General features: G+C 74.2%; 51 protein-coding genes and 4 riboswitches (1 of these 55 only partly in view). Of the genes, 34 read left to right on the top strand and 17 right to left on the bottom strand.

Annotated elements, in window-relative coordinates; all coding sequences use genetic code 11:
- From murJ to ABZX40_RS31765, 5 genes are all read left to right on the top strand, one after another.
- A protein-coding gene (murJ, locus tag ABZX40_RS31785) for a murein biosynthesis integral membrane protein MurJ (protein WP_355733510.1) crosses the window boundary here: on the top strand, window positions 1–200 show its 3' portion. 1,738 nt of this gene lie to the left of the window's left edge; 200 of the gene's 1,938 nt are visible here — the last part of the coding sequence; its start codon lies beyond the left edge, outside the window; its stop codon occupies window positions 198–200.
- 59 nt (window positions 201–259) lie between these two features.
- On the top strand, window positions 260–943 hold the full coding sequence (locus ABZX40_RS31780) for a response regulator transcription factor (protein ID WP_355733513.1): 684 nt from the start codon (window positions 260–262) through the stop codon (window positions 941–943).
- Between the two features lie 83 nt (window positions 944–1,026).
- On the top strand, window positions 1,027–2,556 hold the full coding sequence (locus ABZX40_RS31775; protein WP_355733516.1) for a HAMP domain-containing sensor histidine kinase: 1,530 nt from the start codon (window positions 1,027–1,029) through the stop codon (window positions 2,554–2,556).
- A complete protein-coding gene (locus tag ABZX40_RS31770; protein WP_355733518.1) occupies window positions 2,553–3,179 on the top strand; it encodes a hypothetical protein in 627 nt (208 codons plus the stop codon). Before ABZX40_RS31775 ends, ABZX40_RS31770 begins: the two co-directional genes overlap by 4 nt.
- Window positions 3,180–3,335: 156 nt before the next feature.
- On the top strand, window positions 3,336–3,824 hold the full coding sequence (locus tag ABZX40_RS31765) for a carbonic anhydrase (protein WP_356008922.1): 489 nt from the start codon (window positions 3,336–3,338) through the stop codon (window positions 3,822–3,824).
- A gap of 48 nt (window positions 3,825–3,872) precedes the next feature.
- Here the strand turns inward: ABZX40_RS31765 and ABZX40_RS31760 are convergent, their stop codons facing one another.
- Window positions 3,873–6,863, bottom strand: coding sequence for a BTAD domain-containing putative transcriptional regulator (locus tag ABZX40_RS31760; RefSeq protein WP_355733524.1), 2,991 nt, complete (start codon window positions 6,861–6,863; stop codon window positions 3,873–3,875).
- A gap of 357 nt (window positions 6,864–7,220) precedes the next feature.
- Here ABZX40_RS31760 and ABZX40_RS31755 point away from each other — a divergent pair, with 357 nt between their 5' ends.
- The 4 genes from ABZX40_RS31755 (at window position 7,221) to ABZX40_RS31740 (ending at window position 10,963) form a co-directional block, all read left to right on the top strand.
- Window positions 7,221–7,679: a hypothetical protein gene (locus ABZX40_RS31755; RefSeq protein WP_355733527.1), complete on the top strand. Its 459-nt coding sequence runs from the start codon at window positions 7,221–7,223 to the stop codon at window positions 7,677–7,679.
- Window positions 7,680–7,719: 40 nt separating this feature from the next.
- Complete coding sequence (locus ABZX40_RS31750; protein ID WP_355733530.1) at window positions 7,720–8,076, top strand: hypothetical protein; 357 nt, start codon at window positions 7,720–7,722, stop codon at window positions 8,074–8,076.
- A 101-nt stretch (window positions 8,077–8,177) separates the two neighbouring features.
- Complete coding sequence (locus tag ABZX40_RS31745; protein WP_355733533.1) at window positions 8,178–8,609, top strand: DUF5958 family protein; 432 nt, start codon at window positions 8,178–8,180, stop codon at window positions 8,607–8,609.
- Between the two features lie 101 nt (window positions 8,610–8,710).
- Window positions 8,711–10,963: a hypothetical protein gene (locus ABZX40_RS31740; protein WP_355733536.1), complete on the top strand. Its 2,253-nt coding sequence runs from the start codon at window positions 8,711–8,713 to the stop codon at window positions 10,961–10,963.
- Between the two features lie 6 nt (window positions 10,964–10,969).
- Here the strand turns inward: ABZX40_RS31740 and ABZX40_RS31735 are convergent, their stop codons facing one another.
- From ABZX40_RS31735 to ABZX40_RS31715, 5 genes are all read right to left on the bottom strand, one after another.
- Entirely contained in the window at window positions 10,970–11,509 is a 540-nt protein-coding gene (locus tag ABZX40_RS31735; protein ID WP_355733538.1) for a nuclear transport factor 2 family protein, read from the bottom strand.
- Window positions 11,510–11,622: 113 nt separating this feature from the next.
- Window positions 11,623–13,614: a molecular chaperone HtpG gene (gene htpG, locus ABZX40_RS31730; RefSeq protein ID WP_355733541.1), complete on the bottom strand. Its 1,992-nt coding sequence runs from the start codon at window positions 13,612–13,614 to the stop codon at window positions 11,623–11,625.
- 276 nt (window positions 13,615–13,890) lie between these two features.
- Window positions 13,891–14,031 carry a hypothetical protein gene (locus tag ABZX40_RS31725; protein ID WP_355733544.1) on the bottom strand — a complete coding sequence of 47 codons (141 nt, stop codon included), beginning with the start codon at window positions 14,029–14,031 and terminating at the stop codon, window positions 13,891–13,893.
- A 364-nt stretch (window positions 14,032–14,395) separates the two neighbouring features.
- Window positions 14,396–14,926, bottom strand: coding sequence for a hypothetical protein (locus ABZX40_RS31720; RefSeq protein ID WP_355733917.1), 531 nt, complete (start codon window positions 14,924–14,926; stop codon window positions 14,396–14,398).
- A gap of 308 nt (window positions 14,927–15,234) precedes the next feature.
- A complete protein-coding gene (locus ABZX40_RS31715; RefSeq protein WP_355733546.1) occupies window positions 15,235–15,387 on the bottom strand; it encodes a hypothetical protein in 153 nt (50 codons plus the stop codon).
- A gap of 150 nt (window positions 15,388–15,537) precedes the next feature.
- Between ABZX40_RS31715 and ABZX40_RS31710 the strand changes: the two genes are divergently transcribed.
- The 5 genes from ABZX40_RS31710 (at window position 15,538) to ABZX40_RS31690 (ending at window position 19,067) form a co-directional block, all read left to right on the top strand.
- Window positions 15,538–16,065 carry a hypothetical protein gene (locus ABZX40_RS31710; RefSeq protein WP_355733549.1) on the top strand — a complete coding sequence of 176 codons (528 nt, stop codon included), beginning with the start codon at window positions 15,538–15,540 and terminating at the stop codon, window positions 16,063–16,065.
- A gap of 120 nt (window positions 16,066–16,185) precedes the next feature.
- Complete coding sequence (locus ABZX40_RS31705) at window positions 16,186–16,887, top strand: hypothetical protein (protein WP_355733552.1); 702 nt, start codon at window positions 16,186–16,188, stop codon at window positions 16,885–16,887.
- A complete protein-coding gene (locus ABZX40_RS31700; RefSeq protein ID WP_355733555.1) occupies window positions 16,887–17,534 on the top strand; it encodes a hypothetical protein in 648 nt (215 codons plus the stop codon). Before ABZX40_RS31705 ends, ABZX40_RS31700 begins: the two co-directional genes overlap by 1 nt.
- An 8-nt stretch (window positions 17,535–17,542) precedes the next feature.
- On the top strand, window positions 17,543–18,184 hold the full coding sequence (locus ABZX40_RS31695) for a hypothetical protein (RefSeq protein ID WP_355733558.1): 642 nt from the start codon (window positions 17,543–17,545) through the stop codon (window positions 18,182–18,184).
- Between the two features lie 286 nt (window positions 18,185–18,470).
- Entirely contained in the window at window positions 18,471–19,067 is a 597-nt protein-coding gene (locus ABZX40_RS31690; protein WP_355733561.1) for a DUF6506 family protein, read from the top strand.
- A gap of 153 nt (window positions 19,068–19,220) precedes the next feature.
- Here ABZX40_RS31690 and ABZX40_RS31685 read toward each other — a convergent pair whose 3' ends face one another.
- Window positions 19,221–20,435 carry a cytochrome P450 gene (locus ABZX40_RS31685; RefSeq protein WP_355733563.1) on the bottom strand — a complete coding sequence of 405 codons (1,215 nt, stop codon included), beginning with the start codon at window positions 20,433–20,435 and terminating at the stop codon, window positions 19,221–19,223.
- Between the two features lie 264 nt (window positions 20,436–20,699).
- Here ABZX40_RS31685 and ABZX40_RS31680 point away from each other — a divergent pair, with 264 nt between their 5' ends.
- From ABZX40_RS31680 to ABZX40_RS31645, 8 genes are all read left to right on the top strand, one after another.
- A complete protein-coding gene (locus ABZX40_RS31680; RefSeq protein WP_355733566.1) occupies window positions 20,700–21,599 on the top strand; it encodes an SDR family NAD(P)-dependent oxidoreductase in 900 nt (299 codons plus the stop codon).
- Window positions 21,600–21,648: 49 nt separating this feature from the next.
- Window positions 21,649–22,266, top strand: a complete 618-nt coding sequence (locus ABZX40_RS31675; RefSeq protein WP_355733569.1) for a TetR/AcrR family transcriptional regulator — start codon at window positions 21,649–21,651, stop codon at window positions 22,264–22,266.
- Window positions 22,263–23,120, top strand: coding sequence for a class I SAM-dependent methyltransferase (locus tag ABZX40_RS31670; RefSeq protein ID WP_355733572.1), 858 nt, complete (start codon window positions 22,263–22,265; stop codon window positions 23,118–23,120). Before ABZX40_RS31675 ends, ABZX40_RS31670 begins: the two co-directional genes overlap by 4 nt.
- A 70-nt stretch (window positions 23,121–23,190) precedes the next feature.
- Window positions 23,191–25,197: a hypothetical protein gene (locus tag ABZX40_RS31665; protein ID WP_355733574.1), complete on the top strand. Its 2,007-nt coding sequence runs from the start codon at window positions 23,191–23,193 to the stop codon at window positions 25,195–25,197.
- Between the two features lie 642 nt (window positions 25,198–25,839).
- Window positions 25,840–27,453 carry a hydantoinase/oxoprolinase family protein gene (locus ABZX40_RS31660; RefSeq protein WP_355733577.1) on the top strand — a complete coding sequence of 538 codons (1,614 nt, stop codon included), beginning with the start codon at window positions 25,840–25,842 and terminating at the stop codon, window positions 27,451–27,453.
- Window positions 27,446–28,510: a DUF917 domain-containing protein gene (locus tag ABZX40_RS31655; protein ID WP_355733580.1), complete on the top strand. Its 1,065-nt coding sequence runs from the start codon at window positions 27,446–27,448 to the stop codon at window positions 28,508–28,510. The genes ABZX40_RS31660 and ABZX40_RS31655 overlap by 8 nt, the downstream gene beginning before the upstream one ends.
- Window positions 28,511–28,607: 97 nt before the next feature.
- A complete protein-coding gene (locus ABZX40_RS31650; protein ID WP_355733584.1) occupies window positions 28,608–29,717 on the top strand; it encodes a DUF917 domain-containing protein in 1,110 nt (369 codons plus the stop codon).
- Window positions 29,714–31,240, top strand: coding sequence for a helix-turn-helix domain-containing protein (locus ABZX40_RS31645; protein ID WP_355733587.1), 1,527 nt, complete (start codon window positions 29,714–29,716; stop codon window positions 31,238–31,240). The genes ABZX40_RS31650 and ABZX40_RS31645 overlap by 4 nt, the downstream gene beginning before the upstream one ends.
- A gap of 27 nt (window positions 31,241–31,267) precedes the next feature.
- Here ABZX40_RS31645 and ABZX40_RS31640 read toward each other — a convergent pair whose 3' ends face one another.
- Together ABZX40_RS31640 and ABZX40_RS31635 are read right to left on the bottom strand one after the other, a co-directional pair.
- Entirely contained in the window at window positions 31,268–31,726 is a 459-nt protein-coding gene (locus ABZX40_RS31640) for a hypothetical protein (protein WP_355733590.1), read from the bottom strand.
- 57 nt (window positions 31,727–31,783) lie between these two features.
- Entirely contained in the window at window positions 31,784–35,059 is a 3,276-nt protein-coding gene (locus tag ABZX40_RS31635; RefSeq protein WP_355733593.1) for a BTAD domain-containing putative transcriptional regulator, read from the bottom strand.
- 352 nt (window positions 35,060–35,411) lie between these two features.
- On the opposite strand from ABZX40_RS31635, the gene ABZX40_RS31630 reads away from it, so the two are divergent.
- From ABZX40_RS31630 to ABZX40_RS31615, 4 genes are all read left to right on the top strand, one after another.
- Window positions 35,412–36,068: a M15 family metallopeptidase gene (locus ABZX40_RS31630; protein WP_355733596.1), complete on the top strand. Its 657-nt coding sequence runs from the start codon at window positions 35,412–35,414 to the stop codon at window positions 36,066–36,068.
- 47 nt (window positions 36,069–36,115) lie between these two features.
- Window positions 36,116–36,865 carry a sigma-70 family RNA polymerase sigma factor gene (locus ABZX40_RS31625; protein ID WP_355733599.1) on the top strand — a complete coding sequence of 250 codons (750 nt, stop codon included), beginning with the start codon at window positions 36,116–36,118 and terminating at the stop codon, window positions 36,863–36,865.
- Between the two features lie 76 nt (window positions 36,866–36,941).
- Window positions 36,942–37,838 (top strand): NlpC/P60 family protein, encoded by an 897-nt coding sequence (locus ABZX40_RS31620; RefSeq protein WP_355733601.1) that lies wholly within the window; start codon window positions 36,942–36,944, stop codon window positions 37,836–37,838.
- Window positions 37,839–37,868: 30 nt separating this feature from the next.
- A complete protein-coding gene (locus ABZX40_RS31615; protein WP_355733604.1) occupies window positions 37,869–38,639 on the top strand; it encodes a M23 family metallopeptidase in 771 nt (256 codons plus the stop codon).
- Between the two features lie 71 nt (window positions 38,640–38,710).
- On the opposite strand, the gene ABZX40_RS31610 is transcribed toward ABZX40_RS31615, so the two are convergent.
- Entirely contained in the window at window positions 38,711–39,112 is a 402-nt protein-coding gene (locus ABZX40_RS31610; RefSeq protein ID WP_355733607.1) for a hypothetical protein, read from the bottom strand.
- A 363-nt stretch (window positions 39,113–39,475) separates the two neighbouring features.
- On the opposite strand from ABZX40_RS31610, the gene ABZX40_RS31605 reads away from it, so the two are divergent.
- Entirely contained in the window at window positions 39,476–40,702 is a 1,227-nt protein-coding gene (locus ABZX40_RS31605; RefSeq protein ID WP_355733609.1) for a hypothetical protein, read from the top strand.
- A gap of 131 nt (window positions 40,703–40,833) precedes the next feature.
- A complete protein-coding gene (locus ABZX40_RS31600; protein ID WP_355733919.1) occupies window positions 40,834–42,075 on the top strand; it encodes a cytochrome P450 in 1,242 nt (413 codons plus the stop codon).
- Between the two features lie 6 nt (window positions 42,076–42,081).
- Here the strand turns inward: ABZX40_RS31600 and ABZX40_RS31595 are convergent, their stop codons facing one another.
- The 4 genes from ABZX40_RS31595 to ABZX40_RS31580 all read right to left on the bottom strand — a co-directional run bounded on the left by ABZX40_RS31595 (window position 42,082) and on the right by ABZX40_RS31580 (window position 45,604).
- Entirely contained in the window at window positions 42,082–42,690 is a 609-nt protein-coding gene (locus ABZX40_RS31595) for a hypothetical protein (protein ID WP_355733611.1), read from the bottom strand.
- Window positions 42,691–42,867: 177 nt separating this feature from the next.
- Window positions 42,868–43,410, bottom strand: a complete 543-nt coding sequence (locus ABZX40_RS31590) for a hypothetical protein (protein WP_355733614.1) — start codon at window positions 43,408–43,410, stop codon at window positions 42,868–42,870.
- On the bottom strand, window positions 43,407–44,852 hold the full coding sequence (locus tag ABZX40_RS31585; RefSeq protein ID WP_355733922.1) for a HAMP domain-containing sensor histidine kinase: 1,446 nt from the start codon (window positions 44,850–44,852) through the stop codon (window positions 43,407–43,409). The genes ABZX40_RS31590 and ABZX40_RS31585 overlap by 4 nt, the downstream gene beginning before the upstream one ends.
- 68 nt (window positions 44,853–44,920) lie before the next feature.
- Window positions 44,921–45,604, bottom strand: coding sequence for a response regulator transcription factor (locus ABZX40_RS31580; RefSeq protein WP_355733617.1), 684 nt, complete (start codon window positions 45,602–45,604; stop codon window positions 44,921–44,923).
- Window positions 45,605–45,738: 134 nt separating this feature from the next.
- Between ABZX40_RS31580 and ABZX40_RS31575 the strand changes: the two genes are divergently transcribed.
- The 4 genes from ABZX40_RS31575 to ABZX40_RS31560 are packed head-to-tail and all read left to right on the top strand — an operon-like array spanning window position 45,739 to window position 49,375.
- Window positions 45,739–46,380: a hypothetical protein gene (locus tag ABZX40_RS31575; protein ID WP_355733620.1), complete on the top strand. Its 642-nt coding sequence runs from the start codon at window positions 45,739–45,741 to the stop codon at window positions 46,378–46,380.
- Entirely contained in the window at window positions 46,381–47,439 is a 1,059-nt protein-coding gene (locus ABZX40_RS31570; RefSeq protein ID WP_355733623.1) for a peptidoglycan-binding domain-containing protein, read from the top strand.
- Window positions 47,436–48,161: an ABC transporter ATP-binding protein gene (locus ABZX40_RS31565; RefSeq protein WP_355733626.1), complete on the top strand. Its 726-nt coding sequence runs from the start codon at window positions 47,436–47,438 to the stop codon at window positions 48,159–48,161. Before ABZX40_RS31570 ends, ABZX40_RS31565 begins: the two co-directional genes overlap by 4 nt.
- The gene (locus tag ABZX40_RS31560) at window positions 48,158–49,375 is read left to right on the top strand and encodes an ABC transporter permease (RefSeq protein WP_355733628.1); all 1,218 of its coding nucleotides are present in this window, start codon (window positions 48,158–48,160) and stop codon (window positions 49,373–49,375) included. The genes ABZX40_RS31565 and ABZX40_RS31560 overlap by 4 nt, the downstream gene beginning before the upstream one ends.
- Window positions 49,376–49,470: 95 nt before the next feature.
- Here ABZX40_RS31560 and ABZX40_RS31555 read toward each other — a convergent pair whose 3' ends face one another.
- The gene (locus tag ABZX40_RS31555; protein ID WP_355733631.1) at window positions 49,471–50,178 is read right to left on the bottom strand and encodes a (2Fe-2S)-binding protein; all 708 of its coding nucleotides are present in this window, start codon (window positions 50,176–50,178) and stop codon (window positions 49,471–49,473) included.
- A 70-nt stretch (window positions 50,179–50,248) separates the two neighbouring features.
- Window positions 50,249–50,659, bottom strand: coding sequence for a (2Fe-2S) ferredoxin domain-containing protein (locus ABZX40_RS31550; protein ID WP_355733634.1), 411 nt, complete (start codon window positions 50,657–50,659; stop codon window positions 50,249–50,251).
- Window positions 50,660–50,722: 63 nt separating this feature from the next.
- Window positions 50,723–50,822: riboswitch (cobalamin riboswitch) on the bottom strand.
- A 154-nt stretch (window positions 50,823–50,976) separates the two neighbouring features.
- Window positions 50,977–51,096, top strand: a riboswitch (cobalamin riboswitch).
- A 101-nt stretch (window positions 51,097–51,197) separates the two neighbouring features.
- Here ABZX40_RS31550 and ABZX40_RS31545 point away from each other — a divergent pair.
- The gene (locus ABZX40_RS31545; RefSeq protein ID WP_355733636.1) at window positions 51,198–51,701 is read left to right on the top strand and encodes a DUF4430 domain-containing protein; all 504 of its coding nucleotides are present in this window, start codon (window positions 51,198–51,200) and stop codon (window positions 51,699–51,701) included.
- Window positions 51,702–51,759: 58 nt separating this feature from the next.
- Here ABZX40_RS31545 and ABZX40_RS31540 read toward each other — a convergent pair whose 3' ends face one another.
- Window positions 51,760–53,193, bottom strand: a complete 1,434-nt coding sequence (locus tag ABZX40_RS31540) for a prenyltransferase/squalene oxidase repeat-containing protein (RefSeq protein WP_355733639.1) — start codon at window positions 53,191–53,193, stop codon at window positions 51,760–51,762.
- Window positions 53,194–53,303: 110 nt separating this feature from the next.
- Window positions 53,304–53,379: riboswitch (cobalamin riboswitch) on the bottom strand.
- A gap of 93 nt (window positions 53,380–53,472) precedes the next feature.
- Window positions 53,473–53,609: riboswitch (cobalamin riboswitch) on the top strand.
- A gap of 118 nt (window positions 53,610–53,727) precedes the next feature.
- Here ABZX40_RS31540 and ABZX40_RS31535 point away from each other — a divergent pair.
- The gene (locus ABZX40_RS31535; protein ID WP_356162757.1) at window positions 53,728–56,463 is read left to right on the top strand and encodes a prenyltransferase/squalene oxidase repeat-containing protein; all 2,736 of its coding nucleotides are present in this window, start codon (window positions 53,728–53,730) and stop codon (window positions 56,461–56,463) included.
- Window positions 56,464–56,544 lie beyond the last annotated feature (81 nt).

The raw sequence follows: 56,544 nt of genomic DNA, 5'->3' as shown, positions 1-56,544 counted from the left end.
CGGCGGTACCGGCGGCGGGCCTGGGCCTGTGGGCCACCCGGGCGAGCGGTGCGGCGGGCGCCGTGGGGGCGGCGGGCGCGGGCGCCCTCGTGGTCGGCGCGGTCTTCGTGGCCCTGGCCCGGCCGCTGCGCCTGACCGAACTGGACGCCGCGGTCTCCGGCGCCGTACGCAGGATCAAGAGGCGGCCCGCGCCCGGCTGAACACGGCCGGAGGACGGACCCGCGCACGACATACCGATCAAGTGAAGGGGGAGGCCGCCGTGCCACGCGTACTGCTCATCGAGGACGATCCGTCCGTGCGCGAGGGGGTGGAGCTGGGGCTGCGCCGACGCGGTCATGAGGTGGCGGCCGTGGCGAGCGGTGAGGAGGGGCTCGCCGCGCTGCCGGAGTTCCGGCCCGATCTGGTGCTGCTGGACCTGATGCTGCCCGGGGTCAACGGGGTGGAGGTGTGCCGCCGGGTCCGGGAGGCCGGGCAGCTCCCGATCATCATGCTCACCGCGCGCGGCGACGACTTCGACGTGGTCATCGGTCTGGAGGCGGGCGCCGACGACTACATCGTCAAACCGGCCCGTACGGAGGTGATCGAGGCGCGGATCCGGGCGGTGCTGCGCCGGATGGACGCGCCGGGCGCCGAGCGGCCCGTGGTGGAGCGGCACGGCGAACTGGTCCTGGACCGCGGGGGCCTGACCGTCACCAAGGCGGGGCGGGTGCTGGCGCTGGCGCCGTCGGAGTTGAAGCTGCTGCTGCATCTGAGTGCGGCGCCGGAGCAGGTGTTCAGCCGTCAGCAGTTGCTGGAGCATGTGTGGGAGCACAGCTACCACGGGGACGCCCGGCTGGTGGACGCGTGTGTGCGGCGGCTGCGGAACAAGATCGAGGACCAGCCGGGCGTGCCGCGTTACATCCAGACGCTGCGCGGATTCGGTTACCGGTTCGGGCCGCTGTGACGCGGGTGGCCGTGGGGAGGTGGGGACCGGCGGGGCGGCGGGGCGCGGTGGAGCGGCGGGGACCGGCCGGGCGGCGGGGAGCGGTGGGCCGGCGGCGGGGGCGGGCCCGGCGGACCCGCATCGGGCTGCGGACCCGGCTGGTCTTCGCGTTCCTGCTGGTGGCGCTGGTCACCGCGGTGTCCACGGCCGCCCTCACCTACCGCGAGGCCCGCAACTCGGTGCTCCAGGCGACCCAGGACACGGCGGTGTCGTCGTTCCGCGACCAGATCCGCCAGTACACCGTGCAGGTGCCGATCGAACGGGCCGGACTCCAGAGCGCCGTCCGCTCCCTCGCCAAGCTGGGCAAGCCACGCACCCTTTATGTCTTCGCCGAGTACGGCACGAGCGTACGGGTCTCGTCGGGGACGAGTCCGGTGTCGACGGTCGTCACCGATGAGCTGCGGCGCCGGGCGGTGAGCCATCCGCACGGCAGCTTCCAGCGGGTCGTCAAGGACGGGCGGCCCTATCTGGTGGTCGGGATGCCCGTGGTGATCGGGCTGGTCGAGCACAGCGAGATCGACACCGGTCTGGTGATGTACGCCGTCCTGCCGCTGGACGAGGAGCAGATGCAGATCGACGCGCTGGTCACGGCCGCCCGCAACGGGGCGCTGCCGGGCCTGGCGATCGCGCTGGTACCGGCGCTGCTGGCGGCCCGCAGTGTGCTGCGCCCGGTGCGTGAGCTGCGCGGGGCGGCGCTCAGCATGGGCAGCGGGCGGCTGGACACCCGGATCCCGGTGAAGGGGCGGGACGAACTCGCCGATCTGGCGGGGACGTTCAATGAGTCGGCGGCGGCGCTGGAGCGGTCGGTGACGGAGTTGCGGGAGGCGGAGACCCGGGCCCGCCGGTTCGCCTCCGATGTCTCCCATGAGCTGCGCACCCCGCTGGCGGGCATGCTCGCGGTCACCGAGCTGCTGGACGAGGACGCGGCCGGGCTCGACCCGGACACCGCGCGGGCGGTCCGGCTGATCAGCACGGAGACGGGGCGGCTCGCGGTGCTGGTGGAGGATCTGATGGAGATCTCCCGGTTCGACGCGCGGGCCGCCGAGCTGAACACGGACGAGGTCGATGTCGCCGAGACCATCCGCCGGACGCTGGCCGGGCGGCACTGGAGCGACCGGGTCCGCACCGACCTCGCCGACGGCATCCGGGCCCGTCTGGACCCGCGCCGCTTCGATGTGGTGATCGCCAACCTGGTCGGCAACGCGCTGCGCCACGGCGCCGCCCCGGTGACGGTGCGGCTGCGCCGCGACCCGGCCGGGCGGGACGGTGCGGGACGGCTGTGCGCGGAGGTCATGGACAGCGGTCCGGGGATCCGCCCGGAGGTCCTGCCCTATGTCTTCGACCGCTTCTTCAAGGCGGACCCGGCCCGCACCCGCTCCGCGGGCAGCGGTCTGGGCCTGGCGATCACGGCGGAGAACGTACGGCTGCACGGCGGGACCATCGACGCCGCGAACCGCGGTGACGGACCGGGCGCGGTGTTCACGGTGACGCTGCCCCTGGCGGAATCCCAGGGCCCGGCGGACGAGGCGACGGGGGCTGCCGGGCGGAGACGGCGGAAGGAGCGGGGGGCGTGAGCGCGGACGCGCGCGGGCGGGTACCGCTGGCGGCGCGGCGGGCCGGAGCCGCGGTGGTGGCCGGGGCGCTGCTCACCGGGTGCGGGATCAGCGCGACCGACCCGGTGGAGGCGGGCGATCCGGCGGTGATCGGTCTGCCCCTCGCCCCCGAGAACTGGAGCATGGTGTTCCTCCGCTCCCCCAGTGGCCGGCTGGTCCCGGTGTTCCGGGCCCGGACCTGGGGCGAACTGCCGCCGAAGCCGCCGGTGCTGGTGGCGGAGGCCGTCGAGGCGCTGTTCGAGGGTCCGACCCCGGAGGAGCGCGCGACCGGCCTGACCAGCACGCCGCTGCGGCTCCCGCCCGATCGGCCGGTACGGGTGTCGGTGGACGGCGAGTTCGCGCTGACGGTCCGGCTGCCGCTCGCCCTCGACGCGCTCGACGGCACGGCCCTGCGGCAGGTGGTGTGCACGGCCGCCCTCGCCCATGAACGGCGCGGCTGGACGCAGATCACGCTGGCGGGCACCGACGGCACCATGGAGGCCACGCCCTGCGACGCGGCCATCGACATCGTCCCGTCGACGGTCCGGCCCTCGCTCGCACCGCCGCGTCCCGAGGAACTGACACCGAACGAGTGGACCTCGTGAGCCCGTTGGGCGGCGCGGGACCCACGGCCACGCAGGGGATTTCCCCCGTCGTCCGCGCCACGGCCCGCGTGTTCGCGATCACTCTCGGTAGCCGGTACCGATAGCTTCACCCCCGGACGGCGCAGGGTGCGCCGGTCCGGAACGGGAGGTCACACGATGTCGGTCGTGGACGAGTCACTGGTCAACAACACGGCGTACGCCGCCGATTTCGGCGGTGCCCTGGCACTGCCCCCGGCACGGAAGCTGGCGGTCGTCGCGTGCATGGACGCCCGGCTCGACATTTTCTCGATGCTGGGTCTGAGGGAGGGCGACGCCCATGTCATCCGCAACGCGGGCGGGGCGGTGACGGAGGACGCGCTGCGGTCCCTGGTGATCAGCCAGCGGCTGCTGGGCACCCGCCGGATCATGCTCATCCACCACACCGACTGCGGGATGCAGACCTTCCGGGACGACGATCTGAAGCGGGACATCGAGAAGGAGACGGGAATCCGCCCGCCGTGGTCCCCGGAAGCCTTCGCCGATCTGGAGGACGACGTCCGCCAGTCGATCCGCCGTATCGAGGCGGACCCGTTCGTCCCGCACAAGCAGTATGTGCGGGGGTTCGTCTTCGATGTGGAGACGGGGCTGCTGACCGAGGTGAAGTGAGCCGGGCGGCCCGCTGACCGGGGTGAGCTGCACCGGGCCCGGTGCAGCTCACCCCGACCGCAACCGCTCCGCCTCCGCGCGGGCGCGGTCCGCAGCCGGGTGGTCGCCCGCCAGGGCGTGGGCCCCGGCCAGGGTGTCGAGGCCCACGGCCAGCCAGGTGCTGGAGCCGATCTGCCGCCAGAGTAGTACGGCGGCCTCGGCGCGTCGGCGGGCGGGTCCCGGACGGCCCACCGCGAGGTGGGCCTCCGCGAGGGCGTACAGGGTCGCGGCCTCGCCCCAGAGGTTGCCGAACGCCCGGTAGGTCCACAGACTCCGGGCGAGCAGACGGCGTCCCTCCCGGTGTTCGCCCTGCCGGACCAGGACGTCCCCGAGCCAGCAGGTGGCGTGGGTGGCGCTGAGCCGGTCGCCGAGGTCGTCGCTGATGGCGGCGGCCCGGCGGTAGGCGTCGGCGGCGGCCGGGTAGGCGCCGCGTGCCCGATGGCTCTGGCCCAGACAGCGCAGCGCCTGGGCCTCCCCCGGCCGGTAGCCCGCGACCCGGCTGACCCGCAGACAGATCGTGAACCGTGCGACGGCGGCCTCGACCCGTCCCTGCTCCAGGTCGATGACCCCGAGGCCGTTGGTCGCGTAGACGACGCAGTTGGCATTGCCCGCCGACTCGGCGAGCCGGGCGGCCTCCTCGAAGTGGCGCACGGCCAGGGTGTACTGGCCGAGGAGCCGGTGCACATAGGCGAGCCCCGCCGTGGCACCGGCCCGGTAGGCGGGTCCCTGGCCCTCGGCGTGCCGGAGGGCCTGCTCGAAGTGGTCCAGCGCCTCCGGGTAGCGGTCGAGGATGGTGGTGAGTTCGCCGAGGCAGCGGTGGACCTTCGCGGCGCTGTGACGGTCGCCGCCGCTCAGGGCCGCTTTGAGGGCCCGGTTCTGGAGCCGCTCCCAGTCGTCGAAGTGACTGCCGACCTGGAAGAGGGTCGTGAGGGCGGTGGCCAGTCCGGCGGCGGGTGCGACGCTCTCCGCCGCGTCGAGCGCCTGCTCCGCCACATCGATCAGGAACCGGCGTTCCTCGGTGAACCAGGCCAACGGGTCGGCGAGCAACTGGGCCGCCTCGGTCGCGGGGAGCTGCCAGGGGGCCAGGTCCCGTTGTGAGATGCCCTGGAAGTCGACGCTGAGGGCGTCCCCGGCCAGGTCGGCGAGGTGCAGACTCGCGCTGAGCAGCCGGGTGAGGGCGGCGGCGCGCTCCTCTTCCGGGACGTCCTGTTCGGCCCGCTCCCGGCCGAACAGCCGTACCAGGTCGTGGAGTTGATAGCGGATGCCGGAGGTGTCCGCCGGGCCGATCTGCACGAGATGCACCTCGACCAGGTCGTCGAGGACCGCCTCCGCCTGGGCGAGCCCGGTGTCCAGCAGCGCGGCCAGCGCCCAGGCGGCGAAGCCCGGTCCGGGCAGCAGGGCGGTCATCCGCAGTCCGTGCCGGGTCGCCGCGCTCATCTGCTGGTAGGTGAGTTCGAGACTGGCCCGTACGGCGATATGGCCGACGGCCAGTTCGTCCAGCTTGCGCTGTTCGTCGGCGAGGGCGCGCGCCACCTTGGCCAGGGGCCAGCCCGGCCGGGCGGCCAGCCGCGCACCGGCGACCCATACCGCGAGCGGGAGGCCGCCGCAGGTGTCCACGATGGCGCGGGCCGGGCCCGACTCCGCGTCGGTCCGGTCCCGGCCGAGCATCTCCCGCAGCAGTGCGAGCCCCGTCCCGGAGTCCAGTACGCCCAGGGGCAGGCGGTGGCAGCCGAGTTCCGCCATGGTCGTCCGGCTCGTGACGATGGCGGCGCAGCGCACCCCGGTGGGCAGGAGGTCGCTGACCTGTCCGACACCGGCGGCGTTGTCCAGGACGACCAGGGTGCGCTGGCCCGCGAGGAGGGTGCGGTAGAGGTGGACCCGTTCCGTCAGCTCCGCGGGCACGGCGCCGCCGGGGATGCCGAGGGCGCGGAGGAAGGTGCCGAGGACCGTGAAGGGGTCGGCCGGTTCGTCGCCGAAGCCCCGCAGATCCGCGTGGAGCTGGCCGTCCGGGAAGCGGGCGGCCAGCAGATGCCCGGTGCGGACGGCGAAGGCCGTCTTGCCCACTCCGGCGGCGCCGGTGACCAGCAGGGTCGGCGGACCGGGCCGGTCGTCGGTGCCGAGCAGCCGCCGGGCCTCGTCCGTCTCGCTCTCCCGGCCGACGAAGACGGACCGGTCCGCCGGGAGGAGCCGGGGGATCAGCTGGCGCACCATGGGCGGACCGGCCGCCGGGCCGCTCCGGGCGGCCGGTCGGGGGGCCGCGGCCGGTTCGGGATCACCGGCGAGGATCCGTCCGTGCAGCCGCCGCAGCGCCGCGCCGGGGTCGACACCGAGTTCGTGCGCGAGCCGCCGCCGGGCGCGCTCGTACACCTCCAGCGCCTCGGCCTGGCGTCCGCACCGGTACAGGGCCAGGATCAGCTGCCCGGCCACCCGTTCGTCGAGCGGATACGACCGGGCCCGGTCGGCCAGTTCGCTCACCATCCCGTCGTGCCGGCCCAGGCGCAGCCGCACATCGGCCAGCTCCAGCTGGGCGGCCAGCCGCTCGCCGTCGAGGAGGTGGCGCTGCGCGTTGAACCACGGGGTGTCCACGCCGGTGAAGGCGCTGCCCCGCCACAGCGCCAGCGCCTCCCGCCACAGCTCCTCCGCCTGTGCGTCGCCGCCCGCCTGCCGCGCCCGGTCCGCGAGCGCCCGGAAGCGGTGCGCGTCCACCGCCGAGGGCTCCACCGCGAGCCGGTAGCCGCCGCCCCGCTCCCGGGTGAGGGCCGTGCCCTCGGCCGCGAGGGCGTGCCGCAGCCGGGAGAGGTACCCGTACAGGGTCCGGCGGCCGTTCGCCAGGTCGGTGTCCCCCCACACCCGCTCCACCAGCGTGTCGGCGGACACCCCCTGCTCCGCGTCGACCAGCAGCGCCCCCAGCACCCGCCGCTGCATCGCGTGCCCCACGTCGACGGGGATGCCGTGCCGCCGCACCTCGATGGTCCCCAGGATCCCGAAGCGCGTGGCCATCCCACCCCCTGTGTCACCCGACGACACCCCCTGCGTCCCCCGCACGTCCCACTCTGAACGCCACCGACCTGCGGACCTAGGCGGATTCAAGCTTTTCCAGAGGTTTACCGACACCGGCTCCGCGACGGTGAGAGCAGCACGGACCCGGCATCTCAGGGGGCGGCCCTGCTCGGGGGGCAGCACGGACCCGGCACCTCAGGGGGGTGGCCCAGTTCGGGGGCAGCACGGACCCGGCACCTCAGGGGAGTAGCCCTGCTCGGAGACACCGGCCACCACACCACCGCCGGGCCCGGTCCACCGCCGCCACCGGCACGCCGGTCCTCCCGGACCGCCTCACCTTCTTGGGGGAACCCTGTCATGACCGCCCGTATCCCGCGCCGCGCCCGCGGTGCCCTCTCCGCCGTGTGCGCCGCCACGGTGGCCTTCACCGCCCTCGGCGTGGCCCTGCCCGCCTCGGCGCGGGCGGCAGGCTGCGAGACCCTGTCCGCCACGGTCCGGAACGCGGCCGGCCTCAACGGCGGACACGTCCAGGCGACGGCCTGTATCTACAGCGCCAGCGCCGACTTCAACGACGCGTACTTCAACTACGTCCAGGACCACCAGGCCGACGGAGTCGCCGCCCGCGCCTATGTGACCACCCCCGGCTTCTTCTACGGGCCGCTCGCCACCGACGACACCTCCACCTCCGGTGGGCAGGTCATCACCTGGGAGTCGACCGACTCCGATGTCGCCTGGGTCCGGGTGTGGGTGTGCCTCGGCAAGACCTACCCGGGCGAGAGCGGTGCCCGCTGCGCGTCCGACATCACCTACGCCTGATCCCGCACACCACCGACTCCCAGTGAAAGAAGGGGTTCCCATGCGTACCGTCTCCCGCTTCGCGGTGGCCGCCGTCGGCGCCGCCGCGACCGTCCTGTGGTTCTCGACCTCGGCGCACGCCGACGCCGTGGTCGGCAACGGCTACGCCTACGGCGGATTCATCAGCTACGGCGACAAGGTCTGGGTCGAGCACTACGAGGGCCGGACCAGCTCGGTCGAGTGGTACACGAACTACGGCCGCTCGGGGTCGTGCAGTGTGACCACCCCGCAGGTGTCGCGGACCTGCAACTACGACATGCGCGAGGACGGAACCATCACCCTCTGGGTGTGCACCACGGGGCCCGGCCTGGGCAACGACGAGTGCAGCACACCGGTGATCGACCGGATCGGCGGCTGAGCGACGCGGTCGTGAGACACACCGGCCTCACGACCGCGCTCGCGCCAACGGGCGGGGCCGTCCCCGGACCGGAAGAGACCGCGGCGTGGAATCATCGGGCGATGACCGAACCGAACCCCTGGGACGACTCCGGCTTCCGGCGTGAGATCGAGCGGATCGTCAACGAGATCGCCCAGCGGCTCCGCACACCGGGCGAAGGGACGGCCTGGTTCACCGGGCTCTCCCTCCCGTACCGGAAGATGGTGCTCCAGGAGGTCGCCGGGTACGCGATGCAGGCGGGCGTCACGGCCGCGGACGGGCGGGCGGGGGTCGCGCTCTCCGGGGTCAAGCCCACGGCGAACCCCTCGGTGATGATCTGTCTGGACCCGCCCCGCTACGGGTTCGCGGGTCTCCCCGCCGACGAGCATGTGACAGCGTTCCGCGTCCTGGTCTGTGTGTTCGCCGTCGCGGACACCCGCCGCAGGGAGACGCGCTGCAAGGGCGCCTGCCACCACACCTGGCACCGGCTGTCTCCGGGCGGGTCGGCACCCTGACGGCTCCCGGCCGGTGCGACCGCACCCGCCGCGTCACCCCCAAGTGGCACCGCCACCCCCCACCGGTTCCACGACCGCGCCGGAAGGGAAGGGTCGAGGGCGTGGCAGGTATCAGCGGTGCGTTGGAAGAGGCTCAGGAGCGGGTTCGGGTCTGCCGGGAGAGGGGGGACGAACCGGAGCTGGCCCACGCGCTGATCGTCCTGTCGGCGGAGTTGCAGAAGGCCGGACGGCTGGACGAGGCGGTCGCGGCGGCGCGGGAGGGGGCCGGGCTGTACCGGGCGCTCGGCAATCGTGAGGGGCTGTCCTGGGCCCTGGAGAATCTGGGCGGGCGCTGCACCGCGGCGGGGCGGTTCGCGGAGGCCGTCGAGGCCACCGGCGAGCGGGTCGCCCTCCAGCGGGCGGCGGGTGACCTGGCGGGGCTCGCGCACGCGCTCGTCACGCTCGGGTCGCAGCTGGAGGCCGCCGGACGGCTGGACGAGGCCCTCGGCGCCGCCCTGGAGGGCACCGCCGTGTACCGGCGGCTCGGCGGGGCGGGCGGGATCGCCTGGGCCCTCCAGAACCTCGCGCGCCGGTACCAGACGGCCGGGCGGTACCGGGAGGCCGCGCGGGAGACGGAGGAGGAGGCCGGTATCCACCGGGCCGCCCAGGACCGTCCGGCGCTGGCCGGTGCCCTGGTCGTGCTGGGATCGCAGTTGCTGGCGGCGGGGGCGCCGGAGGAGGCCGTGGTGCCCGCCCGGGAGTCGGTGACGCTGTATCAGTCGCTGGGCAACCGCGCGGGCTTCACCTGGGCCCGCCAGAACCTGGACCGGATCGGTACCGTCCTGGCCACCCGGCAGCCCTTCGCGTACACGGTCCCGCCGCCCTACACCGTGGAGGCGTCGTTCCCGCCCGGCGCCCCGACGGCCACGCTGTCGCGCACCGGCGGGCACATGGAGCTCTTCGCCGTCGACACCGAGGGGCGGATGTGGACGTCCTGGTGGTGGCAGGGCGCCTGGGACGGCAGTTTTCTGCTGGCCGGGCATCTCTTCCCGCCCGGCGCCCATGTGGCCGCCCTCTCCCGCAACGACGACATCATGGACGTCTTCGCCGTCGACGGCGAGGGACAGGTGTGGTCCACCTGGTGGAACGGGGAGTGGAAGGGCTGGTTCGCCCTGCCCGGCCCCGTCTTCCCGGCCGGGGCACCGCTGACCGCCGTGGCCCGCAACGACGACTACATGGAGGTGTGGGGCGTCGACCGCGACGGCCGGGTCTGGGGCAACTGGTGGCACGGCGAGTGGCGGGGCTGGTACGAGATCCCCGGCCAGGTCTTCCCGGCGGGCGGGCATCTCGTCGCGCTGTCCCGCAACGACGACCACATGGAGGTCTACGCCGTCGACGGGGACCGTCGGCTGCGGGCCGCCGCGTGGGGCGGCGAGTGGGGCGAGTGGAAGCGGATCGGGACGTACGAGTTCCCGCCCGGATCACCGCTCGCGGCCCACTCCCGGCACGAGGAGCATCTGGAGATCTGGGGCATCGGCACGGACGGCCTGGTGCGGGGCACCTGGTGGGACGGCCATGACTGGCACGAGTGGTACACCCTCGGGGGCCGCGCCTACGAGGCCGGGTCGCCGATCGCCGCGCTCTCCCGGCACGAGGACCACCTGGAGGTCTATACGGTCGACCGGGACGGCCAGACCTGGGGGAACTACTGGGACTCGGAGAACTGGCACGACTGGTTCCGGGTCCGCGCCGAGCAGCCGTTCGCCGGACCGGCCCATCTGTCGACACTGTCCCGCGACGACCACCACATGGAGGTCTTCGGCGTGGACCGGGCCGGGAAACGAACCGCGGCCTGGTACGTCGACGGCGACTGGCACGACTGGTTCCTGCTGCCCCCGGCCGCCGTACCGCTGCCGGACGGCGAGATCCCGCCCGGCGACGAACGGATCTTCACCCTCGGCCGGGAGATCTGGGTCTACAGCACCGTCGGCACCCGCCTCCCGCTGTACTGCTCCGAGGCCCGGCTCACCGTCCGCAGCGACGGCGGCTGGCGCTTCACCGCGTTCCTGCGGAACACGGAGACCGACGGCGACTGCCAGTTCGACCTGTATCTCCGGCTCGACGGCACCACCCGGCCCTTCGACTTCCGGCTGTCCGGCGAACTCGGCGCCCCCGGCGACAAGGAGGCCGCCCGCATCGGCCGCCGCGCGCGGGGACACCTCCCGGAACAGCGCTTCACCGAGGAGGGGCACTACGACGCCCTCACCGACCCCGCGTTCTTCCGTGAGGTGTTCACCTGCGCGGCGACCTTCACGCTCCCGCCACCGGCCTGGAACGACTACATCGTGCCGCCGGCGGAAGAACCCGAGGAGTAGCCCCGGTCAGGGGGCGCCCGACGCTCCCCCGGCGACCGGGCGGGCGTCGCCCCAGTACTCGTGCAGGGCGCTGAGCCGTTCGCCGCGTACGGTCACCACGATCAGTTCCCAGTTGCGGTACGCGGCGGTGCCGACCGAGGTGCCGACGGACTCGTACTCGTAGAAGACCCGGTCGCCGGCCGGGGTGGCGCGGCGGCGGGTGCCGGAGACGTGGTTGCCGTGGGCCGCGTGGAAGGCGGTCCAGTCGGCGACGGTCCGTCTGCCGGTGGTTCCCTCGAACCGGCCGCGGGCCGGGTGGTCGGGGAACCAGAAGCTGAAGTCGTCCGTCAGCAGCGCCAGGAACGGCTGCCAGTCGCCCGTGCGCCAGCCGTTGTCGAAGGCGTCCATCGCCGCGTTCGCGACCCTCAGCACCCGGTCGTCGCGGCGGCGCGCGACGACGGCCGCGGCCGGTGCGGGGAGCAGTGCGCCCGCCGCGGCGACGCCGGTGACCAGGCCGGTCACGGCGGCGCCGCGCAGCGGACGCCTCCGGTCGGGGGTCCGTTCCACTCGTCCTCCCAGGTCTTCGCCATCCGGTTTCCGGGAGCGAGCCTGGCGCGGGGCGGCGAAAACCGGGGGAAAGACGGGAGAAGGACGAGGGAAAGACGCCCGTGGTGCCGGGGCTACAGGGTGCGTTCGAGCCGGTCCGCGATCAGTTTCACGAAGCGGGCGGGCTCGGCCGGCCGGCCGCCCTCCGCGAGGACGGCGAGGGTGTGGAGGAGTTCCGCGGTCTCGGGGAGGGCGGGGTCCTCGGGGCGCTGGGTGTGGGCGTCGTTGAGGGACTTCACCAGGGGGTGACCGGGGTTCAGCTCCAGGATGCGCTTGGCGGTGGGGATGTCCTGGCCCATGGACCGGTACAGGTTCTCCAGAGCGGGCGTCATCCCGTCCGACTCGGAGACCACGCAGGCCGGGGAGACGGTGAGGCGGGTGGAGAGGCGGACCTCCTTGACCTCCTCGGCGAGCCGCCCGGTCATCCAGGTGAGCAGCGCCGCGTACTCCTCGTCGCGCTTCTCCTTGCCCTCGTCGGCCGCCTCGCCGTCCTCGCCCGTGCCGAGGTCGATCTCGCCCTTGGCGACCGAGCGGAGCCCCTTGCCGTCGTACTCCCCCACCGCGTCGACCCATACCTCGTCGACCGGGTCGGTGAGGAGGAGCACCTCGATGCCCTTGGCGCGGAACGCCTCCATGTGGGGGCTGTTCTCCAGGGCGGTGCGGGAGTCGCCGGTGAGGTAGTAGATGTCGGTCTGGCCCTCCTGCATCCGCTCCGCGTAGGCGGCGAGCGAGGTGGGCTCCTCGGGGTCGTGGGTGGTGGCGAAGGAGGACGCGGCGAGGAGGGCGTCACGGTTGCCGGAGTCGGTGATCAGGCCCTCCTTGAGGACCGCGCCGAACTCCCGCCAGAAGGCGGCGTACCGGTCGGGCGCCGAGGTCCGCAGGTCCTTCACCGTGGAGAGGATCTTCTTCGTCAGGCGCCGCTGCATCATCAGGATGTGGCGGTCCTGCTGGAGGATCTCGCGGGAGACGTTCAGCGAGAGGTCCTGGGCGTCGACCACGCCCTTGACGAACCGGAGGTAGGGCGGGAGCAGTTCCTCGCAGTCGTCCATGATGAAGACGCGCTTCACATAGAGCTGGACGCCGCGCTGGTGGCCCTGGGTGAACAGGTCGTGCGGGGCGTGGGAGGGGATGTAGAGGAGCGCCTGGTACTCGAAGGTGCCCTCGGCCTGAAGGCGGACGGTCTCCAGGGGTTCGCGCCAGTCGTGGCTGATGTGCTTGTACAGCTCGTGGTACTCGTCGTCCGACACCTCGCCGCGCGGGCGGGCCCACAGCGCCTTCATCGAGTTGAGGGTCTCCGCGACGGGCTCGGACCGCGGCTCGGTCCCGGACTCGGATCCGGACTCGGACTCGGATCCGGACTCGGACTCGGACTCGGTCCCGGGCTCGCTCTCCGGCTCCGCGCCGCCCTCCGGCCGGGGCGGGACGAGCCGGATCGGCCAGGTGATGAAGTCCGAGTAGCGCTTGATGGTCTCCCGGACCTTCCAGGGCTCGGTGAAGTCGCCCAACTGGTCCTCGGGATCGGCCGGCTTGACATGCAGGGTCACCGAGGTGCCCTGCGGCGCCTCGTCCACGGCCTCCAGGGTGTACGTGCCCTCCCCCCGGGACGTCCAGCGGGTGCCCTTGGTCTCACCGGCCTTGCGGGTGAGGAGGGTGACCTCGTCGGCCACCATGAACGACGAGTAGAAGCCGACGCCGAACTGGCCGATCAGCCCGTCGGCGCCCGCCGCGTCCTGCGCCTCCCGCAGCTCCTTGAGGAACGCGGCGGTGCCGGAGTGGGCGATGGTCCCGATGAGCCGGGTGACCTCCTCGTACGACATGCCGATGCCGTTGTCCCGCACGGTGAGGGTGCGGGCGTCGCGGTCGAGGTCGAGTTCGATGTGGAGGTCGGAGATGTCGGCGCCGAGGCTGTCGTCGCGCAGGGCCGCGAGCCGTAGCTTGTCCAGGGCGTCGGACGCGTTGGAGACCAGCTCCCGCAGGAAGACATCCTTGTTCGAGTAGATGGAGTGGATCATCAGATGGAGGAGCTGACGTGCCTCCACCTGGAACTCAAACGTTTCGGTCGCCATGGTTCGCGAGTACCTCACTGGTCAACTGATAGGACGTACACCGACAGTACTGGTCCTGTCACTGTAGATCGACGGGGCCGTGGACGAGCCCGGATCCGGCCACTCCGGGCCGGTGTGATGGCCGGTGGCACCGGCGAGGAGGCCCCGGTCGTCGCCGTCCACGACGCGGATCTCGCCGTCCGGGGAGGTGGGGTGGCACCGGGTTGGGGGCGAGGGCGGGGGCGGGGAGCTGAGGTGGCGCCGCGCCCCCAGGTACACCTGTCGCTTCGCCGGCTGTCAGGCCCGGACCTCGATGGCGGCGGGGTCGACGACGCCCTCCGGCATACCCGTGACCCCGGTCCTCGCCATGTCAGCGGCCCGTAGGTCGAGATGGTTGCGGTCGAAGCGGACACCGGGGGCCGGGGTGAGGGTGTGCACCAGGTGGGCGTGGGCGCCCGGTGCGGTGATGGTCAGTTCCGCCGTGCGGGGCCCGGTGCCGGTGCTCTCCAGGGCCGGTTCGCCGAAGGGGGTGTCCGTGAGCTCGGCGAAGAAGCGCCGGTCGGCCGGGAGGGCGGTGGCCGTCGCCGGACACCCGGGCGTAGCGGTCGGCGGTCAGGGTCAGGGTCAGGTCCCGGCCGGTCCGGCCCGTGCCACACCTACCAGGCATGCCGGTCGCCGTCCCGCTCGCCGTTGACCTCCGCCCAGCCCTCGGCCGGGTCCTCACCCCAGGGGCTGCCGGGCCAGTAGGGGGTGCGCCGCAGGACGAGGAGGTCCCCCTCGGCGCTCTCCGCCCCCCTCGGTCCTACTCCTCGTCCTCGTCGAAGTCCCGGTACACATCGTCATCGTCCCCGTCTCCGTCTCCGTCCGCGTCCGCCAGGGCCTGGGTGATCAGGCGGGTGGCGAAGTCGCGGTCGTCGGTGAGGTGGTTGATGTGCTCGGCCAGCAGAACGGCCGTGGCCTCCAGGGGAGTCATCTCCGTCTTCGTCCAGTCGCCGTACTGCCGGCGCCACAGGCTCGGGCTCAGGCCCGTCCCGGCCGCGATGAGCAGTCCGGCCATGGTGGGGATCGCCTCGGGGCTGACACTGCGGCGCATCATCGTCATGGAGGTGACAAGCGAGGGCACCACATACTCGATGACATCCTTGCCCTGGGCCTCGTGCGCCATCCGCAGCCACTTCATAAAGACATAGATGATCGAGCACACACCGTCCAGGACATCATCGGCTCCCCTGGCCCCCATCGACGCCGTGACCTGGGCCACCAGCGCCTGCTGTTCGGGGTCGCTGCCGCTCTTGCCGTCGTAGATGGCCTTGAGCTGGGAGTCGATCATCATGAGCGCCGCGCCCACGTCGCCGGCCGGTGCGTACGCGGGGTCGCAGGGTGATGAGGGCACGGGAATCCATACCTTTCTGTCGCGGAAGTCGCGGGTGGTCGCAGGTATCGCGGGTGTGGCAGGTATCGCAGGAGTCGCGGGTGTCCGCGGATCGCGTTCACCGACAGTAGACCTCCGATGACATGGGGTAGGGCGGTTCAGGGGTATTGACTCCATCCGGAGAAACGGACGGTGCGCTGTGATAGAAGGGGGCGCGTACTCAGGCGGGCACTACGGCATCGCACAACACCCGCCCCTCGTCGGCGACTTCACCGACCGTCCGGTCCCACCAGGCCCTGACCGGGGGCGAACACGACGGCGTGCGCCCGGTCGCGCAGAGCCAGTCCGTCCAGCACCCGCCCAGCTTGGGTCTGCTCCGTCGCCTCACCCAGATGGAGGTGCACACCCTCCCGGCGGGCCATCACCGAGCTCCTCGGCTGAGTGCCGGTCCGGGCGGAGCAACGCCCCGCCGGGGCATTGTCAGTGGCTGCCTCTAGCATTCGCCTCATCGTCACTCGTGGCGCATCGCGCGCCCCGGCACCGCCCGCCCCTCCCCATCTCCGGAGCCCCACATGCCCTACTCACCCGTCGCGGAACTCAATCTGCTCAAGGATCTCCAGGACTCCCTCGGCTACGGCGGTTTCGGCGACGGATTCGGGCTCACGGAGTACGGGGACATGTCCGGGCTGGTCGCGGGCTGGTCGGACGACCCGGAGTTCACAGCGCGGCTGGTGCCCTTCGCGCAGGCCACCGCCGGAGGGTCGTTCTACGCGCTGTGGCGGCTGGACGACCGCCCCGACCTTGCCACCCTGCCCATCGTGGTCTTCGGCGACGAGGGCGGACAGCATGTGGTGGCTCGGCATCTGCGGGAGCTGTTCCAGCTCATCGGCTTCGACGCCGAGATACGCGTCGACTGGGACAGCAGCTACTTCCACCGCGACGAGGACGACCCGCACTCCGACGGGCACGACACCTATCTGGCCTGGCTCGACCAGAATTTCGGGCTGCCGCCCGCGCGGGACCCGGACGCGGTCGTCGCGTCGGCCCAGGCCGAGTTCGGGCGCCGCTTCTCGGCCTGGGTCGGCCCCTTCCTCCCCTGAGCCGACCCCCCCACCCCCAAGACATCGATGAGCCGATGAGCAGGTAAGCCGATGAGTCACATATGCCCGGCGAGGCCGATGGGCCCGATGAGTCCGATGAGTCCGATGAAAGGTGCGTCCATGCACGGAGTGCCGCTGACCGAACGGGTCATAGCGCATGTCGCGGAGACGGTGCGCCGCGATCCCGGGGCGAGCGCCCTGTCGTATCAGGAGGTCCCCTGGGTGGAGGGCGGCACCGCGCGGCCGATGCCCGCCGGGGATCTGGCGCGGACCGTGTTCCCCTCCGGGCGCCCGCTGTCGCCGAGCCTGCGGGCCTGGATGGCGTACGACATGAGTCTGCTGGAGCGGCACGGCTGGTTCACCGAGGACGGTGACCTCGCGCCCCGGCCGGTCGATGAGTTGATCGGCGACGAGATGGGCGACTGGTGGGGCGAGGTCTTCGCCTGGCTGTCCGGGCACCTGCCCGAGTGCTTTCTGCTGCCGGGCGGGTCCGACTCCCGCCGGATCCTCGCCGTCACCGAGCCCGACGACCAGGGCGAGTACCCGATCCTGGCCCTGGACCTGGACGACATGCCCTATCTGGGGCTGATGTACCCGGGCTTCGATGTCTATGTGGCCGACACCGCCGGTCTCGCCGACCTCGGCGAGTACGAGACCTACAGCGACCTCGTCCACCATCGCACCTATGGTCCCCGGATGCGCCGGCACGCGGTGCAGGTCTTCGCCGGGGAATCCTGTGTGGAGTACCCCTTCGAGTTCACCCGGCTCCACTCCCGGCTCCACCCCGAAGCGGTGGACGGCCCTGCGAACGGCGGTGCCTGATGCTGACCCTGTCCACCTGGCCGGCCGGGTTCGGCCCGCTGACCGACCCCGCGCGCGTGGCGGACCGTACCGGCGGCCAGATCGCCGACTTCCTCCGGCACGACCACGGCTGGCGCCACCACCCCGGTGATCTGCGGCTGCCCGGCGACACCGAACTGGACATCGCGCTGGTCGTGGAGGGCGATCTGACGGTCGACGGCTTTCTGGACGACGATGTCTCCAGGCTCGGCATGCTCGTGGTCCTCGGTGATCTCGTGGTGCGGGATCTGCTGTCCTCGGGGGCGCTGTACGTCGGCGGCGATCTGCGCGCGGACGGTCTGGTCTACGGGTACTACAACGACTTCACCTTCGAGGTCGCCGGTGCCGTCCATGCGCGGGCCCTGATCCTGGACGACAAGTTCTCCGACTACCGCCGGGGCACGCTCGGCGTGGAGATCGACGCCTACGAGCCGACCCGGAAGCAGCTCCGCGCGGCCCGTGATCTCCTCGTCCCCGAGGTGTACGAGGACGGTGAGGAGCGCGCCCGGCGCGGCAGACTCCCCACCCTGGGCCGCCCGGAGTACGCGCGGGTCGCCGCGCGTCTGCACCGGGGTGAGCCGCTCTTCCGGCAGACCGACCGCGCCGATGCCGCCCCTGGCCACCCGTGATGGCGAGTGTGAGCGGCAGCACCGGACCCGAGGACCCCGACGGCCTGCACTCCCCTCTGGTGTTCGCCCGCCCCCTCTCCCCCGTCCGACTGGCCGCCCGCCTCGGCGCGGATCTCTCCTCGGCACGGGAAGGGGTCGTGGAGGACGAGGTGGAGCCGCTGCTGGGCGAGTGGTACCGGCCGGGCGGGTTCCGGGACGGGCTGATCCGGGTCGGCGAGCACAACGGCTGGGCCTTCGCGGTCGAGTACGGCGACGCGCGGGGCCGCGCCCGGCTGGCGGAGGCGTCCCGCGACGGCGGTGAGGCCGTACGGTACGAGCCGCCCGGGGCGGACCCGTCGGCCGAGCCCGCCGACTTCAGCCACGCGCGCGACGGCGCCGTCCTGTACGGGTACGGGCTGACGGCGGAGGACCGCCGCTACGGAACCCGGCGCGCGCTGCGCGATCTGCCGGTGCCCGATCTCGTCGCGGCGGGTCTGCTGACCCCGGACGGCGCCACCCGGATCCCGCCCCCGGACGGCCGGTACGGCACGGCGTGGCAGCAGAGCGTGGCCTTTGTGGAGCGCCGGTTCGGGCTCACGCTGTCGGCGAGGGCGTTCCGGGACCTGGCCGTGACCGCCTACCCGGTCCCCGACCCGGGGGACGCGCGCTGACCACCGCCGACCCGCGCCCCCGGCGGTCGCCGAGTGCGGCGACCCGGGTGAAGTGGGCACGGAACAGGGCTTCATGGCCGAGCGGCACCCGGAAGGCGAGCGAGGGCGCGGAGAGAGCGAGGAGTTCGAAGACGACCCCTCGGTCCGGCCGGAGACGCGGGTTCTCGTGGTCCGGTGGGAGCGGCCCCCGGGCGGAGACGATGTTCCGTCCGGGTGGTCCGGGCGGGCCGGGGTCACGCATGATGGGGCTCGACCGACGGTGTGGCCGGATTCAGGAGGCGGAACCATGAGCGGGGACAGAGCCATCATCTTCCGGGGCGAGGGGTCCGGGGAGTCCGACGAGCCCGGGGAGCGGGGCGGTTCCGGCCCGGCTCCGGTCCGTACGGGCCCCGAGGGTTCCGCCACCCACATTCTCACCGCCCCTGACCCCGCCACCGCGGCGGCGCTCGCGGCCGAGTATGTGGACCGGGGGGTGACCTCGGTCGAGTTGTGCGGGGCGACGGGGTATGTGTGGACGGCCGCGGTGGAGGCTGCGGTACGGGGCCGGGCGCGGGTGCGGACCGTGATGTACGGCTTCGAGTCCCTGCTCGATGTGGCCGACTTCAAGCGGGCCGCGTTCGCGGGCGAGCCCCTGGCGGCCCTGTTCCTCTACATCCAGCCGGGCGCCGACCCGGCCGAGGACCGGTTCGTCCGGGTCCTGGGCACCAGCACCTCGACGTACGTCGCCGTACCGGACCCGGCGTCTGGCGCAGCGGTCGCCGCGGAGTTCGCGGACGCGGTCCAGCTGATCGAGGTGTACGGCGACTGGGACGCGGAGTCGGTGGCGGCGGTGATCGGCGCGGTGGGGGAACGGGTGCCGGTGGGGGTGGCGGTGGCCGCGTAGGACGTACCGGCCCCATCTCCGCAACGCCCGGCAGGCCATCGGGTGCGTGGGCTGGCGCAAAGCCCTGACAACAGTGCGGGCTCCGGCACGTACGGGCCCGCGCCGGGCGGGCTCAGCCGCCCGGGTATCCGAGGACATCCCCCTCCCCCGGCCTCACCACGTCACCGGCAGGCTCAGTGGCCAGCGGCGGATGGTCTTGGTGTCCCAGGTGATGTCGGCGGGGGTGGTGGCGAGGCGGAGGCCGGGGAAGCGGGTCAGCAGGCCCGTGATGGCGATGTCGAGTTCGGCGCGGGCCAGTGGGGCCGCCACGCAGTGGTGGCCGCCCCAGCCGAACGTCATATGGGGGCGGCCCGGCCGGTCCAGGTCGAGGTCGTGCGGGTCGGGGAAGACGGCCGGGTCGCGGTTGGCGGCCAGGTAGGAGACATGGACGTAGTCCCCGGCGCGGATCAGGGTGCCTTCGACCCGGGTGTCCTCCAGGGCGATCCGGGGGATGCCGACGCCCTTGCGGAACGGGATGTAGCGCAGGAGTTCCTCCAGCGCCGCCGGGATGCGGGCCGGGTCGCGGGTGAGGGCGGCGTGTTCGGCGGGGCGGGTGAGCAGGAGGTAGGCGATGTCGGCGATCTGGCAGGTGGCCGTGTCGTTGCCGCTGAGGATCAGGGTGACGGCCAGTACCGCCAACTCGTCGTCACTCAGCGGTTCCTGGCCCTCCGGCGCGGCGGCGGTGGCCATCACGCTCAGCAGGTCCGTGCCGGGCGCCCGGCGCCGCTCCGGGACCAGCGCGGCGAAGTAGGAACGCAGTTGGGCCTTGGCGCCCGCGGCGTGCTTGCGGGACTCGGGGTCGGTGGACAGCAGCCTCAGGGTCTGGTCGCGCAGTTCGTCGCGGTCGGCCTCGGGCACGTCCAGCAGTTCGCAGATCGTCAGATGCGGTAGGGGCACCGCCAGTCGGGCCACCAGGTCCACGGGCGGTCCGGCCGCCGCCATCTCGGTGAGCAGCTCGGCCACCACCCGTTCCACCGCGGGGCGCATCGCGGCCACCCGGTCCCGGGTGAAGGCGACGGCCGCCGTCTGCCGCAGCCGGGTCGCGTGCGGCGGGTCGGCGACATTGACCGACTCCGGGGAGACGATCGGCTCCGGCGTCATCCGCGGATAGTCCCGCCCCACGATCGCCGCCCGGCTGAACCGCGGGTCGCAGGTCACCTGACGCACCCCGGCGAAGCTGGTCACCAGCCAGGCCCCGGCCTCCCCGTACGGCAGCCGGATACGGCTGACCGGGCCGCTGTCGGCCAGGTCGGCGAGGGTGGGGTCGTAGTCCAGCGCCTCGCTGAAGTCGAAGGGGCAGGTGAGCACCGGCGGGTCTTGGGACGGCATCAGGCTCCTCGGGACACGGACGGGCACAGTTGTCGTCAAGTGTCCGACCAGCTCATCCCCGCGGGTACCGGCGCGCGGGAGCAGCCGCCCGCGCTCCCACCGTCGTTTCACCACCTCCGGGGCGCCCGGAGACGGTGAAACGGATACTCCATCCGCATCTGCTACGGTGACGCGCGAGCGAGAAACGGATTACCTATCCGCTTCAAGTCGCGCCGAACCGAACCGGCGAGCGGGCGGGCGATCCAAACAAGGAACAGGTGTGCGATGGGGCGGTATGCGCAGCACAGGGCACTGGTCACGGCGGCAACGGGCGGTATCGGGTTCGAGACCGCGCGGGGCCTGGCCCGCGCGGGATACGCGGTGACGATGGTCGGCCGCGACGCCGGGCGGGGCGCCCGCGCGGTCGAGCGGATCGAGGCCGGGGAACCGGCCGGTACCGCGCGGTTCCTGGCCGCCGATCTCGCCTCCCTGGACGCGGTCCGCGCGCTCGCCGCGCGGGTCGCCGCCGACGGGCCGCTGAGCGTACTGGTGAACAACGTCGGCGCGATGTTCCCCGAGCGCCGGGAGACCGTCGACGGCATCGAGGCGTCCTTCGCCGTCAACCATCTCTCGCCCTACCTCCTCACCGAGTCGCTGCTGCCCGCGCTGCGCGCCGGGGCGCCGAGCCGCGTCGTCAACGTCACCTCTGGCGCGGTCGTCACCGCCCGGCGCGTCTTCGACGGGGCCGAACCGCCGGGCGGTTACTACGGCTTCCACTGGTACGGCCGCGCCAAGCTCGCCCACCTCGCCCACACCCTCGACCTCGCCCGGCGCTTGGACGGCACCGGCATCGCCGTCTTCGCGGCCGATCCGGGCGGGGCGGCGACCGAGATGACCGACGGCACCCTGCGCGACCCGAGGATCGTGTCGCCGGGGCTGCGGCTGCTGTGGCCGCTGGTGCGCCGCAGGTTCGAGCGGTCCACGTCGGGCCCGGCCGCGGAGGCCGCGCGGTCCTCGGTGTTCGCCGCGACGGACGGTTCGCTGACCGGGCGCACCGGGATCGTGATCGGGCCCGACGCCCGGCCGGTCACCCCGTTCCGCGCGGCGACCGATCCCCGGATCGCCGGTGCCGTCCGCCGACTGAGCGAGCACCTCGCACCCGGCCCCGACAAGGCATCCCGATGAGCCGCCCGCACAAACCCATCCGGATGAGCCATCCGGATAGGCTCGCCCCATGTCGACCACCCCCCTGCGCAAGGACGCCGCCCGGAACTGGGAGCGGATCGTCGCCGTCGCCCGCGCGCTCGTCGACGAGGGAACGCCGCTCCAGCTCAACGACGTGGCACGCCGGGCCGGACTCGGCGTCGGCACCGTCTACCGGCACTTCCCCACCGCCGACGCGCTGCTGGAGACCCTCGCCACACCCTGCCTGGAGTCGCTCACCGCGAGCGGGCACGAGGCCCTCGCCGACGACGACCCCGGCCGCGCACTCGCCGTCTTCCTGACCCGCACGATCGAGGCACAGGTCTCCGACACCACCCTCGCCGCGGTGACCGCCGCCGCCACGGACGCCCTGCCGCGCACCGGCGAACTCAAGCGCTCCCTGTGGTCGGTGGGCGACCTGCTCCTCACCCGCGCGCGGGAGGCCGGTGCCGTACGGTCCGATCTGACCGGGGAGGACCTGGTGCCGCTGATGTGCGGGATCGCGTACGCCGCTCAGGTGCACGGCGGGGCGGAGGACCGCGTGGAGACCGCCCGGCGGTATCTCGCCGTCCTGCTGGACGGGGTGCGCGACCGACCCGGGCCGGTCGACCACCGCCTCGGATCGGCCCCACTACCCTGCCCCCCATGACACGCGACCGGCCCCCCTCCCCCGCACCCCGCGACGACCGTCCCGAGGAGTCCCGGCGGGCCCGGCTCGGGCGGATCTTCGACGAGGACGCCGAGTTGTACGACCGGGCCCGGCCCGGGTATCCCGACGCGCTGTACGACGATCTCGCCGAGGTGGCGGGCGCCGGGCCCGGCAGCAGGGTGCTGGAGGTGGGCTGCGGCACCGGGCAGGCGACCGTGGCGCTGGCCCGGCGGGGCTGCCGGATCGTGGCCGTCGAGGCGGGCGCCCGGATGGCTGCCGTGGCGCGGCGGAAGCTGGCCGGGGTGGCGGACGCCGAGGTGGTGACGGCGGACTTCGAGACCTGGACGCCGCCGGAGGAGCCGTTCGACATGGTGCTCGCGGCCACCTCCTTCCACTGGCTCGACCCGGCGGTCCGGGTGACCCGGGCGGCCGACGTGCTGCGGGCGGGCGGCGCCCTGGCCGTCGTACGGACGCAGCATGTGCGGGGTGGTACCGAGGAGTTCTTCGTCGAGGTGCAGAGCTGCTACGAGCGTTTCGATCCGGCCACGCCGCCGGGGCTGCGGCCCGCCGGGGCCGAGGCGTACGACATGGCCGGGCACGCGGCGGAGGTGGCCCGCAGCGGGCGGTTCGGGCCGACCGTCGTCCGCCGCCATGAGCCGGAGATCGACTACACCACCGAGCGGTACGTGGAACTGCTGCGCACCTACTCGGGGCACCGGGCCCTGCCGGAGGACGCCCGGCGCGGGCTGCTGGAGTGTGTCGCGCGGCTGATCGACGGGCGGTACGGAGGGCGGGTCACCAAGCGGTACCTGGTCGAACTGGCGGTGTCGCGGACGCTCGGGGCGGCTCGGTGACCATCCCATGATTCACTCGTTTGACGTAGGGACGTGACCCTCACCTTCAGCCCTTGGGGGCAGTACCGAGATGTCCACCTCCCGCCGCAGCACCGACCAGCCCGCCGACCCGGACACCGTCACCGACGGCGGTGAGCACGTCCGTATCGGTCTCGACGAGGCCGAGGCGGCGCTGGTCGAGCAGTACACCCGGCTCGTCGTCCTGGCCTATCTGACCCTTCCCCCGTCCCTCACCCGGCACCGCCGGGTCCTGGTGGCGCACGGGCTGGTGCAGCGCGCGCTGCCCGGCCGCGGCACCCGCGGCGGTCCGGCCCCGGTGCCCGCCCCGCGCGGGTCGGCGCGGGGCGACCGGCCGGCGACCTGGCTGCGGGTGCGGGTGCTGCGCGCGGCGCTGTCGTACGACCGGCGTCCTCGGGTCTGGCCCCGGCCCGTGCCGCCGCCCGCCGCGCTGCGGACCCTGCTGCCGGTGGTGTGGGGGCTGCGGCTCTTCCCCCGGGCCGGTTCGGTGGAGGAGGTGGCTCTCGCGCAGGCCATGGCCCAGGCTCCGGCGGCCGGGCGGGCGGCGTTCGTGCTGCGGCGGCTGGAGGGGCTGGCGGATCCGGACGCGGAGGCGCTGCTGCGGGAGGCGGGCGCCGACGCCCCGGGGGACGCGGTACGGGCCTCCTACGCCGTGGAAGCCGAGGCCGGTGAGGGGGCGGGGGCGCTGCTGCTCTCGCGGGAGTTCGACGCCTGCACGGTGCAGTTGCGGCCGACCGATCTGCTGCGCAGGCGGCGCCGGTTCCGGCTGGCCGGGCTGGGCGCGGCCCTGGTGGTGGCCGCGGCCGGGACGCTGGTCGCGGTCGACACCGGGGGCGGGGCCGGGCGGGTCACGCCGGTGGCGCCGACCGGTGCGGTGACGGCGGACGAACTGGTGCGGGTCGCCTCCGACGTCTGGTCGGACACCGCGCGGGTCGATTTCACGGTCTGGCCCGTCCGGGGTGAACGGATCGGTGACCAGGGGCTGCTGGCGCGGGCCCTGGCGGTCTGGGCGGACCCCCCGCGCGAGGTCCCGGTCACCGCCGCGCCGGGCACGTCCACCACCGGCCCGGGACCGGTCCCGCAGTTGCTCTACGCGGGCGAGGTCGACGGGGAGACGGTGGTGCTGTTCCACGACGGCCAGCGCCTGGTCCGCTACGGCGAGCGGGACGGGGCGACGGCGCTGGACTTCGCGCGGGCGGACGACGCCGATGTGACGACCGCGGCGGCCGTCGCGGTGACCCGGCGTCCGGACGGGACGCGCTATCTGCTGGCCCCGTGGATCGCGGAGTCCGGCACGCGTGATCTGCTGCGGCCCGGCGCGGCGACCCGGCCGCTGGCGTCGGAGGGCGGGCTGACCGCGCCCGTACCGGTGCCGGTGCCCTCCGGCGGGGGCGCGTGCGGCAGCTGGCCCGTCCTCCAGTTACGTTCCTCCGATCTCATCGTCGAGAAGCACGCGTTCCTCGTCACCGATCTCGGCGATCCCAGCCCCGTCCACCTCGGCTACACCCCGCCGCCGTCGTCCGGGGACCCGGCCCGTCAGCCCCGGGAGGCGCTCAGCGCGCGGGCGCTGGCCAGTTGGGCGCGCAGTGCCTGCCGGCTGGCGGAGCTGCGCGGGCGGGGGGTGCGTGCGGTGAACGCGTGGGACTTCGCCGAGCAGGAGCTGCCCGAGGGCGCGGGGCGGGCGGTGTGGTCGTGCCGGCGGGCCTCGACCTGGCGGGGTCCGGGTGAGGTGGCGGTGGAGTTCAAGGCCCCGGCCGAGGCCGGGAGCGCCGACCCGGCGCGGGTGGTGGGCCGGGCGGGGCCCACGGCGGCGTGCGGGCGGTTCGGGCAGCATCTGGTGGCCGCCACCGGCTGGCGGGCCCCGGCGTCCGGTACGTCCTATCTGCTGGCGGCGGGCAGCCGGGAGGTCACCGGTATCGAGATCACCGGGGAGGTCACCGCCACCCGCGAGGGCCCCACCCTGGCCGAACGCGCGGACGAGGACGCCGAGGTGGAGGTCCGGGCCCGGCTGAGCACCGGGGAGGACCTTGCGCCGGTGGCGGGACCGGGCGGCTCCTGAGCGGCGGAGGTGTGCCGGGCGGCTCGCGGGGCTCGATGCCCCATCGAGCCCCGCGGCTCGATGCCCCATCGCCCGGCGACTCGCCGCTCGCGTGGGCGCGGGCCGCAATTGCCCCGCCCGGCGACTCCCCACCCACAAGGCGCGGGCCCCAAGTACCCCACCCAGCCACTCCCCACCCGCGAGGGCGCGGGCCCCGATGACCCCGCCCTGCGACTCCCGAAGCGCGAGAGCGCGGGCCCCGATGACCCCGCCCTGCGACTCCCACCCACAAAGGCGCGGGCCCCAACCACCCCACCCAGCCACTCCCCACCCACAAAGGCGCGGGCCCCAACCACCCCACCCAGCCACTCCCGCCCCGCGAACGCCTGTCATCCCGACACCCCACGGCCCCGATGCCCCCACCCAGCCGCTCCCGCCCCGCAAGAACGCGACCCCGATGCCCCCACCCGGCGACTCCCCACCCACCAGTGCGTGTCGGGACGACTCCGTGGTGCCCCCGCTGTGCATGCTGCCCAGTGGAGGCGCCCGCGCAGGTCGGGATGACCAGTGACCTGGGTCGCAGCCGCGCCTACCGTCGGTCTCCTCCCGTCGTCCCGGACACCGGACGGCGTGCGCATCAGCAGCAGGCGAGAGGACGTGCCCATGCTCAGAATCGGGATCGACGTCGGCGGCACCCATACCGACGCCGTGGTGATCCGCGACGGCCGGGTGGCCGGTGCCATCAAGACCGCCACCACGGCCGATGTGACCGGGGGCATCGTCGAGGCCCTCGCCGGACTGCGGGGCGCCACCGGGTTCGACCCCGCCGAGGTCGCCGCCGTGATGATCGGGACGACCCACTTCATCAACGCGCTGGTGGAGGGCGACCGGCTCGCCCCCACCGCCGCGATCCGCTTCGGTCTGCCCGCCACCCGCGCGCTGCCGCCGCTGGTGGACTGGCCGGAGCGGCTGCGCACCGCCATCGGCGGGCACAGCCATCTCTGCCACGGCGGGCACGAGTACGACGGCAGCGAGATCGAGCCGTTCGACGAGGCCGAGTTCCGGGCGGTGCTGGAGCGGGCCGTCGAGGGCGGGGCCCGTTCGTTCGCGCTGTCGTCGGTGTTCTCCCCGGTGAACGCCGAGTTCGAGCTGCGCGCCGCCCGGATCATCGCGGAGCAGTTGCCCGGTGCCCCGGTGAGCCTGTCCCACGAGATCGGCCGGATGGGTCTGCTGGGCCGGGAGAACGCGACCGTCATCAACGCGGCGCTGTGCGATCTCGCCGACACCGTGGCCGGTGGGCTCACCCGGACCGTCGCGGAGGCCGGGATCACCGCGCCGGTGTTCCTGAGCCAGAACGACGGCACGCTGATGGACATCGAGTACGCCCGCCGCTATCCGGTGGTCACCTTCGCGTCCGGTCCCACCAACTCGATGCGCGGCGCGGCCTTCCTGTCCGGGTCGCTGTCCTGCGCGGTGGTCGATGTCGGCGGCACCACCACCGATGTGGGCGTGCTCCAGCAGGGCTTCCCGCGCGAGGCGTCGGCCGATGTCAGTGTCGCGGGCGTGCAGACCAACTTCCGGATGCCGGACGTCCTGTCCGTCGCGATCGGCGGCGGCAGCGAGGTCTCCGGCGACGGCCGTACGGTCGGTCCGGCGAGCGTCGGCTACCGGCTCACCGAACGGGCGCTGGTCTTCGGCGGCGACCGGCTCACCGCCACCGATCTCGCGGTCGCCGCCGGACGGGCCGACATCGGGGACGCGTCCCTGGTCAAGGATCTGAGCCCGGCGCTGGTCGCGGACGCCCTCGCCCGGGTCGGCGAGCGGATGGCGGAGATCGTGGACCGGATGCGGGTGTCGGCGGAGCCGGTGCCGGTGGTCGCGGTGGGCGGCGGCAGCATCCTGGTGCCGGACGATCTGCCGGGCGCTTCCGGCGTCGTACGGCCCGAGCACTTCGCCGTGGCCAATGCCATCGGCGCGGCCATCGCCCAGGTCGGCGGGGAGGTCGACCGGGTGTTCTCGGTGGCCGGACGGCAGCGGCAGGCGGTGCTGGACGAGGCCCGGCAGGAGGCCGTGGACCGGGCGGTCGCGGCCGGTGCCCGGCCCGGCTCGGTCGAGATCGTGGACATCGAGGAGGTTCCCCTCGCCTACCTCCCGGGCAACGCGACCCGCATCCGGGTCAAGGCGGTCGGTGACCTGGCCCTGGACGGCGCGATGGTCACGGACGGCGGGCGGAACGGATTCACCGGACGGAACGAGAACGGAGACGGCGATGCGTGAGATCACGGACCGGGAGCTGCCGGACATGGCCCGGGGCGCCGCCGTCCTCGGCACCGGCGGCGGGGGCGACCCGTATGTGGGGCGGCTGCTCGCGCAGGAGGCGGTACGGCTCCATGGGCCGGTGAGCCTGGTCGACGTGGACGAGGTCCCGGACGACGCGGTGGTGGTGCCGACGGCGTTCATGGGGGCGCCGACCGTGCTGGTGGAGAAGCTGCCGTCCGGGGCGGAGATGACCAGCGCGCTGCGCGCGGTGGAGGAGCTCATCGGCCGGCCCGCCACCCACACCGTCTCCATCGAGGCGGGCGGCCTGAACTCGATGATCCCGATCACCGCCGCCGCCGAGCTGGGGCTGCCGCTGATCGACGCCGACGGCATGGGCCGGGCCTTCCCCGAACTCCAGATGCTGCTGCCCACCCTCGGCGGGATCCTCGCCTCCCCCATGGCCCTCGCCGACGAGCGCGGCAACACCCTCGGTGTGCGGGCCGTCGACAACGGCTGGGCGGAGCGGCTGGCGCGGACGGCGACGGTGGAGATGGGGTGCAGCGCGGGCGTCAGCCTGTACGTACTGACCGGCCGTCAGGTCAAGGAGCATCTGGTGCGGGGCACCATGACGCTGTGCGAGCGGCTCGGCCGGGCGATCCGCGAGGCGGCCGACGCGCACACCGACCCGGTGGACGCGGCGGCGGCCGTGCTGGGCGGGCGGCTGGTCTTCACCGGCAAGGTCACCGATGTCCAGCGGCGCACCGAGGGCGGGTTCGTACGGGGTGAGGCGCTGTTCGACGGGCTCGGCGCCGATCTGGGGCACGGGCTTCAGCTGTCGTTCCAGAACGAGAACCTGGTCGCCCGGCGGGACGGCGAGGTCGTGGTCAGCGTCCCGGACCTGATCTGTGTCCTCGACACCGACAGCGGCACCCCGGTCACCACCGAGGGCCTGCGCTACGGGATGCGGGTGAGCGTGCTCGCGGCCCCCTGCGACGAACGGTGGCGCAGCCCGGAGGGCCTCGCCCTGGCCGGACCGGCGTACTTCGGCTACGACCACCCGTATGTGCCGGTGTGAGCACCGGACCGGGGCCGCGCCCGTATGACCGTCCTCCCCGTCCTCCCCGTTCTCCTCCCTGTGTGCCGTCGTGACCGCTCTCCTGCATGATCGGAGCGTGACCAGGACGGACGATGGCGGCCGTGACCCGGCCCGCAGGGCGGAGGACCCGGGCGGCCTTGCGCGGCTGACGGCCGGGGAGGTGCCCGCGCTGGCCGCCGGGGCGGCCCTGCTGGGCTCCGGCGGTGGCGGGAACGTGTCCGCCGGGGCCCGGCTGCTGCGCCACGCGCTGGACGCGCGGGGCGGCGACGGCGTCCCCGTGGTGCGCGCGGACGGGCTGCCCCCGGACACCCTGATCGTGCACGTCGGGCTGATCGGGGCGCCGGATGTGCTGGAGGAACGGCTCTTCGCCGCCGAGGACTTCGGACGGGCCCTGCGGGCGGTGGAGGAGACGGTCGGGGGCGTGGCCGGGGCGGTCGGGGTGATCGAGATCGGCGGGCTGAACGCGCTGACCCCGCCGCTCGCCGCCGCGCATCTGGGACTGCCGGTCGTCGACGGCGATCTGATGGGCCGTGCCTTCCCGCGCCTGTTCCAGACCACCCTCGCCCTGCACGGCCGCCCGGCGGAGCCGATCGCGGTGGTGGGGCCCGGCGGGGACACCGTCGTCGTCCGCCGCTGCACCGCCCGCAGGGCCGAGCGCATCGTCCGGGCGAACGCGGCGGCCCTGGGCGGAGCCGCCGCGATCGCCCTGTACGCCGTCACCGCCGCCGACCTCACGGCGTACGGCATCCCGGGTTCGCTGGGCCGCTGTGTCACGCTCGGGGCCGGTTTCCTGGCGGCGCGGGACGCGCCCGTCGACACCCTGTGCGCGCGGCTGGGCGCCCGGCTGCTCGGGCAGGGCCGGGTGGACGAGATCGTGCCGCGCGACGGGACCGTCCCGGGCAGCGCGACCCTGCTGGACCGGGTGTCGGGGGCCGTGCTGCGGGTGGATCTGCTGGACGAGTATCTGACGGTGGCCGTGGACGGCCGTACGGTGGCGGCGACCCCGGAGGTCGTCGTCGCGCTCGACCCGGCCGGGCGGGCCCCGGTCCACTGCGATCAGCTGAGGCCGGGTCAGCAGCTGGCCCTGCTGCGGCTGCCGCCCCTCGTACGGTGGCCCCGGACGGCGGACGGCCTGGTGGGACCGGCGGCGTACGGGCTGGTCACGGACCGGGAGGGGGCGGGGTGAGCGGCCGGGCGAGCGTGGCGGAGCTGCTGGCGGAGCCGGGGCTCGCGGACGCGGTGGTGCTCGCTGGGCGGGCGGGTCTGTCGCGGCCGGTGACCGATGTCAGCTGGTACGCGGGGCGGCTGGAGGAGGTGGCCGGGCATCTGGTGGTGTGCGAGGAGGCCACGGTGTCGCCGCCGTACCGGCTGGACGCGCTGGTCCGGCGGGCGCAGGAGGCCGGGGCGGCGGCGCTGCTGATCACCGCGGACCGGACCCGGCCGCTGCTGTCGAGCCTGCGGCTCGCCGACCGGCTCCGGATCCCCGTCCTGCGCGTCGAGCACGGCGATCCGCCCCGGCTGCTGCACGCCCTGACGGTGCGGGTCCGGGCGTACGAGCTGGAGCGGGCGCGGACCGTGCTGGAGTTGCTGCGGCAGCTCGGGGCGCGCAGGTCCGGGCTGGAGATCCTCGCCGCCGCCGGGCGGGTGCTGGCGCTGCCGCTGTCCCTGCTGGGCCCGGACGGCACCCCGATCACCGGTGAGCCGGTGGTGCTGCCGCCGGAACTGCGGCTGGATCTGCCGGTCGCGCAGCGCTCGGCGCGGCTGCTGGTGCATCCCGTGCAGGATCTGGACGGCACCCGGGCCGCCGCCTGGCTGGCCGGGGCGCTGCCGGGTCCGGCCGGGGAGGAGCGCCGGGAGACGGTGGCGGTGGGGCTCGCGATGACGGAGCCGTTCGTCCGGGCGTGGCTGGCCGGGCGGCGGGCGCGGGCCGACCGGGACGCCGCGTTCCGGGCCCGGCTGCTGGCGGAGGTGCTGGCCGGGCGGGACTCGGTGAGCCGGTCGGTGGTCGAGTCGGCGCTGTCCCTGGGCTGGCGGCTCGCGGACTGGCATGTCGGCGTCCATCTCCTCGCCGCCCACCCGCGCGGCGCCCAGGGCCGTGACGACGTCCTGGCCCGGCTGGGCACCGCCCTCGACGCCCAGGGCGTGCGGACGGTCGCCGTGGTGGACCGCGGCGACGGCTGGGCGGCCTGGACCAGCGACGACCGCGAACCCCCGGGCACCGCCGCCCGCGAACTGCTGAGGGCGGTGCGTACGGCGGTGACGGCGCTGCCCCGCGAGTGGGGGGCGGTCGCCGGGATCGGCCGTCCGCACCCGGGGCCGGGCGGGCTCGCAAAGACCCTCGCCGAGGCCCGGGACGCGGCGGGGCTGGCCCGCAGCCACGGGTTCCGTCCGGCCGTGGAGCACGCCGACGAACTCGGTGTCGCCCGGCTGCTGGCGACCTGGCAGGAGTCCGAGGTCACCCGCGCCTTCGCCGAATCGGCGCTGGCCCCGCTGCGGGGCCCCGAGCACACCGCTCTGCTGGCCACCTTGCGGGTGTTCCTGGAGAGCGGCGGTTCGGTGACGTCCGCCGCGCAGGCCCTCGGCGTCCACCGCAACACGGTCGGCACCCGGCTCCGGCAGGTACGCGAGCTGCTCGGGGTGGACCTGGACGATCCGAGCCGGCGCCTCGCGCTGCAACTGGCCTGCCGGGCCCTGGACACCGGGCCCTGAGGCACCTGGGGTGCGGGGCCGGTCGGGTCAGATGTACTCGCAGTCGATCGTCGGGTCGGAGAGGCTGTCCACGGGGGCGCCGGGCACCGGCCGGTTGTCGGAGCCGCCGCTGACGTACACGGCCGAGATCCAGCCCAGGGACCGGCCCGGGGTGATGATCTGGACCCAGTAGGTGTTGGTGTAGGGGCCGTCGGTCACCCGGCCGGACTCACCGGCGTCGAGCTGGCAGTACGCCTTCACCGTGACCCGGGTGAGGCGTTCGGTGGTGGCGAGGTCGCAGGAGGTGCTCTGGCAGGAGCGGACGCGGACGTCGGAGGCCCAGATGTGGACCGAGCCGCTCGGCGGGTGCGCGGCGGCCGGCTGGGCGAGGCCGAGGAGGATCGACGCGGTGGCGGTGAGCAGTCCGGCCAGGACCCGCAGGGGGCGGCGGGGCGTGGTGCGGGTCGTCGTCGTGGGGGTCATGGTGGGCGTCATGGTGGGGGTCATGGTGGGGGTCCTCTCCCGGCGGTGGACGGTGGTGGCGGGCGGCGGGTGCCGCGCCGGTCATCCACCCGACGGGGGGTGGGGGCGCTCCGTATGACTGGCGGTCGCGGGCGCCGGTGAGGGGTCGGCGGGTGCCAGGGGTTCGTGGGCCTCGCGGCTGCCGAGGTCGGTGAAGATCCGGTGGGCCTCGGCCTCCAGGGCTTCGGATCGCGCGTGCTCGCCCAGGGCCAGGGCGGCGCGGGCGAGGTCGCGCAGGGTGCGGGCCCGCCACAGGGGCAGGGCGAGTCGGTCCCAGCGGGCCAGTGCCTCACGCAGGGTGCCGGTCGCGCCCTCCGGGTCGGCCGTGGCGAGCCGCCATTCGCCGAGCGTGCGCAGCACCAGGGCCTCGCCGAACAGGTCCTGGCGTTCCCGGGTGATCTCCAGACAGCGGTCGAGGCGCTGCCGGGCCCGGTCCGTGCGGCCCTGCCGGAACTCGACCTTGGCGAGGGACTGGCTGGCGTACATCACCCCGAAGGCGTCGCCGGTGGCGTCGAAGAGGGCGAGGGAGTCGCGCAGCAGGGCCTCGGCCTGCGGGAGGTCGCCGCGCGCCCGGTGCACCAGGCCCAGTCCGCGCAGGGCCAGGGCCTCGCCGTGCCGGTCGCGGTCGGAGGCGAAGCGGCGGTGGGCCTCGCTGAGCGCGTCCCATGCCTCGGTGAAGCGGCCCTGGTCGCGGTGGACGCAGCCGATGCCGTAGAGGGCGTGGGCCCTGGCCGCCCGGTCGCCCGGCTCCTCGTAGTGCTCCCGGGCGGCGGTGAGCAGGGTCAGGGCCTCGGTGAAGCGGGCCTGTTCGCGGCGGGCGGTGCCCATACCGGCCAGCGCCTGGGCCCGGCCGCGGCGTACGCCGCGCTCCTCGAAGCGGGCCAGCGCGGTGGCGAAGAAGGCGTACGCCTCGTCGAACCGGTCCTGTTCCAGGCGGAGTTGGCCCAGCCCGTGCAGCAGCCATGCCTCGCCCTCGACGTCCCCGCCGCGCCGGGCCGCGTCCAGGGCGGCGTGGTGGGAGCGGAACCAGGCGTCGAAGCGGTTGTAGAGGGCGGCGGAGGCGGCCATCAGGGCGGCGGCCAGTTCCCGGGCGGCCCCGGACATGCCGTGCTCGGCGCAGTGCAGGACGGCGGCGAGCAGACAGTGGTGCTCGGCGGCGAACCAGGCGGCGGGGTCGTCGGCTTCCGTGGGGGTGTCGGAGGTGGCTCGGAGTGGCTCGGGGTGGGCGGGCCCCGGCGCGAGAGGCTCCCGCACGAGCGCACCGGTCACGCCCACCGCACCCGCCGCCCCCTCCCCCTGCCCCGGCAGCAGCCGCGACGCTCCTCCCGGCCCCCTCGCCGCCGCGCCGCGTGCCATGGCGAGCCAGCGGTCGACCAGGCGGCTCACGGCCGCCTCCCGTTCGGTGGGGTCCTCGTCGGCGAGGCAGCGCTCGCGGGCGTGTTCGCGGGCCAGGTCGTGGATGCGGTAGCGGGTGCGGCCGGTCTCGTCGGTGCGGACGACCTCCACGAAGTGGCAGTCCACCAGCCGTTCCACGGCGTCCTCCGCCGCGTGTTCGGTGATGCCAAGGAGCGGGGCGGCGACCCAGGCCGCGAAGTCGGGCAGGTCCATCAGGGCCAGCCGGCGCAGGGCGCGCTGCTCCTGGGCGTCGAGGTCGGCGTAGCCGAGGCCGAGGCTCGCGCGGACCTCCAGGTCGCCCGCCCGGAGTTCGTCGAGGCGGCGGCGCTCGTCACCGAGCCGGGCGGCGAGCCGGGCCGGGGTCCAGTGCGGGCGGGCGGCGAGCCGGGCACCGGCGATACGGACCGCGAGCGGCAGACGGCCGCAGAGCGTGACGATCTCGGCGGCCCGGTCCCTGTCGAGGGTGGGGCGGGTCGGGCCCGCGACCCGGGCCAGCAGGTCCAGCGCCTCGGCCTCGGAGGGGACACCCAGGTCGAGATGGACGGCGCCCTCCAGGGCCATCAGACGGCGGCGGCCGGTGACCAGGACGGCCGAGCCGCCGCCGGGCGGCAGCAGGGGGCGCAGCCGGGCCTCGCCGAGGGCGTTGTCGAGGATCAGCAGGACGCGGCGGCGGGCGATGTGCGTGCGGTACAGGCCGAGGAGGTCCTCCTCGTCGCGGGCCGGGGTGTCGGGGTCGATGCCGAGGGCGCGCAGCAGCCGGGCGAGGGCGTCCGCCGTCCGTACCGGTTCGGAGTCGGCGGCGCGCAGATCGACGAAGAGCTGTCCGTCGGGGAAGAGCGCGGCGGTGCGGTGGCCGACATGGACGGCGAGGGCGGTCTTGCCGGTGCCGGAGCGGCCGGAGATCACCCCGACGGGCGGCGCGGTGCGGCGCGGGTCGCGGACCTGTTCGAGGAGGGCGGTGGCCCAGGCGATCTGTTCCCGGCGCCCTATGAAGTCGGCCACGTCGGGCGGGAGCTGGGAGGGGACGGCGGGGCGGGGAGTGGCGGAGGACGGCGGGGGGTCCTGCGGCGGACCGGCCTGGGCGGGGACGCGGTCGGCCGTGGGGGCGGGCAGGCGGTCGCCGGTGCGGGCGGGGGCGCGGTCGGCCGTACGGGCGGGGCGGGGGGCCGTACCGAGGACGGCGGTGTCGGCGCGGAGCACGGCGTGGTGCAGGGCGCGCAGTGCGGGGCCGGGGTCGACGCCGAGTTCGCTGCGGAGCAGGCGGCGGCCCTCCTCGTAACAGCGCAGGGCGTCGGCCGCGCGGCCGGTGCGGAACAGGGCGGTCATCAGCTGGCCGCGCGGGCGTTCGCGCAGCGGGTGGGCGGCGACATGGGCGACGAGTTCGGCGACCAGGTCGGAGCGGCGGTCCAGGCCGAGTTCGGCGGCGAAGCGGAACTCCGCCGCCTCCAGCCGCAGTTCGGTCAGCCGCAGCGCCTCCACCCGGGCGAAGCCCTGGCCCAGCCCCTCCAGGGCGTCCCGGCCGTGCCACAGGCGCAGGGCGGTGTGCAGGGTGTCGACGGCTTCCTCGGAGCGTCCGGCGCGGGCCGCGTCCCGTCCGGCGGCGCAGGCGGCGGCGAAGCGGCGGGCGTCCACGGCGGCGGGCGGGAACTCGGCGACATAGCCCGGGGAGCGGGTGCGGACGGCGTCGGCGCCCTCCCACCCGGCCAGGGCGCGGCGCAGTCCGGAGATATGGGAGGCGACGAGGGCGCGGGCGGTGGCGGGCGGCTCTTCCTCCCAGACGAGATCCACCAGCCGTCCGGCGGAGAGCAGTTCGCCCAGATGGACGACGAGCGCGGCGAATATGGCGGTCGGTTTCGCACCGCCCAGCGGAATTCTCCGGCCACCGCTCCATACCTCGACCGGCCCCAGCAGGCGAACGTCCACCGTGTCCCCCGACTTCACGTTCCCGCACGTCGGGCACAACATACCGGCCGGTGCGGACGGGCATGCCGATTACCGCGTCGCCGGTTGTGCGGTGGCGGCGCGGTCAGGACAGGAAGTGGCCGAAAAGCGCTGGGTGTCCGGTGCTAATTCCCCCTCATTCGAAAAGGAGACTGTCTTATTTTCACTGTCTGGACACCGTCAGGACGGTAGGGAACGGCTGTCCGTATGAGCGGGTCGCGAAATCGGCCCGGAAAGTCCGTACCCAAGGAGGAAGCATCCCCGCGTGAAATCCTGGAAGGGCCTTGCAGAGCTTCTGCATCGTTCTTGCAGAGCACCCCGCCACGCTCTGAGCGTGACTGACATCATCCTGCTCTCGGATCCCCGGGTGGCCGCGACAGCGGTCGCCGACACCGGTGAACCCCTGATCGACGTAAGGACGAGCGCGGCACTGCGGGTCGACGCGCGGAAGGCGGACGGCGACGGCTCGTACGCCCGGGTGCGGGCCGATGTGCTGCGCCGGCTGCTGCTCGCCCAGGGCGCGCTGCCCTCCGGCGTCCATCTGCTGCTGGTGGAGGGCTTCCGGCCGCCCGCGCTGCAACGCCGCTACTTCGACGCCTACTCCGCGACCCTGCGCGCCACGCACCCGGAGGCCGGGCCCGCCCGGATCCGTGAGCTGGCCAGCGCCTACATATCGCCGCCGGAGGTCGCCCCGCACGTCAGCGGCGGCGCGGTGGACCTGACCCTGTGCACCGCCGACGGCATCGAACTCCCGCTCGGCACCGAGGTGAACGCCACGCCCGAGGAGAGCGAGGGCCGCTGCCGCACCGAGGCACCCGGACTGGACGCCGGGGCCCGAGCCAACCGGGCGGTGCTCGGCCGGGCGATGACCTCCGCCGGGTTCGTCAACTATCCGACCGAGTGGTGGCACTGGTCGTACGGGGACCGCTACTGGGCGCTGATGACCGCGGCGCCCGCGGCCCGCTACGGGCCCGCCGAACCGGGCCGCTAGCACGCGACACGGACATCCGTACAGGCACGACAACCGGGGGAAACACCATGGAGAGCACCTGCGTCGCGGCGACGACCCTGACCATGCCGTCGCCCATGACCGACCACCCGACCGGACCGGCCGCCGCGCGCACGCCCGGCGGACCGGCACCCCTCATCGGCGCCACGGACGCCGCCGCGCTCACCGACCGGATGACCGCCGACGAGTTCGACGAGGCGTTCACCGCGGTGATGCCCCGGCTGCGGCGCCGGCTGCTGGCCCTGACCGGCAATCCGCACGACGCCGACGACCTGGTGCAGGAGACCTATCTGCGGCTCTCGCGCCGGGCCCGCTCCCGGACCCTGGTCCGGCAGCAGCAGCCGTACGCCTACACCTGTGCGGCGGCGCTGAATCTGCTGCGCGACCTGTGGCGGCATCCCTCGCGCCAGGAGCGCTGCACCGACCGGCTGCCCGAGCGCGGCTGGGACGGCGGGTTCGCGCGCCGGGAGGCCGAGGCGGTGGCGACCGCGCTGCTGCGGGGGCTGTCGGCGAAGGAGGCGGCGGCCGTGATCCTGATCGACATCGAGGGCCTCACGCACGACGCGGCGGCGCGGCGGCTCGGCGCCCACCGGGGCACGGTGCAGCGCAACCGGATGCGTGGACTCGCCAAGATCCGGGCCACCCTCGACGCATACGAACCGGCCGCCCCGTCCGTCTCCCCTGCGCCGGGCGCGGAGCCCGGCCCGGCCGCGGGTACCGGCGGGGCCGGGCGGCCCGCGCCGGTCACCCGGACCGGACCGACCGGCCGTTCCCGGTGAACCGGCGCGATTCCGGCCGCCGCCGCGCCCGCCGCGTCAACCGTTCCGCACACGAACCACTTCAGGGGGAACCCGAATGCGCCGCACCACCCGCAGTCCGGCGAGGGCCATGGCCTCAGCCTCCGCGCTGTTGCTCGTCTCCGCGCTGACCTGTACGGCGACAGCGGCGGCGACCGCTGCCGCCGCCACGCCGGTCTCCGCCACCTCCGCCACCTCCGCCGACTGCCGTTCCCTCGCGGACGCGTCCGCGCAGGCTCAGGCCGTCATCGACGCCGCCTGCTCCCAGATCGGGGTGCCCTACTCCTGGGGCGGCGGGTCGATCCACGGGCCGACCTACGGTCAGGACTACCCCGGGGGCGGGCCGGGCGGCAACGACAGCCAGGTCAAGGGCTTCGACTGCTCGCATCTGATGCAGTACGCGGCCTGGCAGGGCGCCGGGATCGCGCTCCCGGAGGGGTCCTGGAACCAGGCGCGCTGGAGCGGGGCCACCGCCCGCTTCACCCGGGACCAGGGTCTCGGCCCCCTGGCGCCGGGCGATCTGCTGCTCTGGGCGAAGAACCCGGCCGACCTCGGCAGCGTCCATCACATCGCGCTCTACCTCGGCGGCGGCAGGATGGTCGAGGCCCGCGAGTCGGGCACCCAGGTGATGGTGAGCGACGTACGGCTCAACGCGCAGTACGCGGGGGCGCTGCGGATCACCGGGGGCGAGGAGCCGCCCGCCGGTACGAAGCGGTTCATGACCTGGGGCACCGGGGTCGGTCTGCGGCCCGAGCCCCACACCCGCGAACCGGTGGTGGGGCGGCTGCCCGGACCCACCGCGGTGGATGTGCAGTGCCAGACCCGGGGCGAACTCGTCAACGCCGAGGGCCACAGCAATGACGCCTGGTCGTATCTGCCGGCGTACCGGGCCTGGATCTCCAACATCTACATCGACGACCCGGCGGCCTGGCTGCCCGGCGTCCCGTCCTGCTGACCGCACACCCCGTTCCGAGGAGCCTTCGTCATGCGCGTACACCAGCGTTCCCTCTCCCTCGGGCTGCTCGCCGCCGCCGTGGCCGCGACCGCCCTGGTGCCGCTCACCGCCGGCACCGCCCAGGCCGCCCCCGCGGCCCCCACCGGCTACGCCGGTTCCTGTCCGGCGGCCGGGACGGTCACCCAGTGGTGGCACTCCGGTCATGACGGCGTCGACATCGCCAACAACCGCGGTACGCCGATCCATTCGACCGGCCCCGGCACGGTCATCGTCTCCGGTACCGCCAGCGGCTACGGCCAGTGGATCCGGATCCGCCACGACGACGGCACGGTCACCGAGTACGGGCACATGTACGAGCGGCTGGTCTCCGTGAACCAGCGGGTGAGCAGCGGTCAGCTGATCGCGCGGATGGGGTCCGAGGGCGACTCCTCCGGCAACCATCTGCACTTCGAGGCGCACAGCTCCACCTCCAGCACCCGGGGCATGGACCCCAAGCCGTATCTCGCCGAGCGCGGGGTGGGGCTGCCCTGCACCCCGGGCAGCGGTACGCCCGGCACCAACTTCACCACCTGGGGCACCGGGGTGCGGGTGCGCGCCGACGCCCGGCTGAACGCGGCCGTGGTGCGGACGCTGACCGGGCCCACGCCGGTCTTCGTGGAGTGCCAGAAGCGCGGTGACACGGTCAACGCCGAGGGCCACAGCAATGACGCCTGGGCGTACATCCCGGCGCTCGGCGGCTACATCAGCAATATCTACATCGACCACCCGGCGGCCTGGCTGCCCGGGGTGAGGGAGTGCTGACGGGAGGGTGACAGGCCCCTGGGCCGGACGGCGAACCGTCCGGCCCAGAGTTTTCGGCGCACGGCGTTGGTTCAGTTGGCGCAGACGCCGACCGAGTCGGAGGGGTCCTGGCCGATGTTGACATTGCCGCCCCACACATGGACACCCCGGTACGGGCCGCCGGAGCCGATCACCGAGTCATGGACGGTGCCCCGGTACCAGACGTCGGTGGTGTAGCCGCCCGCGGTGACGCGCTGGCCCCGGACATAGCAGACCCCGTCCAGGTGGTACCGGTCGGTGGTGGGGCCGGTGTTGAGGACGGGGGTGTTCTGGGTGTTCGGCGCGGTGCGGACATTGCTGTGGGTCCGGAGCGAGACATAGAACCCGGCGGCGCCCGCGTGGGCGGTGCCGGAGGTGGTGACGGCGAGGGCCGTGACGGCGGCGGCGCCGACGGCGAGGGCGGTGGTGACGCGGCGGAACGCGGTGGGCGCCATGGGTGGGTGCTCCCTCGGGGCGGGCCCGGGACCGGGCTGCGGACAGTGCGTGGCAGTGAGTGCGTGGGCAGTTCGCGGACGTGCGTGGACAGTGCGGGGGCGGACCCCGCCGGGCCGTCCGGGCTCGGGCGGCGACGGCGTACGGTCCGCACCCGGGGGACGGTCGGGGCGGGGCGGTCGTATGAGAGGGCCTGTGAGAAGGCCGTGTGAGAAGGCCGTGGACGAAGGGTTTCCCTGGGCGGGTCTCATACGGCGGGCCCGGTACCGCCGTCCTGCGGGAGGTACGGGCACACCGCACCTCCCGCACGCAGCTCCCCCACCGACCCACCGACCCACCGACCCACCGACCCAGGGACGACGACCATGACCATGATGATGCTGGGCATGCCGAGCAGGCTGAGCGGCGCACGGGGCGTGTTGCGGGCGGCCGTGTGCGCCGCCGCCCTCGCGGCTCTCGTCGGCGCCACCGCCTCCACCAGCGCCACCGCCACCGCCGGGTCACCGGAGCCCGCCCGCGCGGCGCGGGCCGAGGTCCCGGCCGGGGTGACGGCGGGCGTCGCCGTCTTCGACCGGCGGACCGGCGCCTTCACCGAGCAGCTCAACTCCGCCGGGCAGTTCCGGTCGGCGTCGGTGGTGAAGCTGCTGATCGCCCTGGATCTGCTCTGGGGCCGCTCCCCCGACGCCCTCCCGGCCGCCGACCGGGCCCGGATCGACAGCATGCTGCGCGGCAGCGACGACAGCGCGGCCAGCGCCCTCTGGGCGGCCAACGGCGGCGGCGCGATCATCGACCGGATGGTGGCGAGGCTCGGCCTCACCGACACCGCCCGCCCACCGGCCACCCACCCCGGCCACTGGGGTTACACCGCGCTGTCGGCCCGGGACACGGTGACGGTCTACCGGCATCTCCTGGACACCGCCCCGGCGGCCGTCCGCGACCACCTCATGACCGGCCTGCGCGGCTCCACCCGCTGCGCCACCGACGGCTACGACCAGCACTTCGGCATCCCGGGCGCCTTCGAACGCCCTTGGGCGGTCAAACAGGGCTGGTCGGGCTTCACCTCGGGCGGCTGTACGGCGACGACGGCGACGGCGACGGCCCGCTCCGGCCCGATTCCCAGCACCGGCACCGGCACCAAGGCCCCCGTATCCAGCGCCGAGGGCGCGGCGGACGTCGATCTCACCCGCCCCGCCCTGCACACCACCGGCGTCGTCGGCGCGGGCGACCGGACGATCGTCGCCGTGCTCACCCTGCACCCGGCCGGCACCGCCTACGGCCGCGCGTACACCGACATCGGGCGGCTGACCCGGTCGCTGAACGTCCCCGGCGCCACCCGCCCCTCCGGTACCTGGGTCGGCACCTGGGGCAGCGGCGTGCGGGTGCGGTCGGGGGCGACCACCGGGTCCGGCGCGCTGACCACGCTGCCCGCCGGTGCCGAGGTGCTGGTCGGCTGCCAGCGGCGCGGCCAGCAGGTGAGCGTTCCCCCGTACACCAATGACTGGTGGGCGTATCTCCCGCAGTACGGGGGCTATATGACCAACGTCTATCTGAGCGTGCCGGAGAACCAGGTGCCCGGCGTCCCGGTCTGCTGACCCCCGGCGCGGGCGGCGCCGGTGACGCGTGGCCGGTTCTCCGCGCGCCCCCCGCGCCGCCCGCTTTCCCTCTCGCCCGGACGGGAAGGGACCTCGCAGTACGGCCCACCGAGGAGAGGGAGGTGCCGCTCATGGGCGGCGAGGAGGGCGAGTCGCGCGAGACCGACGTCACCGGGGCGGACCGGGGGTTCGGGTTCCGCCGGATCGAGCGCGGGCTGCCGTCCGCGCAGTGCCCGGTCGCGGACGGCGGGGACGGGGTCTGGGTGGTGCGCGGCTACGACGAGGCGCGGGCCGTTCTGCGCAGCACGGCGACCGTGCAGGCGGGGCTGGGCGTGGAGATGGTGTCGAAGCTGCCGTCACGCATCCGGCGCCCGGTGCTCTACCGGGACGGGCCCGAGCACCGTGAGCACCGGCGGCAGACCGCGCGGTTCTTCACCCCGCGCCGGGTGGACGAGCACTACCGGGCGACGATGGTCCGGGTCGCCGACGAGCAGATCGAGCGGCTGCGCGCGGACGGCCGGGCCCGGCTGTCCGAGCTGAGCTTCGATCTGGCGGTCCAGGTGGCCTGCGAGGTCATCGGGCTGACCGACAGCCGCCCCGGGATCAAGGAGCGCCTGAACCGCTTCTTCCCGGAGCGCTTCGGCACCCCGGGCGTGACCAGTCTGCACGGCCTGTACTGGACGCTGCGCCAGAACACCAACTGGCTGCGGGTGTACGCCGGGGATGTGCGGCCCGCGGTACGGGCGCGGCGCCGGGCCCGGCGGGACGATCTGATCTCGCATCTCCTCGACGAGGGCTGCTCGGCCACCGAGATCCTCGGCGAGTGCATCACCTTCGCGGCGGCCGGGATGGTGACCACCCGGGAGTTCATCAGCGCGGCGGCCTGGCATCTGTTCTCCGAACCCGGGTTGCTGGCGCACTACCGGGCGGCGGACGAGCCGGGGCGGCTGGCGGTGCTCGGGGAGATCCTGCGGCTGGAGCCGGTCGTGGGCCTGCTCAGCCGCCGCACCACCGAACCTCTGGTCCTGCCCGGCGCCGACGGCGAGCGGGTGACCGTACCGGCCGGTGACCGGATCGACATCCTGCTCGACCACACCAATGTCGATGAGCGGACCGTGGGTTCCCGGCCGCGCTGTCTGCGTCCGGGCCGTGCCATGGGGGACGGCGCCGGGGCACCGGGGCTGGCCTTCGGCGACGGCCCGCACAAGTGCCCGGGGCTGCATATCGCACTGCTGGAGACGGATGTCTTCCTCAGCCGGCTGTTCGCGCTGCCCGGCGTCCGGATGGCGAGCCCGCCGTCCATCGGCTGGATCGACGGCATCGGCAGTTATGAGCTGCGGCACTGTGTGGTGGAGGTGGAGGAGCGGGGGTGACGGGGTTCAGGAGCGGGGCGTGTCGTCCCCGTCCCGCTCCTGGAGGTGGCGCCACACCTTCTCGCCGCGCGGCGAGAGCCGGTAGCCGATGTCGAGGCTCTCGGTCAGACCGTGTTCCTTGAGGCGGCGGACGTCCGCCTTGAAGGGGAGGGTGTCGCGGTCGACGCGGGCGGCGAGATCGGCGGCCCGGGTGGCGGGGTGGTCGTGGAGGAGGCCGAGGACGGTCCGGGTCCAGGGGCCGCGGGTGCTGCGGGCGTCGATGCCGTCGAGCGCGGCGACGACCGCGGCGAGCGCGTCCGGGCCGAGGGCGGTGTCCTCGCGCAGGGCGGTGCGCGGGTCGGCACCGGCGTGGCGGAGGGTGACGCGGTACAGGCGCCGGTCGTCGTCCGCGCGCTGGTCGGCGAGGAGGGCGGCCCGGTCCGGGTAGCCCGCGCGGCGGGCGTCGCGGGCGGTCACGGCGTCGGCGGCGACCGGTTCGACGGCCGTGACCTCGATCAGTCCGACGGCGGTGCGCAGCCGGGTGCCGGGGCGTACGGCGGGTCTGCGCCAGCTGCGGAAGGCGAGGTCGGTCTCGCCGGAGGCGATCTTGTCCAGGGCTTCCCGGGTGAACAGCATCGAGCGCTCCCGTCCGTGCGGTGCTGTGCGGTGCCGTGCCGTGCGGTGCCGTGCCTTTGGTCGGGAGGGTACGCCGGGGCGGAACTCGGCGCCTGCCGTGCCCCGTCCGAAGGGTCCCCGGGGTCGGATGCAGCGCGTGCCGCGCCCCGTCCCAGAACTCCCCGGTCCGGGCTCGGCTCAGCCCGTGCCCAGGAAGTCCGAGCAGACGTGGGTGACCAACGGGCCGGAGCTGGGGCGTACGGTCACCCGGATGTCGTCGGTGCGGGTCGCGCCGCTGGGGTCGGCCATGGCGCTGGCGCGGGCCAGGCTGCACACCAGCTGGCCGGTCATGTTGCGGTCGCGCGGGGAGTCGGGATCGAGGTCGGGCGCCACGATGTCGAGGGTGACGGTACGGTCCCCCGTGCTCACCTGGAAGCGTCCGCTCTCCACCAGGGTGGTGAGCCCCGAGGCCCGTTCCGCCGGGGTGGGGCCGCCCATGAGCAGCTTGAGGACGCCGAGGAGATCGTCGGGGTCGGCGGATACCGGGATCTCGGGGCGGGAGACCGCTTCCAGGCGGCCGGACTGGGTGACGAAGTACAGCCGCAGTCCTTTGGTGAGTCCCCCGGCGGGGTCGCCGCCGTCGAGGACGCCGGTGGGCTGGACTCCGCAGGCGCTGAGTGTGGCGGCGGCGAGCAGGGCCGTCGTCCAGGCGGGGCGGCGGAATCGGCGGGGCGGGGTCATGGGGTGGTCTCCTCGGCCGAGGTCCGCCAGGGCAGCCGGAGGGTGAAGACGGCGCCGCCGCCGGGCCGGTCGGCGGCTTCGACGGTGCCGCCGTGCAGCCGGGCGTTCTCCAGGGCGATGGCGGTGCCCAGTCCGCTGCCCTCGGAGCGGGTGCGGGCGCTGTCGGCCTTGTAGAAGCGGTCGAAGACCCGGGCGAGGACCTCGGGCGGCAGCCCGGGGCCCTCGTCGGTGACGGTGAGGGTGACACGGCCCAGGTCCCGGTCGGCGGTGAGGGTGACGGTCACCGGGTCGGCGCCGTGCCGCAGGGCGTTGCCGACGAGGTTGGCGACGGTGACATCGACGCGGACCCGGTCGACCGAGGCGCGGATGCCCTCGGGGAGGTCGGTGCGGACGCGGCCGGTCCACCCGCGCAGGGAGAGCGTGGCGCGGACGGCTTCGGCGAGGTCGGTGTCCGCGAGGTGGAGGCGGGCGGCCCCGGAGTCGAAGCGGGACATCTCCATCAGGTCGTCGACGAGCCGGGTGAGCCGGGCGGTCTCGGCGCTGACCGTGCGGGCGGCGTGGGCGGCGTCCGGGGGCAGCCGGGCGGCCTCCTCGTCCAGCACGGTGACGACCATGGTCATCGCGGCGAGCGGGGTGCGCAGTTCGTGGGAGACATCGGCGACGAAGCGCTTGGCGCGGGCCTCCTGGTCGCGGAGTTCGCCGACCGAGCGTTCCAGGGCGTCGGCGGTGTCGTTGAAGTCGGCGGCCAGCAGGGCGAGTTCGTCGTTGCCGCGGACATGGGCGCGGGTGCCGAGGTCGCCGGTGGCGTGCCGCCGGGTGGCGCGGCCCAGTTCACGGACGGGGCGCAGCACGGTACGGGCGGCGAGCAGGGCGAGGAGCACGGCGAGCAGGACGACGGGGGCGAGGCCGTCGCGGACGGCGGCGAGGAGACCGGCGGTGTCGTCGCGTTCGGCGTGCAGCGAGGTGATGGCGTAGACGTCGAGGCCGGAGGGGGCGCCGGTGTCGAGGGTGACGGGGGTGCCAAGGACGAGGTAGGGGCCGCCCCGCCACTCCACGCGCTGGAAGCTCAGCCGGTTGCGGGTGCCGACGGCCTCGCGCAGGGCGGGGCCGATCCGGGTGCGGTCGGCGCGGGCGTCGGAGGCGGCGGTCAGCGAGCGGTACTCGGCGACGACGACGGCGCCCCGGCCCAGACCGTCGGCGAGGGCGGTGGCGAGGCGGGTGAGGGACACCTCGTCGGGCGGGATGTCGAAGTCGGCGGCGGCCTGTTCGATCCGGTGGCGGAAGTCGTCGCGGACGGCGTCCTGCTTGCGCTGGAGCACGGCGGTGCGGGACTCGCGGTAGGCGAGCGCGGTCGCGGTCACCGCGCTGACGACGGCGACCAGCACGAACGCGACGACGAGCCGGGCGCGCAGCCCACCGAGGCTCCTGCGGCGCCGCCGCACGGCACCATCACGCCCCGCGCGCTCCGGGCCCCCGTCCCGCCCCCTCGTCACCGCCCTCACCACGGCCCTCACACCGGCCCGAACCGGTAGCCGAAACCCCGGACGGTCTGGATGTAGCGGGGCCTGGCGGGAACGTCCTCGATCTTGGCGCGGAGGCGGCCGATCGCCGCGTCGACCAGGCGGGAGTCACCGAGGAAGCCGTGGTCCCAGACCGAGCGCAGCAGTTGCTCGCGGGTGAAGACCCGGCCGGCGGAGGCGGACAGCTCCAGCAGCACCCGCAGTTCGGTCGGGGGCAGGGCTATCGGGGTGCCGCGCTTGGTCACGGTGAGTCCGGCACGGTCGATGACCAGCCCGGCGTGCTGCTCCCCGGGTGCCCCGCGGGCGGGCTCGGCGCGGCGCAGGGCGGCGCGGATACGGGCCTCCAGGACCGGCGCGGTCACCGGTTTGACGACATAGTCGTCGGCGCCCGCCTCCAGGCCGCGCACGATGTCGGTGTCGTCGCCGCGGGCGGTGAGCATGATGACCGGGACGGTCGAGCCGGTGGCGCGCAGCCGCCTGCACACCTCGAAGCCGTCGATGCCGGGCAGCATCAGATCGAGCACGGCGATCTCGGCGGTGGTGGGGTCGGCGAGCAGGGCGAGCCCGGCCTCGCCGGTGGCGGCGGTACGGACCTCGTAGCCGTGGCGGCGCAGGACGAGTTCCATGCCGTCGCGTACGGAGACATCGTCCTCGATCAGCAGCACATGGGGCATGCAGCCGATTATGCGGGACGGTTTGCGCTGATCAGAGCCCTGGTGGCGGGCCGGGGCGGTCGGGCGGCGCATTGTTACGCGTTCATCATGCGGCGATGGACGGGTCACCATGTGCGGGGCCGACGGTGTGGGGCATGACCACTCACCACACCTTCCGCCGGCGCTCCCGGCTGCGGCTCGCCGCGGCGCTGGCGGTGCCGCTGTTCGTCCTCTCGGCCGCGTGCGTCGGCGGGGACGACGGGGCGGGCGACGAGCCGATCGCCTCCGTCCCCGACGAAGCGGCCACCGGCGGGACCGGCCCGGCCCCCGCCCCGTCGTCCCCGCCCGCCGCCGACAAGGGGGCGTTCTACGACGCGCAGATGAAGTACGTCGAGTGCATGCGGACCAAGGGCGGTGTCGAGGACTTCCCCGATCCCCGGCTGAGCGGGTATCTCGACTGGGCGAAGATCGACGAGGTCGTCGACCCGGAGGGCGGCGGCGAGGAGTACAAGGGCGGCAGGGACGCGGTGTGCTTCCCGGAGATGTCCGAGGCGATGGGTCTTGAGCCGCCGCGCGATCCGCAGCGGGACTTCGAGTCGATGCTCGCGCACGCGAAGTGCATGCGGGACAACGGGGTGTCCCGGTTCACCAATCCCACGATGTCCGGCGGCGGGGTCATGCCCGGCGGCGACCCCAGCCCCGCCAGCCCGGTCATCGACCGGGACTCACCGACGTACCGGGAGGCGCGCGCGGCGTGCAAGGGCAAGCTGCTCGAAGGTCTGGACGGGATGCAGTAGATGCGACGCCGCAAGGGAGTGGTGATCGCGGGCGCCGCGGTGACCGCGGCGGCGCTGGGCGCGGTCGCCTACGGCGGGCGCGGCGGCGACGCCCCGGACGCCGGGAGCGCGCTGCCGCCGGACACGGTCGCCGTCACCCGGACCGATCTGGAGCAGTCGAAGACGGTCGACGGGCGGATCGACTTCGCGCAGCGCCGCCCGGTCAAGGCACCGGTTCAGGGCACGGTGACGGTGGCCGCCGAGGAGGGCGCCACCGTCCGCCGGGGCCAGGCGCTGTACGAGCTGAACGACAAGCCGGTGACGCTGCTGTACGGCCCGGTACCGGCGTTCCGCGAGATGAGGGCGGGTGACCGGGGCAGCGATGTCCTGCAACTGGAGCGCAATCTCGTCGCCCTCGGGTACGGGCAGGGACTGTATGTCGATCCCCGGTACGACGAGGTGACGGCGGCGGCCGTGAAGCGCTGGCAGACGGATCTGAACCGCACGCCGACCGGCCGGGTGGGCCGGGGTGATGTGGTGTTCCAACCGGAGGAGGTGACCGTGGTGCGGGCCGACGCGGCGCTCGCCGACCAGGTCGGCCCGGACACCGCCGTGCTGACCGTGGCGTCCACCCGGCCCGTGGTGCGGGCGCTGCTGGACCAGGCCGATGGGTCGCTGGCCGCGCCGGGTACGCGGGTGGAGGTGACCCTGCCCGGTGGGTCGACGGAGGCGGGTGAGGTCGAGGGGACGGCCCGGCCGGAGGAGGCGGAGGAGGAGGCGCAGAACGGCATCACCGTGGAGATCGCCCTCGACGGCGGGGCCGAGGCCGTCGAGGGCGAGGACACCGAGGTGAGCGCGAGCGTGCGGTTCGTCAGCGAGCGCCGCGAGGAGGTGCTCGCGGTGCCGGTGGAGGCGATCGTCGCGCTGCGCGGCGCGGACGGCGGCTACGGCCTCCAGATCGTGGCGGGCGGCACCGCGCGGATGGTGCGGGTCACCACCGGGATGACGGCCGACGGGCTGATCGAGGTGAGCGGTGCCGGGATCGCCGAGGGGACGAAGGTCGGGGTGGCCCGCTCATGAACGCCACCCCCGCCCCGGTCCGGGACGCCGCCCCCGCCCCGGTCGTGGAACTGCGCGGCGTCACCAAGTCGTACGCGGGCGGGGTGCACGCCCTGCGCGGGGTGAGCCTCGCCGTCGGGGCCGGTGAACTCCTCGCCATCGTGGGGCCGTCGGGCTCCGGTAAGTCGACGCTGCTGCATGTCGTCGGCACCCTGGACCGGCCCACCTCGGGCACGGTCCGGGTCGCCGGGCACGAGGTGGGCGCGCTCACCGACGCCCAGTTGTCCGCGCTGCGCGCCCGGCACATCGGGTTCGTCTTCCAGCACTTCCATCTCGCGGAGGGCGGCAGCGCGCTCGACAATGTGGCGGACGGGCTGCTGTACGCGGGCGTGCCGCGCGGGGAGCGCCGGGCGCGGGCCCGTACCGCGCTGGAACGCGTCGGCCTGGAGCATCGGCTCGGGCACCGGCCCGCCCAGTTGTCGGGCGGCGAGAAACAGCGGGTGGCCATCGCGCGGGCGCTGGTCGGGGCGCCGGATCTGCTGCTGGCGGACGAACCGACGGGCGCGCTGGACAGCGCGTCCGGGCGGACGGTGATGGGGCTGCTGCGCGAACTCCACGCGGCCGGCACCACGATCTGTGTGATCACCCATGACCCGGGGGTCGCGGAGTCGCTGCCGCGCCGGATCCAGGTCAGGGACGGCGAGATCGTCGCCGACACCAGCACTCACCGGGAGGTCCGGTGACGAGGACCCGGGAACGCGCGCACCCCGCGCCGCCCGAGCCGTCGCGGCTGCTCCCGGCCGATGTGCTGCGGCTGGGCGCGGTCGGGCTGCGGGCGCGGCGCACCCGGGTGGTGCTGTCCGCGCTGGGCATCGCGCTGGGCATCGCCACGATGGTGGCGGTGGTGGGGCTGTCCCAGTCCAGCAAGGCCGATCTGATGGCCCGGCTGGACCGGCTCGGCACCAATCTGCTCACCGCCGAGGTGGTCCCGGACACCGGGGCCCGGGAGGTCCGGCTGCCGAAGTCGGCGGTGGCGATGGTGGAGCGGATCGGCCCGGTCGAGCACGCCACCGCGACCGGTCAGGTCGACGCCCGGATCCGGCGCAGCGATGTGGTGCCGCCGGAGCGGACCTCGGGGGTGACCGCGCAGGCGGCCCGCACCGATCTGCTGACCGCGCTGGGCGCCGGGGTGGCGCGGGGCGTGTGGCTGGACCGGGCGAGCGAGCGGCTCCCGGTGACCGTCCTGGGCGCGCTGGCCGCCGAGCGGCTCGGGGTGACCGCGCCGGGCGAGACGATCGTGATGAACGACGAGCGGATGGTCGTCGTCGGGATCCTGGAGCCGGTGGAACTGGTGCCGACGCTGGACCGGGTCGCCCTGGTCGGCTTCCCGGCGGCCGAGAAGTACTTCGGTTTCGACGGGCATCCCTCGATGGTGTTCGAGCGGTCGCCGGACGCCACGGTCGAGGAGGTGCGGGCGGTGCTGGCGCGCACGGTGAGTCCGGGCGCGGAGGGGTACATCAAGGTGTCCCGGCCCTCGGACGCGCTCGCCGCGAAGGCGGCCACGGACCGGGGTCTGACCGCGCTGATGCTGGGCCTCGGGGCGGTGGCGCTGCTGGTCGGCGGGGTCGGGGTGGCCAACACCATGGTGATCTCGGTGCTGGAGCGCCGTCAGGAGATCGGGCTGCGCCGGGCGCTCGGGGCCACCCGGGGGGCGGTGCGGGCGCAGTTCCTGATGGAGTCGCTGCTGCTGTCGGCGCTGGGCGGGGCGGCGGGCGCGCTGCTGGGCACGGCCGCCACGTACGGTTTCGCGCTCGCCCAGGACTGGCGGCCGGTGGTGCCGCTCTGGGCCCCGGCGGGCGGTCTCGCCGCGACGCTGTTCATCGGGGCCCTGGCGGGTCTGTATCCGGCGGTGCGGGCGTCACGGCTGCATCCGACGGTGGCGCTGAACGGCACCTGACCGGACGAGCGGGGCCAGAGGGTGTCCGACGGATCTCCGCGGCGTCGCGACGCCCGGCACGCGCGCTCGCCGCCCGGATATCCGTCGGACTCCCCCTAGCCGCCCAGGCAGCAGTCACCGCACTTCGCCCCGGCCGGGGTGCGGTAGTAGAGACAGCAGCTGCGGCGGCGGAAGGCCAGGTCCGCTCCGGTGAAGCGGCCCGTCCCGGCGAGCCGTCCCCGGGTGAGCAGGTCACCGGCGAGGGCGGTGAGCGGGGCCCGTCGGCCGGGGTGGGCGGCCAGCAGGGCGCGGGCCGCTTCGGCGAGGGCGGACCCGGAGTTGCCGTCCAGCAGGCGGGGCGCGACCTTGGTGTCCAGTCCGGCGGCGAAGGCCCGCAGTTGGGCCGCGACCTGGTCACCGAGGGCGGCGGCGGGGTCGGGCAGCCGGTCGGCGTACCAGCCGGAGGGCCGCGCCAGTCGCAGACGGGGCCCGTCGTCGGCCCGCTGGAGGGAGGTGAGATCGAGGACGATGCCGTGCAGCAGGGCGCAGGCCAGCGCCGGGGACCAGAGCCGGGCGGCGTGACCGAGGTGGGCGATGGAGACGCCGACGCGGAGTTCCCCGGTCCGGTAGCGGTCGGCGACCGCGCGCGCCAGATCCCCGAAGCCGCGGTCGTACGACTCCTGAACGGGGTGCCAGCCGGTGGCGGGGCCTTCGGTGGGGAGGCTGAAGAACCCGCCGAGGGCGGCTACGTCGGCGAGGGCGCGGGCCACGGTCTCGGCGGGGACGGCGGCGCGTGGGGTCGGGCCGGGGGCGGGGGTGTTCATCTCAGCGCCCCGAAGGGGCGGTGCCACACCGGGTGTTCACGGCCTTCCGCCGGGCCGGGTGCCGGGGCGTTCACTGCTCCTCCCCGACGGGGGTCGCCCCGCGCCGCGGTGGGCGGAACACATACAGGTCCAGGATCGGTGGCGCAGGTGTGACGCCGGGGCCGCCGGAGCGGACCCAGGTGAGGATGTCCTCCGTGGCGTCGGGGTCGTTGACCAGGCCCAGCCACACCGGGTGGCCTCCGGCGGCCCGGCCCTCGGCGGAGGGCTGGACGACCACCACATTGGCCTGGTCGCAGACATCGAGGCAGTCGGAGATCCGGACCGGGGCGCCGGAGCGCAGCCGGGCGGTCTGGGCGGCGTGGTCGACGCCGGTCACCTTGGGGCTGCCGCAGCAGCAGTCACGGCAGACGACGATCCGGCAGGGTGCCGGTGGTGCGGGGTCGGTGGTGCGGGTCGGCCGTTCGGCCGGAGTCGTGGTCATGCCACGCCCTGCCTCTCTCCGGGGAGATCCGCCCCGGGGTCCGTCGAGGAGGCGACAGCGTATGAGTGTCTGGCTGCCGAGGCGGGCGTCCGGTGGTGGGTCGGCCGGGGTGCGCGCTTCGGTCACAGTGGCGGGACCGCGCCGGATTCTCACCGGCTTCCTCGGACCGCCGTCGCCTGGTCCGCGATCATCATCGCATCCGGGCGGGCGGTGTCCCAGAGGGCCTCGGGTCGGGCGGGAGCGGCTTTCCGAAGTGACTGTTTCCGGACGGGTCGTCCCGGTAGCATCACCGCGGCCGGTCCCGAGGGGCCGGGCACCACAACAGAAGAGGCGCACGTGCGGGGGAAGCCGGTGGGAATCCGGCGCTGACCTGCAACCGTGAACGGCCGTGGGACGGCCGTGAGTCGGGATACCCGGCGTGCGTGACCTATCGCTTCCCCCTGTCATGGTCCGCAGCGTGAAGCCGGGAGACACCGCCCTGTCAGGGCCGGTGGCTCCCTGCCGCGCGGCCGGCCCTCCGTCACCAGGAAGGCATCTCATGCGCCGCTCCACCCTCGCTCCCCGCTCGTCCCGCACCCTGATCGCCGCATCCGTCCTCGGGCTCACCCTGGCCTCCGCCCCGGCCGTCGCCCATGCCGACCCGGCCACGGTGAACACCAACGCCCCGGTCCGGGTCTCCCTCACCGTGCAGGGCCCCGACGGGCTGCTGTTCAAGGGGAAGGTCCGGACGAAGGGCCATGAGGTGACCACCGCCACCGGCGGCACCCACAGATGCGACGGCACCAACGGCGGCGCCCACCCCAGCGCCGTGCCGACGCCCACGGCCGCCCTCGACGACGCGGCCCGCAAGCACCACTTCACCTGGGACGGCAGCTGGTACCCGTCCTTCGAGGACTTCTTCGTGGAGTCCATCAAGGACGTCAGCGGCGGCGGGGTCGCCTACTGGAACATCTCCGTCAACGGCACCCCGACCCCGGTCGGCGGCTGCCAGTTCGAGCTGAACGCGGGGGACAAGGTCGCCTTCACCTGGACCGCGTTCTAGCCGTACCGCCCGTGCGGGCCGGGGACGGCGGCAGCCGCGTCCCCGGCCCGCACGGCTGTCAGGCGCCCCAGCGCACCGCCAGGGTGTCGCCCACATTGACCGTGGTCTGCCGGGTCGCCGCGGTGAACGCCGAGCCGTCGATGCTGACCTTCCAGGTGCTGGATCCGCTGTTGGCCTTGCCGTTGACCGCGGTGACCGGGCCGGTGCCGGAGGCCGGGGTGACCGAGGTGACACAGCCTGCCGGGGTGGCGGCGGTGGTCGCCGCGTCCAGGACCGCGCCCAGGGTGGTGGTCGTCCCGGTCGGGGTGACGGCGACCGAGCACACCTTGAGGCCGCCGGCGCCGTCGTCGACCGTCAGGGCGAGCCGGGTCGCCGTACCGGAGGTGAAGGTGCTCTGGCCCACCCACTGCGGGGCACCGGCGGTGGTGGGGACGGGCGGGGCGGAGGTGAAGCCGCCGCCCGCGACCGCGCGCAGCCCGTCGATGGAGGCGTAGGCGGAGGGGGCGGTGTCGGTGGGGAGGTACTTGAAGCCGCCGCCCGGGTTGAACTGCTGGGCGATGAGGAAGTCCACCGGGGTCTTGCCCAGGGAGGTGAGGAAGTCACCGGTCTGCGGGTTGATGCCGCAGGCGTTGAGGCCGGACACCGCCCAGCCGTTGGAGTCGGTGTTCACCCCGAACATGGCGTTGAAGGCACCGCTGTTCGCGACCAGCTTGCTCTTGAGGAACGCCTTGGCCTGGGTGATGTCGGGGTCGGTGTTCGGGACGCCGGACACGCACAGCGCGGCCATCGCGGCGCCGGTCATGTCGATGTCGCCGGCGGCGGCGAGCTGGGTGGGGTTGCCCTCGGCCTTGCTGTAGTTCCAGCCGCCGTCGTTGTGCTGGTTGGCGCGCAGCCGGGTGACGATCGCGTCCCGCAGCGCCTGCGGGATCCGGACCTGACCGGCCTGGGTCTTCGCCCCGTTCAGGGCGAGTGCCGCGAACACGGTGCCGTTGAAGGTGGCGGAGGGGCCGAAGTAGCCGGGTTCGGCGGTCTGCCAGTAGCGGTAGATCTCGGCGATCAGATTGCGGGAGGCGGAGACGCGGGCCGGGTCGATGCCGGCCGCGTAGGCGTTGAGGGTGGCGCGCTCGTAGTCGGTGACGACGGGGGAGGCGGACGGCCAGCCGCTGGTGGAGAGCAGGGTGCGGTAGACGGTTCTGGCGTTCTTGGTGGTGTCGCCGCCCGGGGTGACGTCCACGGCGGCGGTGCCTGCCGCGGCGAAGGCGCTGAACGCCCACTCGTTGGACAGCCCCGACCCGGCGTAGGAGCCGTCGGCGGCCTGGAGGGTCTTGAGGTAGGCGACCCCGTTGGTCTTGGAGGTGGCGATCTGGGCGGGGGTGGCGGTGGCCGCGGCGGGCAGGGTGGTGAGGGCGAAGGCGCCGAGGGCGGCGGCCGAGGTGAGGGTGAGCCGACGCCGGATGCGGTGGCGGTGGCGGTGGAGGGTGTGCGGGGCCATGGCGTGCTCCTGGGATCAGGGACGCCGACGCCCCGCCCCGGCCGGACGGCCGTGACGGGGAGCCGCCGTCCGGGACGCGTGAACGGGCTGCCGGAAAGTACCGGCCGATTGGGCATTCGGGCTCGGAACGGCCTCCCGCCGTTCCACACCGCTGCGCGTCAGCCCCGGATTCGCACCGGGTTCCCCCACTCGGCAGTGCGGGACGGTACCCGACCCCAGGTGCGGTCGCCATAGGGTCTAAATCACCCCGCACCGGGGTTTCTGCCGCACCTTGACGGCCTTCGCGAACCGTGCTCAAATCCGCCTGATACGCAACGAGTTCCAGGGGAAGCCGGTCGAAGTCCGGCGCTGACCCGCAACCGTAGGCCCGGCCCCGCGCCGGGCGAGCCGGAATGCCTGGAGCGTGATCGAGCAACAGACGCCGTCGCGGACTACGGCGTGGTGCGACCCCTTCCCGCGCGGGTTTCCGGCCCGGCACGGCGAGGGCCTGCCCCACGTTCCCCGTCCCCGCCGGACCGGACGAGGGGGGCCGCGATGCGGACCGGACAGCGAAGAGAGCGGCGGCGGCCCGGATCCACGGGCGCCGACGGTACGGGCGGCGGCAGACCCGGGCCCTGGCCGGCGGCCGGGACGGCGCTGCTGACGCTGGTCGCGGCCTGCGTGACGTTCTTCACCCTCTCCTCCCCCGCCACGGCCGACCCCATCGGCGCGTGCACGGCCACCCGGGGCTCGATCGTCGCCGTCGACTTCGGCCCGTTCGGCGGCTCGGTCGAGCGGGGCTGCGACACCACCCCCACCACCGGCTACGAGCTGCTGCACGAAGGCGGGTTCACCACCGCGGGCACCGGCCACGACGGCCCGGCCTTCATCTGCCGCATCGGCCACGGACGCACCGGCACCCAGTACCCGACCCCGGACAAGGAGTCGTGCGTCCTCACCCCGCCCGCCACCGCCTACTGGTCGTACTGGGTGGCGAAGCCCGGCGACGACGACTGGTCCTACTCGCAGTACGGGGCCATGGACCGGAAGTTGAGCGACGGTGACGTGGACGCCTGGGTGTTCGGCGGCACCGATGTCGGCGGCTCCACCGGCCGTCCCACGTTCTCCCCCGACGACGTACGGGCGGAGGGCGGGTCCACCCCGACGCCGGGTCCGACCCTGACCGGCGCCCCGGGCGCGGTCGATGTGCCGGGCGCCGCCGCCTGGTTGAAGGGCCGTCTCACCGACGGCGAACGGATCGTGGACGAGGGTGCCACCGACCCCAATCACTTCCTGACCGTGCAGACCGCCTACGCGCTGGCCGCCGCCGAGGGGGACAGCCAGGCCCTCGGCAAGGTCACCGACTTCCTGACGTCCACCGCGGGCCCCTTCGCCTACCCCAACGGCACGGACAAGGCGCCCGACGCCACCAACGCGGCCCGGCTGGCGCTGCTCGCCTCGGTCACCGAGCGCGATCCGAGGGACTTCGGCGGCCATGATCTGATCGGCGACCTGGTGGCGCACATCTGCCCGGCGGGCCCCGAGTCCGGGCAGCCCACCCCCGGCTGCTCCGCCAAGGGCGACTTCGGCGACGCCGGGTACACCGACGGCCAGTCCCTCGCCGTGCTGGCCCTGGTGCGCGCCGAGGAGGAGCCGCCCGCCGTCACCGTCGAGCGGCTCGCGCAGCTCCAGTGCCGGGACGGCGGGGTCACCAGCGTGCTGATCCGGCCCGGTGAGAACTGCGACGGCGACGCCGGTACGACCGGTCTGGCCGCCCTGGCGCTGCACGCCGCGGGCGGCCAGGACACCGCCGTCGGCAAGGCCCGCGCCTATCTCGTCAAGAACCAGCGCGCGGACGGTGCCTTCCCCGCCTACACCGGCTCCCCCAGCGCGGGTGTCATCGGCACCGCGTACGCCGCACAGGCGCTGCGCGCGCTCGGGGAGAAGGAGCGGGCGGACGCGGCCGTGGGCTGGCTGTCGCGGGAGCAGACCGGGAGCGGCGGCTTCGGCTTCGAGGAGGCCCAGACCGACCCGCAGCTCTATCCGACCTCGCTGGCCGTCGTCGCCGGGACCGGCAAGAGCCTCGCCGATCTGACGGTCAAGGAGCGCGAGCCGACCGGGACACCCACCGGCGGCCCGGGGACGACGCCCCCGCCGCCCGGCGGGGGACCCGACCTCGCGGCGGGCGTGGCCTATCTCACCAGCGCCGACAATCTGAAGCAGGGCCGCTACTACACCGCCGGACCCGGTACCTCCCGCGCCGACTTCGGGCTGACCATCGACGGCGCCTACGCGCTCGCCGCGACCGGCCTGGACAACGACAAGCTGCGCGGCATCGTCGACTTCCTGGACGACCGGGGCACCGACGGCGAGGGCCGGACGATCCGCGACTACATGAAGATCGGCACCGAGTACGCCTCGGGCGGCTTCATCGGGAAGACCGCGGTGCTCGCCGAGTCCGTCGGGCGCGATCCGCGCGACTTCGCGGGGCAGGATCTGATCGCCGCGCTGGAGAAGGCCGTGTGCGCCGAGGCCAGTGCGGCACCGGACCGCTCCTGCGCGGCCGAGGGCAACTACACCTACGCCACCTCGGTGTTCTCCCAGTCCCTGGGGATCATCGCCCAGCTCAGGGCGGGCGAGGAGGAGGCCGCGGCGGGGCCGGTCGCCTATCTCGCGGGCCTCCAGCACGACAGCGGCGCCTGGCCCAGCCTGATCCCGGCGACCGGCGACTCCGACGTGGACTCCACGGCGATGGCCGCCATGGCCCTGGACCTCGCGGGCGAGGACGCGGCCGTCGCCGACGCGCTGGAGTGGATCGCCGGGAAGCAGCGCCCCGGCGGCGGCTTCGAGAGCAGCGTCGGCACCTCGGTGAACTCCACCGCCCTCGCGATCCAGGGCCTGTCCCTGGACGCCGGCGCCTACGCCGACGAGATCGCCGCCGCGCGGAAGTTCCTGGCCGCCCAGCAGAACGACGACGGCGGGTTCAATGTCGCCGCCGAGGGGCAGCGTGGCTCCGACCTCCGTGCCTCCACCCAGGCGGTCGGCGGCTCCACCGGGATCTCCTTCGGCCTGCTGGAACGCTCCCTGGAGGGCACCTCACCGCAGCCCACGCCGAGCCCCAGTCCGAGCCCGAGCCCGAGCCGCAGCGGCGGCACCCCGGACATCGTGACGCCGGGCGAGTCGGGCGGTTCCGCCGACGGCGGCAGCGGGGGCGGTCTCGCCTCGACCGGCGTACAGGTCACCACGCTGGCCGCGCTCGCGGCGCTGCTGGTGCTCGGGTCGGGGGTGTGACCGGCGGTGACGGAGTCGATGGGCTGGCTCGTCGACATGGTGGTGCTCCTCGTGCGGGGGCGAGCGGGGACCTGCGACGAG

This window comes from Streptomyces sp. NPDC004610 (assembly GCF_040609715.1).
Classification (GTDB): domain Bacteria; phylum Actinomycetota; class Actinomycetes; order Streptomycetales; family Streptomycetaceae; genus Streptomyces.
The sequence above is the reverse complement of the archived record's forward strand: the minus strand, read 5'-3'. Positions and strand labels throughout refer to the sequence as shown.

Coding starts and splice junctions, on each gene's coding strand:
- ABZX40_RS31670 (WP_355733572.1), top strand. CDS start 22,263: ATGACACGCGACCGGCCCCCCTCCCCCGCACCCCGCGACGACCGTCCC.
- ABZX40_RS31610 (WP_355733607.1), bottom strand. CDS start 39,112: ATGGCGCCCACCGCGTTCCGCCGCGTCACCACCGCCCTCGCCGTCGGC.
- ABZX40_RS31765 (WP_356008922.1), top strand. CDS start 3,336: ATGTCGGTCGTGGACGAGTCACTGGTCAACAACACGGCGTACGCCGCC.
- ABZX40_RS31665 (WP_355733574.1), top strand. CDS start 23,191: ATGTCCACCTCCCGCCGCAGCACCGACCAGCCCGCCGACCCGGACACC.
- ABZX40_RS31715 (WP_355733546.1), bottom strand. CDS start 15,387: ATGGCCCGCCGGGAGGGTGTGCACCTCCATCTGGGTGAGGCGACGGAG.
- ABZX40_RS31545 (WP_355733636.1), top strand. CDS start 51,198: ATGCGCCGCTCCACCCTCGCTCCCCGCTCGTCCCGCACCCTGATCGCC.
- ABZX40_RS31570 (WP_355733623.1), top strand. CDS start 46,381: ATGCGACGCCGCAAGGGAGTGGTGATCGCGGGCGCCGCGGTGACCGCG.
- ABZX40_RS31555 (WP_355733631.1), bottom strand. CDS start 50,178: ATGAACACCCCCGCCCCCGGCCCGACCCCACGCGCCGCCGTCCCCGCC.
- ABZX40_RS31675 (WP_355733569.1), top strand. CDS start 21,649: ATGTCGACCACCCCCCTGCGCAAGGACGCCGCCCGGAACTGGGAGCGG.
- ABZX40_RS31710 (WP_355733549.1), top strand. CDS start 15,538: ATGCCCTACTCACCCGTCGCGGAACTCAATCTGCTCAAGGATCTCCAG.
- ABZX40_RS31595 (WP_355733611.1), bottom strand. CDS start 42,690: ATGCTGTTCACCCGGGAAGCCCTGGACAAGATCGCCTCCGGCGAGACC.
- ABZX40_RS31615 (WP_355733604.1), top strand. CDS start 37,869: ATGCGCGTACACCAGCGTTCCCTCTCCCTCGGGCTGCTCGCCGCCGCC.
- ABZX40_RS31580 (WP_355733617.1), bottom strand. CDS start 45,604: ATGCCCCATGTGCTGCTGATCGAGGACGATGTCTCCGTACGCGACGGC.
- ABZX40_RS31640 (WP_355733590.1), bottom strand. CDS start 31,726: ATGACCCCCACCATGACGCCCACCATGACCCCCACGACGACGACCCGC.
- ABZX40_RS31685 (WP_355733563.1), bottom strand. CDS start 20,435: ATGCCGTCCCAAGACCCGCCGGTGCTCACCTGCCCCTTCGACTTCAGC.
- ABZX40_RS31660 (WP_355733577.1), top strand. CDS start 25,840: ATGCTCAGAATCGGGATCGACGTCGGCGGCACCCATACCGACGCCGTG.
- ABZX40_RS31600 (WP_355733919.1), top strand. CDS start 40,834: ATGGGCGGCGAGGAGGGCGAGTCGCGCGAGACCGACGTCACCGGGGCG.
- ABZX40_RS31705 (WP_355733552.1), top strand. CDS start 16,186: ATGCACGGAGTGCCGCTGACCGAACGGGTCATAGCGCATGTCGCGGAG.
- ABZX40_RS31750 (WP_355733530.1), top strand. CDS start 7,720: ATGCGTACCGTCTCCCGCTTCGCGGTGGCCGCCGTCGGCGCCGCCGCG.
- ABZX40_RS31565 (WP_355733626.1), top strand. CDS start 47,436: ATGAACGCCACCCCCGCCCCGGTCCGGGACGCCGCCCCCGCCCCGGTC.
- ABZX40_RS31680 (WP_355733566.1), top strand. CDS start 20,700: ATGGGGCGGTATGCGCAGCACAGGGCACTGGTCACGGCGGCAACGGGC.
- ABZX40_RS31700 (WP_355733555.1), top strand. CDS start 16,887: ATGCTGACCCTGTCCACCTGGCCGGCCGGGTTCGGCCCGCTGACCGAC.
- ABZX40_RS31655 (WP_355733580.1), top strand. CDS start 27,446: ATGCGTGAGATCACGGACCGGGAGCTGCCGGACATGGCCCGGGGCGCC.
- ABZX40_RS31755 (WP_355733527.1), top strand. CDS start 7,221: ATGACCGCCCGTATCCCGCGCCGCGCCCGCGGTGCCCTCTCCGCCGTG.
- ABZX40_RS31535 (WP_356162757.1), top strand. CDS start 53,728: ATGCGGACCGGACAGCGAAGAGAGCGGCGGCGGCCCGGATCCACGGGC.
- ABZX40_RS31590 (WP_355733614.1), bottom strand. CDS start 43,410: ATGACCCCGCCCCGCCGATTCCGCCGCCCCGCCTGGACGACGGCCCTG.
- ABZX40_RS31745 (WP_355733533.1), top strand. CDS start 8,178: ATGACCGAACCGAACCCCTGGGACGACTCCGGCTTCCGGCGTGAGATC.
- ABZX40_RS31760 (WP_355733524.1), bottom strand. CDS start 6,863: ATGGCCACGCGCTTCGGGATCCTGGGGACCATCGAGGTGCGGCGGCAC.
- ABZX40_RS31620 (WP_355733601.1), top strand. CDS start 36,942: ATGCGCCGCACCACCCGCAGTCCGGCGAGGGCCATGGCCTCAGCCTCC.
- htpG (WP_355733541.1), bottom strand. CDS start 13,614: ATGGCGACCGAAACGTTTGAGTTCCAGGTGGAGGCACGTCAGCTCCTC.
- ABZX40_RS31540 (WP_355733639.1), bottom strand. CDS start 53,193: ATGGCCCCGCACACCCTCCACCGCCACCGCCACCGCATCCGGCGTCGG.
- ABZX40_RS31625 (WP_355733599.1), top strand. CDS start 36,116: ATGGAGAGCACCTGCGTCGCGGCGACGACCCTGACCATGCCGTCGCCC.
- ABZX40_RS31575 (WP_355733620.1), top strand. CDS start 45,739: ATGACCACTCACCACACCTTCCGCCGGCGCTCCCGGCTGCGGCTCGCC.
- ABZX40_RS31605 (WP_355733609.1), top strand. CDS start 39,476: ATGACCATGATGATGCTGGGCATGCCGAGCAGGCTGAGCGGCGCACGG.
- ABZX40_RS31550 (WP_355733634.1), bottom strand. CDS start 50,659: ATGACCACGACTCCGGCCGAACGGCCGACCCGCACCACCGACCCCGCA.
- ABZX40_RS31720 (WP_355733917.1), bottom strand. CDS start 14,926: ATGATGATCGACTCCCAGCTCAAGGCCATCTACGACGGCAAGAGCGGC.
- ABZX40_RS31690 (WP_355733561.1), top strand. CDS start 18,471: ATGAGCGGGGACAGAGCCATCATCTTCCGGGGCGAGGGGTCCGGGGAG.